Below are 56899 nucleotides of genomic sequence, written 5' to 3'. Positions count from 1 at the left end.
AGTCCGCGCAGGAGGTCCCGGCTCTCGTCCGGCCCGGGGCTGTCCTGCTGGAGCTCCTTCAGCGCCTGCTCGTACTGCGCGACGTCCTCACGCTTGTCGAGGTACAGGGCGCTGGTGAGCTGCTCCAGGTAGACGACGTCCTGAAGGTCGGACTCCGGGAAGCTCAGGATGGTGAAGGCGCCGGACTCGCCGGAGTGCCCGCCGAAGCTGAACGGCATCACCTGAAGCCGCACGTTGGGGCGCTCGGAGATCTCGATCAGATGCTGGAGCTGTCCGCGCATCACCCCGCGGTCGCCGTACGGCCGGCGCAGCGCCGCCTCGTCGAGGACGATGTGGAAGTCGGGGGCGCTCTCGGCGACGAGATACTTCTGCCGCTCCAGACGCAGCGCCACCCGCCGGTCGATGTCGGCCGCGCTCGCCCCCTTCATGCCCCGGCTGACCACCGCGTGGGCATACGCCTCGGTCTGGAGCAGGCCGTGCACGAACTGGACCTCGTACGCGCGGATCAGTGCGGCCGCGCCCTCCAGGCCGACGTAGGTGGGGAACCAGTTGGGCAGGACGTCCGAGTAACTGTGCCACCAGCCCGCCACGTTGGCCTCACGGGCGAGTCCGACGAGCGCCTGGCGCTCGGTGTCGTCCGTGATGCCGTACAGCGTCAGCAGGTCCTCCACGTCCCGGGTCTTGAAGCTCACCCGGCCGAGTTCCATCCGGCTGATCTTCGACTCCGAAGCCCTGATCGAGTAACCCGCCGCCTCGCGCGTGATGCCGCGTGCCTCGCGCAGCCGCCGTAGTTGCGAGCCGAGCAGCATCCGCCGCACCACCGATCCGGGCTCTCCCGCGCTCACGTTCGCCAGCCTCCCCAACCGTCCTAGGGGCCGCAGTCTGCCACTAAAACACTTCGAGCAGTACTCGTCCGATTACAGAAATGGAAAGAAGACAAAGGATACGTACAGCGCGATGCGAGGGAACAGTGAGGGGAAAGCAAGAGAAGTGGCCCTGATGGGCGAGAAGTTGGCGGAAAAAATGGCCAAGAAGCGGTACGGGCGGGTCCATTTCGGTCACGTGCACGTGCATCTGCCCTTGCATCCGCAGAGCGCATCGGAAACCATGGTCTCGCGCCACCGCTGCATCGCAACGACCGCGAATCCCGGGAGTGCCTCGCATGGGGACGAATGGATCGACCATGCTCGAGCCGTTACGGCAGGGCCTTCCGCCGCTTGATCCGGCGGCCGTGTCCAACGCCGCCTCGTGTGCCCTGCCCGCCCGCTTCGAAGCGGTGCGCGAAGCCCGGCAGTTCACCAAGCGGACCCTCGGCCAGTGGGACGTCGGCGACCGTTTCGACGATGTCTGTCTGGTCGTCTCGGAGCTGGTGACCAACGCCCTGAGACACGGGCTCTCCGACGACGTCCCACACATACCGGACCGGCAGCATCCGCCCGTGCGACTGCACCTGATGCGGTGGACCGAGCGGCTCGTGTGCGCGGTGCGCGACCCCAGCCGGGAGAGTCCGCTGCCCCGCGAGAGCGACGACTTCTCGGCCGAGTCGGGCCGCGGCCTGTTCCTCGTCGACTCCTTCGCCGACAGCTGGGGCTGGCACCCGCTCTCCGGCAGCCTGGGCGGCAAGGTCGTCTGGGCGCTCTTCCGGCTGCACACGCCTGCCGAATGACGAACCGCGGCGCGCTCTGACGCCGCGGTTCTACGCGCGTTGCCCTCCGTTTTCGTGCGACAAGTCCGAAATCCCGGTGCGCCCGGAGGGAATCCGAGGAAGTCGGGGATCGAGGAAAGACGGAGTACCGAGTGGAGACGGAGAAGGCGGCCGAGGAGAGGGCGAGGGCGTCGAGGGACGTCAGCTCGCGATCAGGTGGTCGAACTCGCCGTCCTTGATGCCCAGCAGCATCGCCTCGATCTCCGCGCGGGTGTAGACGAGCGCGGGACCGTCGGGGAAGCGCGAGTTGCGCACGGCCACGTCACCGCCCGGCAGCCGTGCGAACTCGACGCAGGAACCTTGCGAGTTGCTGTGCCGGCTCTTCTGCCAGGCAACCCCGTACAGCTGTGTGGCCGTCATGCCGTTGTACACGTCGTGCCCCCCGTCAACGTGGTGGTCCACAGGTCGCTCCCTGGTGGTGCACTGGCTCGTGTGGCCATTGGTGCCGTGGTCAACTGTCCCGGATCATAACCCCGTTCATGTGCAGACGCATGAGCAGATGCACGTGCACGCCGGGTGCCTGCCTGGTTACAGCTTTGACGCCCGCTTTACCCGGTGTTCCGCCCCGCACGTCCGGGTCGGCGGTCGACGTCGGGTCCACGTGAAAGTCGTCCGGATCGAACTACTCCTGCACTAGGAACAGACGCGTGACACGGCCGTCCTGTTCCGTCGACACGGGAACGGATCGGCCGTCGGCAGCCGGTGTGTGGCGGTGGGGCCGTCCCGAAAGGAGCGGTTCCGGCGGATGCCCGTCATCCGCTCGGCACGGCAGGACGCCCCAGCGGATGCGGCTCCTCCCGGTGTGCGCCCGGCACCGCGGGGCGGCGGGCGGCGAGCAGCCGGGCACACCTCCGGCGTCCCGCCCGGCGCCGAAACCCCCCGGCACCTGTCCGTCCGAGGACGACCCGACCGGTCCGCCGCCCCGGCCGGAACCGCAACACGCCGGGCGACGACGATCAACGACGAAAGGCGGCCGCCCCCGCGCACGACGACGAAGTCGGTCGCGAGGGCGGGACGGAGACGGCCCGACGCCGTATCGCCGCCTCGGCCCGCTGTCGGGGCGACGGCCACTTCGAACGGCCAGGGCGAGTAGACGTGACAGGTGAATCTGCTCGTACGGGTGAGGTCCGGGCCCTACGGAGACAGCGGGCCCGGGACTACGGATGGAGCCACTCCCGGGCGGGGCGTGAGTGGACGGGCAGGTCGCGTACAGGACAGCCGCGGGAAGGGGGGTGGGGCGGTCGCGCCCCACCGGGCGGACCCCGGGCAGCCCGGCCCTGCGGATGGAGCGGTCAGCGGGTGCAGTGGGCCGGGCAGGGCCGCCCCCTGGAGCGGGGAGGCCCGTGGGTGGAGTGGTCGGCGAGTGGAGTGGGTCAGCACGGGGGGCAGCGAGTGGGGTGGGGCAGCGAGTGGGGTGGGGCCGGGCGCAGGGCGGCACCGGCCCCTGGCTGGGGAGGCTCGTAGGTGGGTCGGGGGGTCGGTGGGTCGGGGGGTCGGTGGGTCAGCGGGGGGTGGTGCAGGGAAGCAGGGCCATTTCCCGGGCGTTCTTGATCGCTCGGGACAGTTGGCGTTGCTGTCGGGCGGAGACGCGGGTGACCCGGCGGCTGCGGATCTTGCCCCGGTCGGAGAGGAACTTCCGCAGGAGATCGGTGTCCTTGTAGTCGATGTACGTGATCTTGGCCTGGTCGAGCGGGTTGGGGCGGGACCTGGCGGGCCGGTGCTCGGTCTTGCGGGGCATGCGTCAGACCTCCAGGAGGGTGTCGAAGGCGCGCGGCAGCCGCTCCCAGGCGGCCCGGCCGGCGGCGTACTCGGCGTCGGTGAGCAGGCAGGACTCCAGGAGGTGCGCCAGGCCGTCCCGGTCCAGGCCGGGGGACGTGAAGACCAGGTGCTGGCAGCAGTCGCCGTGCTCGGGGTGCCAGTCCAGCGCGGCGGCGGCGCGGCGCACCGGCGGGACCATGTCCCAGGCGGCGTCGGGCAGGGAGGCGAGCCACGGTCCGGCCGACTCCACACACAGCGCTCCCCCGGCGGCGTCCCAGTGGAGCAGGACGTCGGGTCTGTCGGCGAGCCAGAACCGGCCCCGGCTGCGGGCGGCCGCGCAGGTCAGGTCCTCCAGCGCCGCGTACAGCCGTTCCGGGTGGAACGGGCGGCGCCGGTGCCAGACGAACGTGCTCACCCCGTGGGCGTCGGCCTCGGCGGGCAGCAGCGCGCAGGCCGGGTGCTGGGCGGCGGCGGCCGACTCGACGTCGAAGCCGGCCAGCACCGCCCGGACCAGCGGCGACCGCGCGTCCGCACGGCCGGCCGGCCCGATCCGGACCCGGCGGGCCGTCGGGTGCAGTTGCGCCAGCAGCTCGCGGTCCTCGTCGTCGGCCTCCTCGGAGTCGACGACGGCCAGCACGGGCGCGTACTCCAGCTGGCGCGCGAACGTGTCGGCGACCGTGCGCCGATCGGTGGCGGCCGCGGCGAGACCGCACTCGGCGAGGTCGTCGCCGTTGCCGAGGCAGGGCAGGAGCAGCGCCGGATCGACGGCGGTGACGACGCCGGTGACCGTGAGCCCGCCGGCCACGACCACCTCGGCCATGGCCTTGGGCTCGACGGAGTCCCACAGTTCGACGACCGCGAGACGCGTTTCGCCGTCGTCGGCGAGGCGGCGCAGTTCGGGGACGAGATCCTCGCGCAGGGCGCAGCAGGCGCAGTCGTTGACCAGGGGCGCCTCGCCGACGGAGAGGACGCCGGTGGCGTCGCCGACGGTCCGTACGACCGTGCCCGCTCCGGCCGTCGCGAGGTCGTGGTGGAGGACGACGCTGCCCGGGACGTCGGCGAGCAGCCGCGCGACCGTCGTCCGGCGGGCGTCGGCGTGCAGTCCGCCGACGATCACGACCGACAGACTCACGCCCCGCCCCGCTTCCCGAAGCGGCGCTCGAAGCGCTCGACCCGGCCGGCCGTGTCCAGGACGCGGGCGGTGCCGGTGTAGAAGGGGTGGCTGACGTAGGAGATCTCGACGTCCACGACGGGGTAGGTGTTGCCGTCCTCCCACTCGACGGTCCTGCCGCCCGCCGTGGCGGTCAGCGTCGAGCGGGTGAGGAAGGCGTGGTTCGCGGCGCGGTCACGGAAGACGACAGGACCGTAGGCCGGGTGGATTCCCTTGCGCATGGCGGTGGTTCAGCGCTCCTCTCGGAAGTCGACGTGACGGCCGACGACGGGGTCGTACTTGCGCAGGGTCATGCGGTCCGGGTCGCTGCGGCGGTTCTTGCGGGTCACGTAGGTGAAGCCCGTGCCCGCCGTGGACCGCAGCTTGATGACCGGGCGGAGTTCGTTGCGTGCCATGCTGCTACCTTACTGAAAATGAATTCCATTAGCACTACCGGCCCTGAGATCGACCGAGGAGAGGTACGTCACCCGTGTCCGCTCACTGCATGCTGACCGGCGCCCAGCCGGGCTTCGGCAACCGCATCTCCCACTCCCACCGGCGCACCTCGCGCCGCTTCGACCCGAACATCCAGACCAGGCGCTACTGGCTGCCGAGCGAGAGCCGCCACGTACGGCTGCGGCTGAGCACGAAGGGCATCAAGACCGTCGACACGATCGGCGTCGAGGCGGCCGTGGCACGCATCCGCGCGCGGGGGGTGCGGATCTGATGGCGAAGAAGAGCAAGATCGCGAAGAACGGCAAGCGGCAGGAGACCGTCGCGCGGTACGCGGCACGGCGGGCCGAGCTGAAGGAGATCATCCGGCGGCCGGCGTCGACCGACCCGGAACGAGAGGCGGCCCGGCGGGAGTTGCGCGCGCAGCCGCGGGACGCGAGCGCGACGCGCGTACGCAACCGGGACCAGGTGGACGGGCGACCGCGCGGATACCTCCGGACGTTCGGGCTGTCCCGGGTGAACCTGCGGGAGCAGGCCCACGCCGGACATCTGCCCGGGGTCCGGAAGTCGTCCTGGTAGGTCACAGGCCACCCCCAGTGTTCCGCGGGGCCTTGCTGGTAGCTTGCTGCGGTCCCTTACCGGTCCGTACGGGCGCACGGTCCGTACGGCCGCGCGGTCCGTACGGTCCGCGGTCCGTGCGGTCGACCCGGTCGGCCGGCTACAGCTTGGGAGCTTGCAGTGACTTCGGCGATCTTCTCGCGGCGCGCGTCCCGTCGGCCGGTGCGGGCCGCGGCCGTTGCCGCGGCCGCCACGCTGGCGGGCGTCCTCGTGCTGACCGGGTGCAGTGACGACGGGGGGTCCGACGACGGCTCCTCGGCAACGCCCACGACGGCGACCGGAGGCACGGGCGGCGCGACGGACTCCGGGTCCGCCCCGGCCTCCGTCTCCGCCTCCGGCGAACTGGAGGGCAGTTGGCTCGCCACGACGGACGGCAAGGCCGTCGCCCTGATCATCACCGGCAAGCAGGCCGCCCTCTTCGTGACCGGCGGGACCGTGTGCAGCGGGACCGCCGGCGAGGAGGCGGGCATGCAGATGATCCACCTCAAGTGCACCAGCGGGACGGACGACCGGACGACCGGCATGGTCGACTCCGCCGACGCGAAGTCCCTGAAGGTCACCTGGTCGGGTGCGGTCGGCAAGGAGACGTTCGCCAAGGCGGAGGGCGGCCAGTGGCCGTCCGGGCTGCCTTCGCCCGGCCTGGGGTAGTCGGTCCGGCAGCCCTCGCGGCTTCGCGAGGCCCTGAACGGCTCGGACGGCTGGGACGGCTCGGGTGGGGCGGCCCGGGTCGGCTGGAACGACTCGGACGCCGAGGGGCTGTACCGGCTCGGACGCCGGGGTGCCTGGAACGGCCCGGGTGGTGAAGCGGTCACGAGAGCGGGGGTCACGAGAGCGGGGGCGCGCGACAGGTGCACGCGCGCGTGCACGATGATCCTTCGAGCACCGTCACGAAACCCTAGGGATCACTCATGCGCGCCGTTCCCCTCACCGTCACCGCTCTCGCCGCGGCCCTGCTCCTCACCGCCTGCGGCGGCGGGGACGACAGCGGCTCCGGCACCGACGAGAGCAAGGCCGCCGAATCGACCGGCTCCGCCGGTGGCGCCTGCGCCGCCGCCGACCTCGGCCAGGACGTCGGCCCCGTCAACGCCGCTCCCGCAGCCGGTGACAGCGGCAACGTCACCGTCACGCTCACCAACAAGGGCGCGGAGTGCACCCTGGACGGCTTCCCCACCGTCGACCTCACCACCGACGGCGGCTCCACGAGCGTCCCGAAGGACGAGGCCGCCGAGGCGCAGGCGCTGACCGTCCCGGCACAGGGCACCGCAAGCTTCACGATCACCTACGTACGCGGCGAGGACGGCGGCGACCAGAGCCTCGCGGTCAAGACGGTGAAGTACGGCCTGCCGGGCGGCTCGGCCGACCAGAGCTTCCCCTGGTCGTACGGCGCTGTCGCCCTCAAGAGCGGGAAGGTGCCGGACGCCACGGTGAGCGCCTTCCAGCAGGCGGGCGACTGATCCACCGGGCAGCGGCCCCGCCCGGGGTCACGGCAGCCGGGGCCGGGACCGCATCCTGGCCCGGTCCGCCGCTTCGGCGCCCTCGGTCCAGCCCGCCTCGTCGGTGACTCCGCGCAGGCGGGTGGAGACCGTCTCCGGGAACATCCGGTCCGTCGCGGCGGTGACCGCGACCTCGCGGGAGGCGAGCACCGGCAGCAACTCCTCGGTCACCCGGGTCTCGGCGGCGGCGGTGACCTCGCCCAGGCGGGTGCCGATGCGGTGGGCGTAGGCGGCGAGGAAGGACTGCCGGAAGGTCTTGGTCCGCCTGCGGCCGCCGGCCCGCTGGGCCGCCTCCGCCTTCGCCATCGCGGACTGCGCCTGCACCAGCAGCGAGGTGTAGAGCAGCTCCACCGCCTCCAGATCGGCCTCGAAGCCGACGACCGTGGAGAAGGCGAAGGGTTCGTTCCACACCGCCCGGCAGTGGTTCGCGTCGGCGACCGCGTTCAGCAGCACCGCCTTCGCCTGCTCGTACGGCGGCTCGACGCCGATCCGGCAGGCGCCCGGCGCGTCCGGGGCCGGCGCCTGGGCGTCGAGCAGCGCCTCGTCCACGCTGTGCCGGGCCATCAGCTCCTGCGCCTTCCCGGTGAGCGCCTCCGCCTCCTGCGGAAAACCGCTCGCCTCGGCCTTGGCGAGCAGCGCGCGGATGCGGGTGAGCATGCGGGAGTGCGAACCCGGGCGGGACTGCCGGTGCGGTTCGGACTCCTGGAGGGGTTCGAGCCCGGGCAGGCGCAGCAGCAGACGGTAGAGCTCCAGGACCGTGGTGGCGTGCGAGAAGCGGTCGGTGGCGGGCGGGGCGGGCTGAGGCGGAGTGTCGGCGGACAGCTCCGCCAGCTGGGCCGCCCAGCGCCGCCCGCGCGCACGGTCGTCACGCGCCTGCGCGCGGATCAGCTCCCTCACCAGGCCGACGTGGACGTCGTCCAGCTCGCGCCGTACGAACCGTACGAGGTCGGCGGGCTGCCAGCCCCGCCGCCAGGCCGCCGCCACGAACTCCTCGCCCCGCCGGACCAGTTCGGCGTCCGCCGCGCGGTCGGCGGCGAGAAGCGAGGCGCCGGTGTCGAGGGTGGCGTCGGCGGTGTCGTAGAGCGCGGCCCGGAAGGCGCGTTCGACGGTGCCGGACGGGTCGCCCGGCGAGTCGGCGGACGGACCGCCGGACGGACCGCCTGACGGGTTGCCCGACGGACCGCCTGACGGGCCGCCGCTCGGGCTGCTGTGGTGGGTGCTGCTCACCGGTCGATCGTGTCACGGAGCGCGGAGCCGAGGCCCACGGGAGTGACAACCTTGGGTTGACACCTCTTCACTGTCAACCTACGGTTGACACATGACGTCTCCACGACCCGGCACCACCTCGTCCGTCCGTCTCGACGACCTCATCGACGCCATCAAGAAGGTCCACAACGAGCCGCTCGACCAGCTGCAGGACGCCGTCATCGCCGCCGACCACCTGGGCGACGTGGCGGACCATCTCATCGGCCACTTCGTCGACCAGGCCCGCCGCTCGGGTGCCTCGTGGACCGACATCGGCCGGAGCATGGGCGTCACCCGGCAGGCGGCCCAGAAGCGGTTCGTGCCGAAGGAGTCGGCCGACCTCGACGCGAGCCAGGGCTTCACCCGCTACACGCCCCGCGCGCGGAACGCGGTCATGGCCGCGCACAACGCGTCCAAGGCCGCCGGCAACGCCGAGGGGCTGCCCGCGCACCTCGTCCTCGGCCTCCTCGCCGAACCGGAGGCCCTCGCGGCGAAGGCCATCGTCGACCAGGGCGTCTCCCTGGACGCGGTGCGTGAGGCCGCGACCGCCGCGCTCCCGCCCGCCGTGGCGGAGGCGCCCGAGCTGGTCCCCTACGGCCCGGAGGCCAAGAAGGTCCTGGAGCTCACCTTCCGCGAGGCGCTCCGCCTCGGCCACAACTACATCGGCACCGAGCACATCCTGCTGGCGCTGCTGGAGTTCGAGAACGGCGAGGGCGTCCTCAGCGGCCTCGGCGTCGACAAGACCGGCACCGAACGGTATGTGGCGAGGGTTCTGGCCGCGATCTCGGTGCAGCACGGGCAGGACCAGGGGCAAGGGGGGTCAGGGGGCCAGGGGCAGGAGTAGCCGTCCGGGGCGGGAGCGGCGGAGAGCGGCGGGCAGGGGCGCGAGCAGCGCGGATTGGGCGGGCAGGGGCGGGAGCGGCGGGCAGGGGCGTTGTCAGACCCTGCTGCCACACTCGCAGCATGGCCGACCGGTGGGCACTCGCTCCGGCCGAGGACGGTGGCGTGGAACTCGCCCCCCTCGGTCCCGGCGGGCTGCCCGCCGGCCCGGTGCTGCGGGAGGCGGACCTGGCGCGGGCCGTGCGCGAGCGGCCCGACGTCACCCGGTGGGTCTGGCGCTCCACGGCCGAGGTGTATCCGCGTCTGCTCGCCACGGGGGTGCGAGTGGAGCGGTGCTACGACGTCGAGGACGCCGAGACCCTCCTCCTGGGCCACGAGGGGCGCTCCGGAGAGCCCCGCTCGGCGGCCGCCGCACTGGCCCGGCTGCGCGGCGGCCCCGTACCGCCGGACCCGCCGCAGCGCTCCGCCGTGCCCGGCGCGCAGTCCTCGCTGTTCGAGGCGCAGGACACCGCCGTGCGACTGCCGCTCGAAGACCTCCTCACCGTCTACGCCGAGCAGGAGCGGCGGCACGGACTGGCCGAACACCCGGCGCGGATGCGGCTGCTGACGGCGGCCGAGTCGGCCGGGATGCTGGTGGCCGCCGAGATGAACCGGGCCGGGCTGCCGTGGAGCGCGGAGGTGCACCGCGCGGTCCTGCACGACCTGCTCGGCGAGCGGTACGCGGGCGGGGGCGAGCCCCGGCGGCTGGCCGAGCTCGCCGACGAGGTGTCCGCCGCCTTCGGGCGCCGGGTCCGCCCCGACCTGCCCGCCGACGTGGTCAAGGCGTTCGCGCAGGCCGGCATCCGGATCAGGTCGACCCGGCGCTGGGAGATCGAGTCCCTCGACCACCCGGCCGTGAAGCCGCTGATCGAATACAAGAAGCTGTACCGCATCTGGGTGGCTCACGGGTGGTCCTGGCTCCAGGACTGGGTGCGGGACGGGCGGTTCCGGCCGGAGTTCCTCGCCCACGGCACGGTCACCGGGCGCTGGGTGACCAACGGCGGCGGCGCCCTCCAGATCCCCAAGGTCATCCGGCGGGCGGTGGTCGCCGACCCGGGCTGGCGGCTCGTCGTCGCCGACGCCGACCAGATGGAGCCGCGCGTGCTGGCGGCGATCTCCCGCGATCCCGGGCTGATGGAGGTCGCCGGCCGGGAGAGCGACCTCTACCAGTCCGTCTCCGACCGCGCCTTCTCCGGCGACCGCGCCCAGGCGAAACTCGCCGTCCTCGGCGCGGTCTACGGCCAGACCTCCGGGGACGGTCTGAAGAACCTCGCCGCGCTGCGCCGCCGCTTTCCGCGCGCGGTGGCCTACGTCGACGAGGCGGCGCGGGCCGGCGAGGAGGGACGGCTCGTGCGGACCTGGCTCGGCCGGACCTGCCCTCCGGCGAGCGGGGCGGGTGACGAGGGTACGGAGGAGGCCGGCATCCCCGTCGACTCCGCAGGCCTCGGCGGTCCCGGCAGTCCTGGCAGTCCTGGTGGTCCCGGCGGAGACGACGAGAGCGCTGCCGAGCGGCAGTGGGTGCCGGGGTACGCCTCGACCAACGCCCGCGCGCGTGGCCGGTTCGCCCGCAACTTCGTCGTCCAGGGCAGCGCCGCCGACTGGGCGCTGCTGCTGCTCGCCGCGCTACGGCAGGCCTGCGCGGGGATGGCGGCCGAGCTGGTCTTCTTCCAGCACGACGAGGTGATCGTGCACTGTCCGCAGGAGGAGGCCGAGGCGGTCGTCGCCGCGATCCGTGAAGCGTCCGAACTGGCCGGACGGCTGACGTTCGGGGAGACACCGGTGCGGTTTCCGTTCACCACGGCGGTGGTGGAGTGCTACGCCGACGCGAAGTGACCGTGCTCGGTCGGGTGGTCGTGGCTGGACGGTGGTCGCCCGGTCGATGACCAGGCCTGTGAAGCACGGTCGGTGTTGCGTGGGCGGAAGGTCGAGGCCGAGGTCACTCGGTGTCGAATCGGCGTAGCGTCGGTGTCGAGTCGGCGTAGCGTCGGTGTCGCATCGGAGGCGCATCGGACTCCGGGGGTTCGGACTTAGGCGGTTCGGATCAGGGCAGCTCGGGCTCCGCCCTTCAGGCCTTCGGCTCGTCGGCCCCGTCGACCCCGTCGACCCTGTCGGCCCCGTCACCCTTCGCGAGCTCGCGGGCGAAGTCTCGTACCAGGTCGTGAGGGGTGTAGTGGCCGTATGCGTGCTCCTCGAGGAGCGCCACGTCGACGAGCCTGTTCAGCGCAGCCTCGGCGCGGGGTTCGTCGGTGCCGGTGAGTCGGGCCAGGAGGGGGGCGTCGTACGTGGGCAGGTCCAGCGCGCCGATGCGGCACAGGGCGAGGGCCGCGTCCCGGTCGGCCTGGCGTGCGGAGGCGGCGAGCGCGTCGTGGGCCACCGCGAGGGACCGGCGGACGCTGAGATCGTCGTACTCCAGGTGGGGCAACCTGCTCTCGGTGTCGGCAAGTTGACCGGCCAGCCCGTCCGGGGTGAGGGCGCTGCGCGCGGCGAGTCGGGCGGCAACGACGCGCAGTGCGAGCGGGAGGCGGCCGGTGAGGTGGACAAGGGGATGCGCCGCGTCCAGTACGGCACGCCCCTCGCCCGGACCGGACGCCGCACGCAGCAGGGCCGCGCTGTCCTCGCCCGACAGCGGCCCGAGCGGGAAGCGGTGTGCGCCGTCGAGCGTGGTCAGCGGCGAGCGGCTGGTGACGATCACCGCGCAGCCGGGGCCGGCCGGCAGGAGCGGGCGGACCTGGGAGGCGGTCGCGACGTCGTCCAGTACGACGAGCGTGCGGGTCGGCGCGAGCAGGGTCCTCAGCAACGCCGATGCGGCGTCAGGGTGTTCCGGGATGTTCCGGGGGTCGGTACCGAGGTCTCGCAGCAGGGCGGTGAGCGCCTGGGGTGCCGTGAGGGGTGCCATGCCGGGGGTGGCGCCGTGCAGGTGGAGGTAGAGCTGCCCATTGGAGAAACGTTCCTTCAGGGTGTGTGCGACGTGCAGCGCGAGCGCGCTCTTGCCTACGCCGGCCATACCGCTCAGGACGACGACCCGACTGCCCTCGGCAAGGGTGCGGTGGAGGAGGCGCAGGGGTTCGACCCGACCGGTGAAGTAGGCCGGTGGAGGCGGAAGTTGCGCCGGTCGGGTGCGCGGGTGGGCCAGACCGGGTGCGGAATTGGGCGTGAACGTGAGCGCGGGCTGGGGCGGAGCCTCGGGCTCGGGCTCGGCGGCCGGGGCTGGAGGGGAGGTTGTCGGCGTGAGAGCCGAAGGAGCCTGAGCCTGCGTCGGATCCGACTGCGGATCCGCAGTCGGAGTCGGAGTCGGAGTCGGAGTCGGAGTCGGAGTCGGGCGATTGTCGGTCGTGGGGGCCAGTATCTCCACATGGGCGTCGCGTATGGCCGGGCCTGGTTCGATGCCGAGCTCCTCGGCGAGGCGGGCGCGCAGGTCGCGATGGACGGCGAGGGCCTCGGCCTGGCGGCCGGTGCGGTGCAGCGCGAGCATCAGCTGACGGTGGTAGGCCTCGCGCAGCGGATGGTCGGCCGCCAGGGCCGTCAGCTCCGGGACGAGCCGGTCGGACCGCGTTTCGCCGAGGGCGAGTTCGGCGTCGTAGCGCCACTCCAGCAGGAGCAGCCGGGCCTCCCGCAGGCGTCGTACGAAGGCATAGCCGCCCAGGTCGGCCGGGAGTCCGCTCAGCGGGGTGCCCCGCCACAGCGCGAGTGCCGCCGCGCACTCACGCGCGACGCGTTCCCAGTTCCGGGCGGCGTGCGCGCCGCGTGCCGCGGCGACGTGCCGTTCGAACACGTGGACGTCGAGCTCGCCGTGCTCGACCCGGAGCCGGTAGCCGGGCGGCACCGCGCGCAGCCGCTCGGGGTCGTCGAGCAGCCGACGCAGCCGGGTCACGTGATTGTGCAGCGAGGCCTGCGCGGACGCCGGCGGCGCGCCACCCCACAGCGCCTCCTTGAGCGACTCGACGGGCACGATCCGGCCCGCGTCGAGGAGCAGGGACGCCAGCAGGGCACGTACCTTCGGGCTGCGGACGGTGTCGTAGGGCGGGACGCCTGCCTCGCACTCGGCGTCCGGCGCGTCGGCCGTGTACAGGACCGGTGGGCCCAGCAGCCCGAACCGCAGCCCGTACCGCCGCATCACGCCGCCCATCGCCCTTCCACGCCCGGTCCGACCGAGTGTCTGTAGCTGAGTTGCCATGCCAAATCGCCTTGCCAACGCCCCGCCGAGCCGCCATGGCCCGGCGCCTCGCCAAGTCACACCACGAGTCGGGTGACGCGTCACCTCACCGATTCGCTCTGCCGGGTCGCTCGCGCTCGGGACGCGTAGTCGGCCGCCCCCTCCACCGGAACATCAAGTGACCAGCGACGACACGAAGAACCGTTGGCACATGTTAGCGATCCGTTGGCGCGATCTGATGTGATCACATCATCGGAATCGGCCCGACGGTGCGCGCGTGTCGACGCGCAACTCGGGGGAGCGTCGCCGCCGCGGCCGGATCCGGGGGCGCGCGGGGCCTCGGTCGGCGGAGGTGACCGACCGGGCCCCGCGCCCCATTCCGTCCCGCCCGTTACGACGGTTCCGTTCCGTGGTTCCATCCGGTCCGGACCGGATCAGCTCGGACCCGTCCGGACCGGATCAGCTCGAACCCGTCCGGACCGGATCAGCTCGAACCCGTCCGGACCGGATCAGCTCGAACCCGTCCGGACCGGATCAGCTCGAACCCGTCCGGACCCGTACCGGTGGTCCCGACGATTCCTCAGATGACCGGCGGCCTGCCCAGCCGGGTCAGCCGCCACACCGTCCGCCACTTCATGGGCCGCCGATGTCCGGCCGGTTTGCGCACGCCCTCCGCGAACCCGCCGAACCACGCCCTGAGACCGCCGAGCGAGCGGGTCCGCAGGAGGGTGACGGCCATCCAGACGCCCAGGTGGACCGGGATGAGGGGCAGCGGAAGGTTGCGGCGGACCAGCCAGACCCGGTTCCGGGCCGTGACCCGGTGGTATATCGCGTGCCGGGCGGGCGAGGTCTTGGGGTGCTGGAGGAGCAGCTCGGGCGCGTAGAGGATCTTCCAGCCGGCGTCGGTGGCACGCCAGGCGAGGTCGGTCTCCTCGTGCGCGAAGAAGAACTCGGCGGGCCAGTCGCCGGTCTCCACGAGCATGGCCATGCTCAGGGCGTGGCCACCGCCGAGGAAGCCGGTGACGTATCCGCCCTGCATCGGGTCCGAGGCGCCGACGCGCGGCACGTGCCGGCGCTGGGTCTCGCCGTGCTCGTCGGCGATACGGAAGCCGACGATGCCGAGGCGCGGGTCGGCGGCGTACAGGTCGCGGACGCGGCTCAGCACATCGGCGTCGACGAGCAGCCCGTCGTCGTCCAGATCGACCACGACATCCACGTCGCCGTACTCCCTCAGCCGGGCGAGGGCGACGTTGCGGCCGCCGGGGCAGCCGAGGTTCTCGTCGACGTCGATCGTCGTGACCTCGCCGGGCAGGAAGAGGCGCTGGGCGAAGTCGGGGAGTTCGCAGCCGTTGCCGACGATCACGATGCGGGCGGGCGCCAGGTCCTGCTTGGCCACCGACTCCAGCAGCGCGTCGACCTCGGCGGGCCGGTTGCCCATGGTCACCACGGCCACGGCGATCCTCGGCTCCGTCGCGTCCGCGATACCCCCGATGTCCCCCACGTCCACCACGTCCCTCACTCCGTCCGGCCCTCGACGCGACCGCGTCCCGTCCACGCGCGGGCCCGTCGTTCACCTAGATGTTGCCTCAGGTGCGGGCGTTGCTCCGACGCCGCCTCATTTTGCTTCCCGTTCATGCCGGTTCTGCCTAAGCCGGTTCCGCCGATCCGGCCCCGGTTCCGCCGATCCGGCCCCGGCTGCACCGGTTCTGTTGACGTCGTCCCCTGCCACCTCGGTTCTCGATGACGGCCTCGGTTCTCGGTGACCGGCCTCGGTTCTCGACGGCTCGCCTCTGTTTCCCGCTGGGCCGACTCCGGACTCGACGGCACGACTCCGGACTCCATGGCACGCCTCTCGACTCGATGGCACGCCTCTGGATACGTCGGCTCCGGACGGGCCGGTTCAGCCGCGTCGGTTTTCCCTGCGTCGGACGAACTTCAGGCCCGACCAGTCCTCCCCCAGCGCGGCGACCTTCACGTCCACGACACCCAGAGGCAGGAAGAGTTCGCGCAGGGCGTTCTCGGTGATGTCGCTTACGTGACCGGCGGCCTTGCGGGGCCAGGCGATCCAGAGCATGGCGTCGTCGGCGAGGTCGCGGATGAGGGCCGGGGTCTCGGCGGCGAGGTCGGCGTGGTCGCGGAAGAAGGCGACGGTGATGTCGGCGTCGCGGGGGCCGCCCGGGGCAACGTGGACCGCCTCGGGCAGGCCCGGGACGTCCCACCCGGCCGGGGCGTGTCGCAGTCGCACCCGGTGGCCGGGCTTGACGCCGAGCTTCCTGGCGAGAGGGGTGCCGGAGTAGCCGCCGGTCGCGGCCGAGTCGCTCACGGTCTCACCGTAGCCTCGGACCGGACCTGCCCCCGGTCGGAATCACCTCACCTGGAGGATCAGCCGTGCCCTTCCGCTGTGCCGTACTCGACGACTTCCAGAACGTCGCGACGACTCTCGCCGACTGGTCGGCGCCCGCGTCGGGCGAGGAGCTGGAGGCCGTTTCCTTCACCGAGCACTTCGACGACGAGGACGAACTCGCCGCGGCACTGGCCGACTTCGACTGCGTGGTCACCCTGCGGGAGCGCGTCCCCTTCCCGGCGTCGCTGCTGGACCGTCTGCCCCGGCTGCGCCTGCTGATCGCCTCCGGCATGCGCAACTCGGTGATCGACTACGCGGCGGCGAAGGCGAACGGCGTGACGGTGTGCGGAACGGAGAGTTCCTCGACTCCGCCGGTGGAGCTGACCTGGGCGTTGCTGCTGGGCCTCGCGCGCGGACTGGTGCAGGAGAGCACCGCTCTGCGGGAGGGCGGGCCGTGGCAGTCCACGGTCGGCGCGGACCTGCACGGACGGCGACTCGGACTGCTGGGGCTGGGGAAGATCGGCGCGCTGGTCGCCCGGGTCGGCCTCGCCTTCGGCATGGAGGTGAGCGCGTGGAGCCGGAACCTGACGGCGGAGCGGGCGGCGGAGGTGGGCGTGCGGCCGGCCGTCTCGAAGGAGGAGCTTCTCTCCGGGAGCGACTTCGTGTCGATCCACCTCGCCCTGAGCGACCGCACCCGGGGGCTGCTGGGCCCGGCCGAACTGGCTCTCCTCAAGCCGACGGCGTACCTGGTGAACACCTCGCGGGCGGCGATCGTCGATCAGGACGCGTTGCTGGCGGCGCTGCGCGAGGGCCGTATCGCGGGCGCCGGCGTGGACGTGTTCGACGTCGAACCCCTCCCCGCCGACCACCCGATGCGAACGGCTCCCCGTCTGCTGGCGACTCCGCACCTGGGATACGTCTCCCGGGCGAACTACGCGCGGTACTACGGGCAGGCGGTGGAGGGGATCCGGGCGTACCTGGCGGGGGCGCCGGTGCGAGTGCTGGGCTAGACCGACGCCGCTCCAGCCTGAACCGCTCGCCACCCGGCGGCCGTGTCCCGGACGGCGGTGAACGTCGCCCTCGGAGGCGTCGGCTTCCTCGCCATCTGCGGCGGACTGCTGCTGCTCACCACATTCATCACCGCACTCGCCGTACTCATCGCCCAACTCATCACCCTCGCCGCCGTCATCTTCGGCGACTGGATCGCCGTCCAGGTCATCGGCCCGCAGCAAAGGCAACGGCGGCACCGTCGTGCATATCCGCAAGGCGATCTTCAAGCGCAACCGTTTCAACGGCTAGAGCTCAGCGCCGAGGTCAGATCTCATGGCACGCCGCAGCAACGAATGAGCCTCTTTGTAAGCCCGACGGAGTTGCGCGTATTCGTCGCTGTCGTTCGTCACGCCGTCTGCGACCGCACCACACAGATCGCGAATCGCGTGGTGAGTGTTCTCCGTTGCAGCCACAACCCGTATGGGTGCTGTGATCTCAACTTCGTAGCGACGGCTGATGCACTGCACGTACGCATCCCAGACCGCCGCTGCGCGCTCCGTCGACTGCATGTCCCTCGCCCGTGCCAGAGAACCCACTGTGTGTCGCGTCATGGACAAGACCGCCAGATACGAGCCGTAGAGAACCCGCCTGTTCTCGGTGTTCTGGTCAACCCTCTGCCGTTTTGATCGCCAGAACTCAAGCGCTCCCGCTGAAAGCGTGGCGATACCGCCTCCCACAAGGGTGCTGACCAGCGCAGTCCATTCCACTCGCCCCGCCCCTCACGACACCAGCGTTCGTCCAAGCGAGCCAACGACACAGGGCGGCTTCTCGCCAAAGTCCGGGGCCGCCCTTGGCCAACCAGCCCACTACAGACCTGTTGAAGGTCATCCAGCATGAGGCAACCCACCCCTCTCGGGCGAGCCCTCGCCTCACTCTCCCGGATCGAACCCCTGCGGGCGCCCGACGCCTACTCCTGCATCGGCGGCGGCACCGAGGGCTACCGTCGCGCGTTCAAGAACCGCCACATCACCGGCGTCGACATCCAGGCACAGCCGGACTACCGGGGCGACGCGTTCCACCAAGGCGACGCGGTCGAGTACATCCGCGCCCACGGCCACGAGTTGGACTTCATCCACGCGTCCCCGCCGTGCCAGGGAGAGGGCACCCCGACCCAGGGGCACGAACGCCGCCCGCAACGCTGCGATCGGCCGCACCTACCTCCGACTCATCCTCCCCACCCCTGGAAGCGACGGGCCGCCCGTACCTGATCGAGAACGCCTCCGGCTCCGAGGTCCCAAGCTCCAGCCGGAGCATCTGGAGCGGATGTACCCAGCGCTGCTCGATGCCGGGCACGCCCCAGCCCCCTCCCGGAGGAGGCGAAGGCGTTCCTCGATGCGGCGCCTAAGCGGCCGACCTTCATGCGGTGGATCGTGGGCGTCGGCATGGGGTTCGGCAGGGCGAGACCCTCGGTCTGCGGTGGCCTTACGTCGACCTGGAGGCGGAGCTGTTCCGCCCGGAGTGGCAGCTTCAGCGCTTGACGTGGCGCCCCGGCTGCGACGATCCGCGAACCTGCGGCGCCCGTCTTCACCGCTTCGAGCCGTACCCGCCCGACTGCACCACGCCCAGGAACTACACGCGGGGGTGCCCGAAGCCCTGCCCCAAGACGTGCCCGCTCCCCCGGCGCCCGATCCGGGCCCCACTGAGACCAGAACTGAGACCCTCGGCAGCCGCGCGACCCGCGCTCAACGTCGTCGCCGTATTCGGCAAAAGCAAAAGCCCCAGGTCACGGCGAGTGAGTCCTGAGGCTTCCACAGAGCCGCCTTCGGGATTCGAACCCGAGACCTACGCATTACGAGTTGTCCGATCTTGGTCCGGGGGCGTCCATGGGCGTCCGCTAGCTCTGCTTTCTTCCTGGTCGCAGGCTTGCTGGACGTCCATGGACGGGGCCGAACGTTCGTGGAATGAGCGGCTATTGAGACCAGGATTGAGACCAGCCGAGGCGCACGCTCACCCGCGCAGTTCGGTCCAGGCCGCTCGCGCAGCGCGCCCGATGCGCCGCCACCACGGACGCGGTGGCACTCCGAGCGGGTTGGCCAAACTAGCCTTGACCAGGCGGGAGTCCCTCTCCGCGTCATCTCGGGACGTAATGAGCACCAGCAGTGAGCACGCCCTTAGCGCTAGGGCAGCGTTCTTGCGACTCACAGTGTCCATGAATCCGTGTGCAACGAGATTGCGCACTCCCATTCTGTCACCGATCAAAAATGTCCTCAGGAAACGCTCCCAGTCAGGGTCGAATCCGTTATCAATCAAGAGCGGCAGAAGCGCGCCGAGGCCTGGAAATTGCCCTACACCGTCACCGACTTGCGTTTTATACATGGGCTCATTCAATTCAAGGAGAAGCGCGCGAACCGATGCCTCAATCTTGGGAACGACAAGATGCGCGCAAGCATCAAATTCGCCGACCCAATACAGGATCAATCCCTTTGCGAGAGTTCGCCCCAATGCGGGATGAGTTCCTGACGTAGCGATCGCTTCATCAAGCTCCTCAAAGGATGGGATCCCGAAACGCCGCTTGATGATATCCAGGGCATCCGCGAGAAGAGCTCCATGGAAATTGATCTTGAAGGCTTCGACCCCGGTTAGCGCATGCTCGAATGCATCGTCCTCTTCGGACACAATACGTTTCGGGAGGTCCCTAGGACCAAACACGACCGTTGTCGCCATCCTCAGAATCACCGAATCATTCAGCTCACTACGTGCCGCGACCCTATTGTCATCCAGATTTCCACTAGGCGGCCCGCTTTCGAACCAAGACCCCAGGGCTTCATACCAGGTACTGGCACGCTTGTATGGACGCAGGAGGCTGTGAATGTACGCATGCGGGATGCCAACTTCAGCCCCTATTGTCGCCCACGCGACGGGGGGAGCAGACTGCAAACGAGATACTGCCACTTTTTCCAATTCGGGCAGGTTCAGTCGGTGAGCAAGCGACGCCGCTTCGCTCAAGTGGCTTCTGATGACCAGTCCATCAACAGCGTTATCCGCATCGATCAGATACGCCTCAACCTCAAGTTCACTGGCATGACGAACACGCACGTCATCGCCAGCAGCAGCGGCCCTGCGCCGGACGAGCGAGGCTAGTTGACTAATGATTGGCGTGCCATGGTATGCCAGAAGCGCACTGTCCAACAGATCGTCCACCCTGGGATCTACAGGCAGCGCATTCTTCTTGCGTTGCGGTGCACTCAACGCGTCCAGCAGGTGGACAAAGGTGTAACCGTCTTCACAGTCGTTCAACAGACTCTCCGCCATACCGAGCATGGCTGCCGTAACCTGCTGCACCAACGAAGAGAGGCCTACCGAACGTGCAAGCTCCCACGCGCGCAACAATCCAGTACCTTGCTCGGTGACAGAAAGACTACCGCCGATCAAATCCAAGTACGCCCGGACCGCCTCTTCCGCAGCATCGCGACTATTCGCCAGTCGAAGAGTAAAGACTATGTCGGCACAACGAGCCTTCACCGCAGAATGCGTAACAGACGACGAGAGGGAAAGCCACAACGCTCGTACGTCGTCATCAGCATCGCGCAATGCCATCGGGAAAAGCGAGGGTCCATCCAGCGGCACCAGCAAGGCGCCTGGCTGAGCAGACATAAATGGACGCACCGAAAGATGATACGTAAAGGTTGTGGTCAATGTTCGCAGTGCGGCGAGTTCGAATGGGACTTCCGAATCCTGCGAGAGCTGCCGGATGCGCAGACTCGCACTCAGTAGGTCTTCTGCCCCTTCACATGCCAAATCTGCGAGCCGGGCCAGGGCAGGTACCACAGAGGGATCGTGCTGATACGTGTCGCCGTCCGGAGTAACGCTAGCGGTAGCTTGCAGTTCATCAGGAACACTTGATTCGCTCGCTACGGAATCGGCTTCACTCACGACATCCTCCTCGTGCAACCTTCAAGCTGCTTCGAGCACGGCAAGGCTACTAGCAGCAAACAAGGAATCGATCAATCGGCCCAGATTCTACGCTCAGATCAAGATCCGCCCCTGGTCTTTTTGTATCTGCCCAAACGATCAGCAATGGCACGGTTACGCGTCGCACGTGATCAAGCCCATGATGAACCCTTCGTTGGCTGCACCGTCTTCGTTGCCCTGAGCAAGACATGGGAAGCTTGAGCTAGGCGACGAGCTGAGATTGGGAGGAACAGCGCGTGTCACAGCCAGCAAGCCCCCGGGGAACCTTCCTGAAGGTCGCAGACGCAGTGAAAGCCCTGATCGAGGCCGACCCGGACATGACGGAACTTCCGTCGCTGGCTGAGGTCATGAGCAACCACAAGGTCTCGCGTGGGGTCGCCCTCCGCGCGTTCGGCGTGCTCCGGCAGGAAGGCATGGCCGAACCGGTGCCAGGCGAGCGGTGGCGTGTCGTGCGCCCGGGTGCGCTAGTCGACCGGCGCCCGCTCGATCAGCGGATCGCAGACGTAATCACGGCCGACGGACTCGAAGTAGGGGAAGCGTTCCCGAGTGCCTCCGTGCTCGCTGAACGGTTCGGGGTTTCCCGCCCTACGGTGACCAAGGCTCTGGAGAAGTTGGAGACCGCCGGCGTGCTGGCGGGAGGCGGACAAGGCAAGGTGCGGACTGTCCGCGCCCTGTCGATACGAGAGGAGCGTTCCTAGTTGCCGAAGTTGACGGAGTGGGCCTATCCCCTGGCTGAGTCCCTGTTGGCTGAGCCGCTTCCACGGCGCTGGAAACACTGTCTCGGAGTAGCCGAGAGGGCGCGCATGATCGCGCTCGTCCTTGACCAGGACGCGGAGCTGTTGGAGGCCGCCGCCGTCCTGCACGACATCGGATACGCGCCGGACCTGGCCAAGACCGGCTTTCATCCGCTGGACGGCGCCCGCTATCTCCGGGATGTGGCCGGCGCCGATGAGCGGGTCGTGAACCTGGTCGCTCATCACTCCTGTGCCTGGATGGAGGCGGAAGCGCGCGGCATGCGCGAGGAGTTGGAGGGCGAGTTTCCCCGAGAGTCCGCGGACCTCAATGACGCGCTCTGCTTCTGCGACATGAACACCACACCAGACGGCACGCCCACGAACCCGATCGACCGCATCAACGAAATCACGGGGCGGTACGGGCCCGACAGTCTGATCGGGACGTTCATCCGCCGCGCCGAACCCGAGATCCTCGCTTGCACGTCCCGCGTCCTCGAACGGGTCGCCGCCGCCAAGCGTCAGCCGATGTAGGGGGCCGTGCGCTTCCGGTCCATCGCGTGCTCGATCCGGAGCCGCATCGTGGGGTGAACGTCCAGCGCCGGCAGGTCTGCCGGATCCGCCCAACGAACCTGCGTCGTCTCGTTGCTCGTGCGGAGTTCACCGCCAACCGGCCGCGCGCGGAAGCAAATGCTGAACTGCTGGCGCACTTCTCCGTCGTCGTACTTCATTACGTGTCCGGGGTCCGTGTAGATCCCGGACACGTCGACGACTTCGGCCTTGATCCCGGTCTCTTCCCAGACCTCACGCACGACGGTGTCACTGATGGACTCCCCCACGTCGTGCCCCCCGCCTGGCAGTGCCCAACGCCCGTTGTCGGAACGCTGGATCATCAGTACCTGTCCCGCGTCGTTCTGCACGAACGCGACGACGGACGGCACGACGGAGTTGGCCGGCGGCGCGTCGGGATCGTGCAGGTAGTCGATACGTCCCATGGCTCAAACTCCCGTGATACTCGTGACGTCCTGCTCTGTGATCGGCCGGGCCTTCTCCCAGGTGTGGTCGATGCTATGCGCGTACGTGTCGAAGAGGCCGCCGCCGGACAGGCGGCGCAGGTGCAGGACGGGCGCCATGTAGGCACCGATGCCGTAGACGTGGGGGTTGACCAACATCTCGTCATCGGCACGGTAGATGGAGTTGTAGAGCGTCGAGTCGTGCAGCCGGAAGCCGATGTTCGGGTGGCTCCGCATCAGTGGCCGGTAGAGCACCAGGGCGTTGCGGATCTTCCCGTCCATGATCTGGTGCCCTTCGTCTATGCCGCGCTGCCGGACGGCCGCAGACCCGGGGTCTCCAAGCAAGATGCGCACCTGGGCCCCCGCTTCCACCTTGGCCCTTAGTAGGTCGTGGAACAGCGGGTCTTCCGAGAGGAACAGCCCGGAGTAGACGAGCACATCCAGGTTCCGCTCAGCTCGTCCGTAAAGCTCTCGCCAGATTCCCGCTGGCACCGTGTGTCGGTGCGGGTAGACGGTCGCTATCTCGGCTTTGGTCAGGTCCGCCGCGCTGTCGACGTTGCGTTCGTCGTCCCACAGCGTCGTCACGTCGACCCTGAGCGCCGCTGCGGTCGCGTACTGGTGACGCCGGTACGGGACCTTGCCCTGTGTGATCCACCGTTCCACCGTCTTCGGGTTGACGTCGATCTCTTCGGCGAGGCTCTGCACGGTCATGCCACGGGCGAGTAGGGCGGATCGTAAACGGTCGTTCGACATCTGCACCCCCGTTGGGACGTCTAGGGACTTCTTGACCGTAGCCAGAAGTCCCCAAGGTGTCTACGTGCGGGGTGACCAACTCCCCTGACCTGGGGCGATTCTGATTGTGCGCCAAGAAGTCGCGGCGCAAAGCCAAGAGGTTCCGTCAGCAAGCTTGACGGACCCCCATGCAGTACCTGTAAAACAGGTACTGCAACGACGCCCGGAGGGCTCCGAGAGGGGCTCGAAGGAAGCGAATGCGTTCCTTGAGAACTGAACAGCGTGCCGACCCAGCCACCCGAACACAGGTGGTCGATGGGTGCGGGTCACCACCCCGACCGCCCATGTCGGGCCGGGTGACCTGCCCAGACGCACCCCTCAGGGTGCTGACTGGCATCGCTTGATCTGACTGCGCAGAACCTTCGCGGGCCGTACGTGCCTGCGCTGAGCACCAGTGCTCACGGTCCCCGACACCAGCGCCGCATACAGCGCTCCGTGCCGGGCGGCCGTGGCCGCTCGTGCCGTACGAGAGGCCCCCAACGGCGAGCACCCCCGGAGCTGGAACTCCGGGGGTGCGGTTCGGGCCGTTCCACCGACTAAGGAGCCACGACCCATGAAGCACATCGGTGCTGATCAGACAGTTGTTACCGTCGACTACTTCGACCGCGAGCCCACGGCTGCGGAGTTGGACGCGATCGAGCTGGAGTCCCCCGCCATCCTGGCGGAGGTGGTCCTGTTGGACGCGCAGATCAAGGCCATGGACCGCCCCGAAAACGAGGTGGACGCACGGCGTATCCGCCGGGCCTGGAACCGTGTGCTGGTGGCCCGGCGGGACCTGGCCAACAGCACGGCCGGCGTGATGGCGCCCGGCGGTGCGGCATGAGCGGGCGGGTGCTGCGGGCGCAGATCACGATGCGCTGTTGCGGGACGACGGCTCCGGAGCGGACCGCCGGACCGTGCTGGCAACTGTTCGTCGTCATGACCGGCAGCGTCGATGACTGGCCCGTCTTCGCGTGGCCTACGTCGCCGCAGGTCCCGACGCTCGACGAGCGGACGGTCGCGCTCGCCTCACTCGGCTACACGCTCGCCGAGGACGCCGAGTGGGAATGGTGCGAGGACACAACCCCGGAATACCACCCGCACCCCGTCGGCGTGGCCCTGACGGCCGCCGCCCGCATCCGTCCGCTGGACGGGGGTGTCCGGTGAGGCTGAACCGCAAGGGACGCGCCGCCCTGGTGCTGGCGCTGGTCGGTGTGGTCGGCATGGCGTTCCGCGTCTCGTGGAACGCACTGCGGGACATCGCCGGCGCGATCGGCGCGGACGACACCGCCGCCGTCCTCTACCCGTTCGTGGTCGACGGACTGATGGCGCTGGCGCTGGTTGCCACGCTCGTTCTGGTCGACGACGACCGCAAGTTCGCACTGCGGGTGCTGGGCACCTACACGATCGCCTCACTGGTCCTGAACTACGTCCACGGACTCGTGCCCGAGCTGCACGGCCGGTCGGTCGAGTTGGGCCGAGTCGCGGAGTGGGACGCGGCGAACTGGGCGCTCGTGCTGCTCGCCACGTCGCTTCCGGTCGGCTCGATCTACTTCGGATCCGACCTGGTCGCGAAGGTGCTGCACCACCGCCCCGCCCCGATTCCCACCGCAACCACGAATGCGGAGGAATCGACCGAGACCGATATGAAACGGTCTACGGCTGACCTGCCCGAATCGACCCCGGCCCCCACGGTCACGCTCACCCGGCTGAGGGTGCCGGATCCGGTCGCGATCGACCTGGGCAAGTCGACTCTCCCGCTCAAGCCCGTTCGGGCGGTCGCCGCGCCGATTCCGATGCCGGTCGTCCAGGCGGTTCCGGCGGGATCGATCCGGCCGCGCGGGGTGACGGGCAAGGTCCCGCCGGCCGCCCGATCGCCTCGCCCGAAGCGCACTCCGGATCAGTTGCTCGCCGAAGCGCGGTCGGTCACGGCCGGTTGGACGGACGCGCAGATCACGGCGGAGGGGATCCGCCGTGCGGTGCACACCTCACCCGTGAACGCCCGTCTGCTGCGTGACACGTTGCTCGCCGAACGCGGGCAGCAGACGGCCCCGGCGACGCCCTGATGGCCACGCTGCCGGTCTACCGGTGGCGCCTCGCCCCGGACGGCTATGCCACCCGCCGACAGCTCCGCGCCCGGAACCTGCGGCCCGGTGGTCAGGGCGTGGCCGCTCAGCTCGAACGGCCGCGCCGCCGCCGTGAGCCGCTGGTCGCCTACCTCTACCGCGTCGACCAGGCCAAGCCAGTACGCCCCATGACACCCGCCCGGTGGGCAGCTCTGGCCAAGGCCAACGCCGCCCGCCGCGTGTGCCCGCACTGCCGGCGTGACGCCGGATACGTCATCCCCACCTCGCTGGGCACGTGCGTGCCCTGCGCCTACCCCGACCCGGACGGGTCCGAAGGGACCACCTGACATGGGCAACTCCGAGATCCGCCGTCTTGACCGTGAGATCGAGAAGGCGACGAAGAAGCTGGAAGCGGTCCGCCGGGGGGAGTGGTGGCCGCTGAACGGCAGCGAGCGCCGGGCCATGGCCCGCGCCCTGGCCGGTGGCGCCTACCAGATCACCCGGGGCCGCAGCGCGGGCCGTGCCGAGCAGCGCATGGACACCACCGGCACGGCCGCCGAGATGCGGCTGAACGCGGAACTGATGGCCCTGCACGGCGAGCGGCAGCGCCTGATCACGGAGGCGGCCCGCGCCAAGGCCGCCAAGAAGTCGTCCGGCTGGTTCTGACCAGCCCGACACCCTCGCACGCCGGGGTGGCCGCTCTTTCCACGGACCCGGCCACCCCGGCACCTGCACTCCCTTTACTCCCGCCCCGTTGGGGCAGTCAGGAGCAGTTCCAGCATGTCTGAGAACGTCGTTCACCTCCACAAGCCCACCGACCCCCCGGCCGACGGCACGGCACCCACGGTGCTCACCGTCGTGCCCGACGCCCCGCCGGCGCCGCCCATGCCCCTGTGGGTGCGCTCCGGGCGCGCGGTGAAGACGGCCGTCACGCACGAGCGGACCAGGGCGACGGTCCGGGCGGTCGCCCGGCACTCGTCCTACACCGTCAACGGCGGGCGGATCGTGGCCCGCCGCACCTGGGACGGCAAGACCGGCGCCCGCTACGAACGCATGATCCGCGCCGCCGAAGCCGCGGGGAACCTGGAAGCCGCGGAAGAGTGGGAGGAGCGCCTGACGCGCTTCCGTGCGGCCCGCCACCACCGTCGCATGGACCTGCTGCACTCGCCCGTGGACGCCGCCAAGGGCGTCGCGGTCGGCGCCGGGATGAGCGTCGGTGTGCTGGTCGCCCTCGGTGTGGTCATGGCGATCAACACGGGCGAGGTCCGGGACGTGGTCACGCCGCTGTCCGCGACCATCGACTTCATCGCCCTGCTGATCCGGATCGTTCAGGTTGTATGGGGTCCGGCGCTCACCATCGGCCCGTTCCTCGCCCTGCTCGCCCTGTGGGCGGTCGGCCGCAAGCAGCAGGCCGCACCTCAGTGGGCTCTTCCCGCGAACATCCGCTCCGGTGAGGGTGAGCCGATCACGCCGTCGATCGTGGTCAAGGCTCTGCGCGACCTCGGTGTCCCGGCGCTGCGCAACGCGATCAAGGAGATGGGCGACGCCGGCGCGAGCATGCTCGGGCCGATCCGGATCGCCGGATGCGGGGTCGAGGTCGACGTCACGCTTCCGTCCGGGGTGGCCACGAACGAGGTGCAGGGCAAGCGGCGCAAGCTCGCTGAGAACCTGACCCGGCATGAGCACGAGGTGTTCATCACGATCCCGCAGGCCGCGCGGACGGTGCGGCTGTGGGTCGCCGACTCGGGCGCCCTGGATGAGCCGATCGGCCCGTCTCCGCTGGTCACCGACGAGACGATCACCGCCGACTACGCCAAGGGCCGCGCCCCGTGGGGTCAGGACCTGCGCGGGGATGCCGCCGCGCTGAGCCTGTATCAGCGGCACCTGCTCATCACGGGCTTGTCCAACCAGGGCAAGACCGCCGCGCTGCGGTCGCTGGCTCTGTGGGCGTCGCTGGACAGGCGGGTGGAGTTCCGCATCGCTGACCTCAAGGGCGCCGGTGACTGGGCCATGTTCGACGGGCTCGCCACCGTGCTCATCCAGGGGCCGACCGATGAGCACGTGATCGAGGCGACCGAGATGGTCGAGGGCCTGGTCGAGGAGATGAACCGCCGCATCGCGGAGCGCCAGGCCGACCCCACCGTGGTGTTCGACCCGCTGATCGGCATCGTCGACGAGGCGCAGGTGGCGTTCATGTGCCCGGCCGTGGACGACGAGAAGCGCCCGTACGGCGGGTCCAAGGCCACGTCCCGGTACTTCATGGGCGTGCGCAAGGTCCACAACCAGGGCCGTGTGGTCGACGTGCTCATGTACGAGGGAACGCAGGACCCCACCGACCAGAACCTTCCCAAGCTCGTACGGGAAGGCGCGCACACCCGGGCCTCGCTCGCGCTGGGCACCGAGGCGCAGGCCGTCATGGCCCTCGGTGAGAAGGCCGTCAACGGCGGCGCCGCCCCGCATCTGCTGCGCCAGGGCCTGGACAAGGGAACCCTCGTGGTCGCCTCCGACGGCATCGAGATCCCCAAGGGCCAGTCGTCCATCACCGTGCGCACCCACTTCATCGGCGACGAGGACGCCAAGGCCATCACCGACCGCGCCAAGACGCTGCGCGCCGGCGTCACCACCCTGCACCGCATCGAGCGGGGCGAGAAGCGCGACCCGCTCGCCGACATCCTCACCGTGTGCGGGGACGACAAGCGCGTCCTCACCCAGGACGTCATCAAGCGGCTCGCAGTCCTGGCCCCGGACGCCTACGACGGCTGGTCGTTCGGCGACCTCACCCGCGTCCTGGACGCCCACGGGGTCGAGGCCTACAAGTCGCACGGCCGCATGATGATCCGCCGCGACGACGTCGCCCGCGCCCTCACCGAACGCGACGCCGACGGTTCCGCTTCCGCCTCCCAGTAGCGGGGAGGCGCACCCTCCCGTCCCGGGGAGGCGGGGAGAACTCCCCAACCGCCTCCCCAACCCGCCTCCCCCACGTTGATCAGCGAAAACACCGATCCGGGGAGGCGGGGAGGCACGCAGGTCAGCACCCCCGAAACCCCCTCCACACCGCCCCCGGCAGGGGGTGTGTCTGCCTCCCCGCCCCAGCACCGGAAGGGATTCCACATGTACCCCGAGAACGCCCACAACACGCCCGCACTGCGGTCCGTGGAAGTCCATCACCCCACCCCCGTCACCCCGGCCGTGCCGTACGCGGCGCCCCTCGTGCCGGTGCAGCCCGGCGCCGTCCCGGCCGTGGCGACCGTCGTTCTGCCGGACGGCCGCGTCGTCACCGGCTACGCCGTCAGTCCCATGCAGCCCGAACCGGTCGCCACCCCGCCGGCCGTGTCCCGGACGGCGGTGAACGTCGCCCTCGGAGGCATCGGGTTCCTCGCCGTGTGCGGCGGCCTGCTGCTGCTGACCACGTTCATCACCGCACTCACCGCGCTCATCACCCAACTCATCACCCTCGCCGCCGTGATCTTCGGCGGATGGATCGCCGTGCAGATCTTCAGCGCGAACGGCCAGAAGGGCGGGACCACGGTCAACATCCGCAAGGCCGTGATCAAGCGCAACCGCTTCTACCAGTAGCTACGCCAAGGGCGGCCCCCGTTCTCGCCAAAGTCCGGGGCCGCCCTTGCCAACCAGCACCCTTCACAGGACTGGAGACATTCAGCATGACCCATCTGCCCGACATGCGGCGAGCCCCCGGCTCGCCACCGACGATCGTGGCGCTGTGCGCCGGCTACGGCGGACTGGAAGCCGCGATCCGCGCCACCATCGGCGGCCGGGTCGCCGCGTTCGCGGAGAACGACCGTCACGCCGCGACCGTGTTCGCCGCCCGCCACCCGAACGTGCCGAACATCGGGGACATCACCACCGCCGACTGGAACCGGATCCGGGACCTGTACCGGCCGGACGTGGTCGGCGCCGGCTTCCCCTGCCGCAACACCTCCAACGCCGGACGAAGGGATGGGATCAATGGCCAGTGGTCTCGGGTCTGGAAAAACGTCGCTGAGGCTGTGGGCGTCCTTCGACCACGTCTCGTCTTCCTGGAAAACGTGGCGGCGCTCCGCTCGCGGGGGCTGGACGTCGTCGCCGCGGACCTGGCCGCGCTCGGGTATGACGCGCGCTGGACATGTCTACGAGCTGGTGACGCCGAAATCGGCGCCCCGCACGAACGCGACCGCTGGTTCGCAGTTGCCCATCCCGCTGATGCCGACCCCCACCAGCTCCGACGGCACTGGCGGCCCCGGCACCTCACCGAAACGCAAGGGCGGACTCAACCTGCGCACAGCGGTGACCAGGCTGCCGGCGCACCCGGCGGACTGAGCCTGCTGCCCACCCCGGCCGCACGCGACTGGAAGTCGGGCGCCTCCAACCTCCTCGGACGCAACGCCCGCCCCCTCAACGAGGTCGCCGTCAACCTGCTCGCCGGCACCGGGCCGCAACCGGTAGGCCCGATCAGGCTCGACGCCCGATGGGTGGCGAGCGACGGCACCGACTACGGCCCCGCCGTCCGCCGCTGGGAACACATCACCGGCAGACCCGCCCCGTGCCCGACCGAACCGGGCACACGCGGAAACCGACGCCTGTCCCCCCTCTTCACCGAATGGATGATGGGCCTGCCCGCAGGGTGGGTCACCGCCGTCCCCGGCATCCCCCGCAAGGAACAGCTCCGGATCCTCGGCAACGGCGCCGTGCCCCGACAGGCCCACCACGCCTATCGCCTGCTCCTCGGTTTCCCCCTCGCCGCCGGCCTGGACGGGAGGGCCGCCGCATGAACGAGCACCTGATGCACGCAGCCCTGGACGCAGCCGCACGCGGTTGGCACGTCTTCCCCCTGCGCCCCGGCACCAAGCGGCCCGCCCTGCACGGCGAACAGTCATGCGCCGGCACCGGCCCCTGCGCCGGCGGACACCAAAAGTGGGAACAGCGCGCCACCACCGACCCCTACCGCATCCGCGCGGCCTGGTCGCAGGCACCGTTCAACGTCGGCATCGCCACCGGCCCCTCCGGCCTGGTCGTCGTCGACCTCGACGTGCCCAAGGACAAGGGCAGTTCGGACGCGCCTGACGGCGCGGCAATCTTCGGGGCGCTCTGCGAGCGCGCCGGCCATGCCGTCCCCGCCACCTATCGCACCCGGACCGCGAGCGGCGGAATCCACCTGTACTTCACCGCCCCGACCGGCATCAGGCTGACCAACACGGCTGGCACCGTAGGTGAGTTGGTCGACACCCGGGCATGGGGCGGATACGTCGTTGCTGCCGGATCCCTCACCCCGGCCGGACCGTACGAAGCGCTGTGCGGCCCTGTAGCGGCCCCACTGCCCGGATGGCTCCAAAGCATCCTGCAACCGGCCCTCAGGGCGCCTCAGGCCCCCTCGGTGGCCGCTACGACGCAATCCAGTCGATATGCGGATGTAGCGCTCACCGCCGAGACGCGGAACGTCGCCACGGCCCAACCCGGAGCGCGGGAAGCAGCGTTGTTCCGCGCGGCGCGAGCACTCGGGCGGTTCGTCGCGTGGAGCGACCTCCCCCGCCACGTGGTCGAGCAGGCTCTTCAGGAGGCAGGGGAGGCGGCCGGACTGTCCGCGTCCGAGTGCCGCTCGACCCTGCGCAGCGCCCTCAACTGGTCCATCACCCACAACCAGCAGCGCAGGGGGAACGCGGCATGAGCGCCCCCACCCGCCCCCCTCTGAAGAGCATCACCACCACCCCGGCCGGACCGAACGCCGCTCCACAACCTGTGGACACGACGGCCGCAGGCGTGCCCAAGGTCGCCGCCCGCAAGGGCGTCCGCACTGCTGTCAGTCCTGACCCGCAGCAGGGTGACGGCCGCTACGCGTTCGCGTGGCTGCACATCTGCGCCCCGCGCGGTACCACTCCCACCGCGACCTCACGGTGCCTGTGCGGGTGGGACCGCAGCGCCGTCGGCCGTGACCGCGTGCTCGCCCTGATCGAGGACCACACCGACCACCGAGACGCCTGCCCGCTCCGCAACCCGCAGGAAGGAAGGGCCGCCGCATGACTCGACCCATCGACGGGGCCGCACTCCTGGACGACGTCGAAGCATTCCACCGACGCTTCAACGTCTTCCCCACCGAGGCCGCCTACGTCGCCGTCGCCCTGTGGGACGCACACGCCCACCTCCTCGACTGCTTCGACTCCACCCCCCGCCTCGCCTTCCTGTCCCCCGAACCGGGGTCGGGGAAGTCCCGCGCGCTGGAGATCGTGGAAACGCTCGTGCCGCGCCCCATGGTCGCTGTGAACGCTTCCGCCGCCGCCCTGTTCCGGTCCGTGTCCGGCCCGGACGGACGGCCCACGATCCTGTTCGACGAGATCGACACCATCTTCGGCCCCAAGGCGGGGGACAACGAGGAACTACGCGGGTTCATCAACGCAGGCCACCGCCGCAAGGGCGTCACCTACCGATGCGTGGGCGACAGTCAGACCGTCACCCCGTTCCCCTCGTTCGCCGGCGTCGCCGTCGCCGGACTGGGCTCCCTGCCGGACACGATCTTGACCCGCTCCGTCATCATCCGCATGCGCCGCCGCGCCCGGAACGAGCACGTAGAACCCTTCCGCGCCGGACTGCACGAACCGGAAGGCAACGCCCTGCGCGACCGCCTCGCACAGTGGGCGGAAGCCGCGCGCGGGTTCGTCATGGGCGCGTGGCCCGAGATGCCCGAAGGGGTCACCGACCGCCCGGCAGACGTGTGGGAACCGCTTCTCGCCGTCGCGGACGTCGTCGGGGGCGACTGGCCCGAACGGGCACGCCAGGCGTGCGTGACGCTGGTCAAGGCGTCGCAGGCCAACGACAAGGGCAGCATCGGCATCCGGCTCCTGACCGACCTTCGGGATCACGTCCTGATCGGCGTCGACCGCCTGCCCACCGTCGCCATCCTCGACAGGCTCAACGCCCTCGACGACGCCCCATGGGCAGACCTCGGCGGCCGGCCGCTCGACAACCGGCGCTTGTCCAAGATGCTCGGTGAGTACATGACGGCGGACAACGAGCCGATCGCCTCGCGCAACATCCGGACCAGCGGCGGGGTCCTCAAAGGGTTCTACGCCGACGACCTCACCGACGCGTGGGCCCGCTACTGCCCGCCCCCACCCCGCCCCTGAGAAGCGCTACATCCGCTACAGCCGCTACACCCCAGGTCAAGAGCCCTGAACCTGTAGCGGCACCCCCCCGATGTAGCGGCTACAGCCCGCGCCCGCACGGAAGCTGTAGCCGCTACATCGCCGCCATCCGCTACAGAAAACACCCCCTCTGACCTGCGATGTAGCGGATGTAGCGGATGTAGCGGACTTCCCGGAGCCCCCCAAGCCGTCCTCGCCACGGAGGTACACCCCAATGAGTACCGCCATCGCGCCGCCCACCGATCAGTTGCTCTACACCCCGGAGGAGGCCGCCCAGGTTCTCCGCTTCGGTCGTTCGACCGTCTACGAGCTGATGGCCGAAGGGTCCCTGAAGTACGTCAAGCGGGGCCGGTCCCGTCGCATCCGCAGGAGTGACCTGGAGGCGTACGTGAACAGCCTCGAACCGCTCGCCGCCTGACCCGAGCACACACCCAACGCGGCCCCGGACTTCAGTCCGGGGCCGCTCTGCTGCACAGAGGAGCACATGAGCCCCCGCCCCAAGAAGCTGAACATGGAATCGTCCGTCTACGAGGGCAGTGACGGTTGGTGGCACGGCCGCGTCACCATGGGCGTCAAGGATGACGGCAGCTACGACCGGCGGCACCGCCGTGCCCGGACGGAAACCGAAGTGAAGCGCAAGGTCCGTGAGTTGGAGGATCTGCGGGACAAGGCACGCGCCCCCAAGGCAGGCCGGAAGCCGACCGTAGAGCAGTGGATGACCACCTACCTGACCGACATCGCATCCCTGAAGCTAAAGCCGCGCTCGCTGGATGACTACTGGTCAAAGACCAGGAACGACATCGTCCCCGGCATCGGAAAGCATCGGCTCGACAAGCTTCAACCGGAACACCTGGAACGGATGTACCGCGTCATGCTCGACGCGGGGCACGCGCCCTCTCACGTGGTGAAAGTGCACCGCATCCTGTCCCGCGCCCTGAAAATCGCTCACCGCCGACGGCTCATTGTGGAGAACGTGGCCACCCTGGTCGACCCTCCCACGGTCGACGAGACGGAGGCGAACCCGTTCACGACGGAAGAGGCAAAGGCGTTCTTGGAAGCCGCCGCGAAACGCCCGACGTTCATGCGGTGGTGCGTCGGTGTCGGCATGGGTTTCCGGCAGGGCGAGACCCTCGGTCTCAGGTGGCCGTACGTTGACTTCACCAACGAACTGTTCCGCCCCGAGTGGCAACTTCAGCGGCTGACGTGGCGGCACGGCTGCGAGGACCCGCAGGCGTGCGGTGCCAAGTTCCACCGGTTCGAGCCGTGCCCCGAGGACTGCCGGACCCATAGGGGCTACAAGCGCGGTTGTCCGAAGCCGTGCCCAAAGGGCTGCACAAGTCATGCCCGCGCCTGCCCGGACCGCAAGGGCGGTGGTCTGGTCTTCACTCGGCCCAAGACCAAGAAGAGCCGGAACGCCGTGCCCATCCCGCCGCCGTTCATCCCCTACCTGCGCGAGCACAAGGCACAGCAGCAAGAGGCGCGCGACGCAGCCGGCGACGCGTGGGAGGAGACCAAGCTGGTCTTCACCCGCCCGGACGGCCGTCCCCTCGACCCCCGCCAGGACTGGGAAGAGTTCAAGGAACTGTTGGCGGAAGCCGGGATCGACGACCGCCGCCTCTACGACGGGAGCCGCCACACCGCCGGCACGATCCTCAATGAACTCGGGGTGGACATGCCCACGATCATGGAGATCCTGCGCCATACCCAGATCAGCCAGACCCGCCGGTATGTGAAGGGGCGGTCGCACCTGTCGAAGGACGCCATGCGTCGTATGGGCGACACCTTCATGCCGCGCCCGGAACCGGCCCCGGAGCCTCAGCCGGAACCCCGTCCTGAACCGTCCATTGAGACCAGAATTGAGACCAGGGACAGCCGCGCGGCCCGCGCTCAACGTCGTCGCCGTATCCGGTAAAAGCAAAAGCCCCAGGTCACGGCGAGTGAGTCCTGAGGCTTCGGCAGAGCCGCCTTCGGGATTCGAACCCGAGACCTACGCATTACGAGTGCGTTGCTCTGGCCATCTGAGCTAAGGCGGCGCGCTGTCCGCACCATGGTGCGATCAGCAACGTCGGTAAGTCTACACAGTTTCCAGGGGTGCTCCGAACAGGCCCCGGGAGCGGCCTCCCGGGGCCTCGCGGGCCGGCGCGGGCGGTCTACTTGCAGCGCTTGCCGTCCGTCGGAGGCTTTCCATGGAGCAGGTAGGTGTCGATCGCGGAGTCGATGCAGGCGCTGCCGCGGCCGTAGGCGGTGTGGCCGTCGCCCTCGTAGGTGAGGAGGCGGGCCGAGCTGAGCTGGTGGGCGAGGGACCGGGCCCAGCGGTACGGGGTCGCCGGGTCGCGGGTGGTGCCGACGACGACGATCGGGGCGGCGCCCTTCGCCTCGATGAGGTGCGGCTCGCCCGTGGGCCTGACCGGCCAGTAGGCGCAGTTCAAGGAGGCCCAGGCGAGGCCCTCACCGAAGACCGGGGACGCCTTCTCGAAGGACGGGAGTGCCTTCTCGACCTGGTCGGGAGTGGAGAAGGCCGCGGGGAGGTCGAGGCAGTTCACCGCCGCGTTGGCGGCCATCAGATTGGCGTAGCGGCCGTCGGCGTCCCGCTCGTAGTAGCTGTCGGAGAGGGCGAGCAGGCCCGCGCCGTCCTTGCCCTTGATCGCCGAGGTCAGCGCCTCGCGCAGCTGCTCCCAGGTGCTCTCGTCGTACATCGCCGCGATCACGCCGGTGGTGGCGAGGGCCTCGCCGAGCTTGCGGCCGTCCGGGTCGCCGGTGGGGATCGGGTGCGCGTCGAGCGTGCGGAAGAAGGCCTTGAGGTTCTCGCCGACCTTGGCGGGAGCCGTGCCCTTGCCGCCGAGCGGGCAGTCGGACCGTGTGACGCAGTCCTTCGCGAACGACTGGAACGCCGTCTCGAACCCGGCCGTCTGGTCCAGGTTCAGCCGGCGGGCGGGCAGCGACGGGTCCATCGCGCCGTCCAGGACGAGCCGGCCCACCCGGTTCGGGAAGAGGCCCGCGTACGTCGCGCCGAGGAACGTCCCGTACGACGCCCCCACGTACGTCAGCTTCCCGTCGCCCAGGACCGCGCGCAAGATGTCCATGTCACGGGCCGCCTCCACAGTGGAGACGTGCCGCAGCAGCCGTGGCGAGTGCGCGCCGCAGCTCTCCGCGAAATCCTTGTACGCGTCGACGAGTTCGCCGGTCTCCCGCTGGTCGTCGGGGGTGGTGTCCGTCTGCGTGTACGCGTCCATCGCGCGCCCGTCGAGGCACTCCACGGGCTCGCTGCGGGCCACGCCCCTGGGGTCGACGGCGACCATGTCGTAGCGGGCGCGGACCCCTGCGGGGTAGCCGATACCGGCGTACTGCTGGAGGTAGCCGACCGCCGAGCCGCCCGGTCCGCCCGGGTTCACCAGCAGCGAGCCGAGCCGCTTGCCCGGACCCGTCGCCTTCTTGCGGGCGACCGCGAGCCGGACGTCGCCCGCGCCCGGGTCGGCGTAGTCGAGCGGCGCCTTCAGAGTGGCGCACTCGAAGCCGGGCACACCGCACTCGCGCCAGCTCAGCTTCTGCCCGTAGTACGGCGCGAGCGCCGACGGCGTGGCCCGAGGCAGCGCGCCGAGCGCCGCCACCGCCGTGGAACCGGCGGAGCTCGTCGACTCCGCGGCGGAACAGCCGGAGACGAGCAGCGCGGCGAGCGAGAGGAGGGTGACGCCGGTACGGGACCTGCGGAGAGAGCGCCTCGTGTACATCCAGTGAGCGTAACTCTGCACAATGTCACGAACGCGGTACGTGCGCGAACGGACACGGACGAGTGACACCGTCAACCCAAGATCGACGTCGGATGCCGGCCCGATCGGTACCGGCCCGACGGTCGGTACCGGCCCGATGGTAGGTACCGGCCCGATGGTAGGTACCGGCCCGGGTAACCGGCGCCGGCCCGGCGGTCGGCCCCGGCCCGGTATCCAGCCTCGACAGCCCGAGGGCCGGCCCCGGCCCGGTATCCGGCGGCTCCGGCCCGGCGGTCGGTGCCGGTCCGCGCGTCGTCGTCGGTGTCAGCCCGCTCTCAGGGCCATCGTCATCGCCTCCACCGCCAGCAGCGGAGCCACATTGCGGTCGAGGGCCTGTCTGCATCCGGCGATGGCCTCGATACGACGGAGGGTGGACTCCGGGCTGCTGTTACGGGCGAGCCGCTCGAGGGCGTCCTCGGCGTCCATGTTGGCGATCGCGACGCGGGAGCCGAGCTGAAGGGCGAGGACGTCGCGGTAGAAGGCGGTCAGATCGGTGAGCGCGAGGTCGAGGCTGTCGCGCTGGGTACGCGTCCTGCGGCGCTTCTGCTTGTCCTCCAGGTCCTTCATCACCCCCGCCGTGCCGCGCGGCATCCGGCCGCCCTGGACCGCGCCCATCGCCGCCTTCAGCTCCTCGGTCTCCTTGCCGTCCATCTCCTCCGCGAGCTGCTTGGCGTCCTCGGTCGCCGCGTCGACCAGTTCCTGGGCGGCACGGAGGCAGCCGCCCACGTCGTCGACGCGCAAGGGCAGCTTCAGCACGGCCGCGCGGCGCTCGCGGGCGGCGGGGTCGGTGGCCAGCCGGCGGGCCCGGTCGACGTGCCCCTGCGTGGCCCGGGCGGCGGCCGCGGCGACGGCCGGCTCGATGCCTTCGCGCCGGATGAGCATGTCGGCGACGGCGTCGACGGAGGGCGTGCGCAGGTTCAGGTGCCGGCAGCGGGAGCGGATGGTGGGCAGCACATCCTCCAGGGAGGGTGCGCAGAGCAGCCAGACCGTCCGCGGAGCGGGCTCCTCGACGGCCTTGAGGACGGCGTTGGCGGACTTCTCGTTCAGCCGCTCGGCGTCCTCGACGAGGATGATCTGCCAGCGGCCGGTGGCGGGCGAGGTGTACGACTTGCGGACCGTGTCGCGCATGTCCTCGGCGAGGATCTGCGATCCGACCGCGGCGACGGTGTTGACGTCGGCGTGGGTGCCGATCAGCGCCGTATGACAGCCGTCGCAGAACCCGCAGCCGGGGACGCCGCCGAGCGCCCGGTCCGGGCTCACGCACTGGAGGGCGGCGGCGAAGGCCCGCGCCACCTGACCGCGCCCGGCGCCGGGCGGGCCGGTGATCAGCCAGGCGTGCGTCATCTTCGACGTCTCGGGCGGCGGGACGGCGGCGCCGATCGCGGTGACGAGCGCGTCGGCGTCCCGAGCGGCAGCGGCGAGCTGCTCGCTCACCTTCTCCTGCCCGACGAGGTCGTCCCACACGGTCATGCGTCACGCCGCCCTTTCGTCACGTTTCGCGTTGCGGCTTCCATTGTGCGGGGAGCCACTGACAATCGGGCCGTCGGCGGGGCGCCGGCCGGCCGTTGCGCACCCGGCCCGACGGCGGGACGCCCCGCATCGGAGCGCCCGGCGGCGCCAGTACGCTCAGCGGCGTCGGCCCCGCCCACGGCCCTCGTCGTCGTTGCCGTCCTCGTCTCGGCGCGGACCCAGCAGTTCGTCCGCCAGCGTCGGCAGATCGTCCAGCGGGGTCTCCTCGGCCCAGTCCGGCCGGGGTCGCTGGCGGGGCGTGCCCTCCTCGTCGACCTGCGGCAGCTCGCGCGTACGGTCGTCGGCCCCGTCCGGCCGCGCCCGGCCCGGCTCGCCCCGCTCGTCGCGGAAGTACCCCGGCGGCACCCGGTCCGAGGGGTTCTGGTCCCGCACGGGAGGCAGCACGGCCGTCTCGTCGGCAGGGCTCTCGTCGCGGACCGGAGGCAGTACGGCCGTCTCGTCCTCGAAGCTGTCACCGCGCACCGGAGGCAGTACCGCCGTCTCGTCGGCGGCCCCCGGCGGAATCGAGGGCTGCGGCAGCTCGGCCGTCACCTCGGCGTCGGCCCCGCCCGCGGAGCCCTGCTGCTTCCGGGATCCGGACGCGTTCCGGGATCCGGACGCGTTCCCCGGCCTCCCGGAGGGCTGCTCGGGCTCCTTGTCGCTGCGGATCGGCGGCAGCACCGCCGTCTCGTCCACCGGCCCGCCCGACGCGTTCGTCGGGGTCACCACCGGCGTCGGCACGGTCACGGCCTCCGGCGGGACCACCGGAGCCGCCGGAGCCGCGGCCGCCGTGGGGCGCTCCGCCTTCGGTCCGACCTGTGCCGCGGCGGCGGCCTGCTCCGCCGCGCGCCGCGCCTGCTCGGCCCGCAGCAGCGCCTCCTCGGCCTTCCGCTGCTTCTCCAGGCGCCTGGCCTCGGCCTCGGCGCGCAGCCGCGCCTCCTCCTCGGCCTGCCGGCGGCGCCGCTCCTCCTCCGCCTGGCGGCGGGCCTCCTCCTCGGCGCGGGCCTTCTCCTCCGCGAGGAGCCGGACCCGCTCCTCCTCGGCACGCCTGCGTGCTTCCTCGGCGCGCAGCCGCGCCTCCTCGGCCTGCCGTTCGGCCTCGCGCCGCTGCGCCTCCTCCAGCTCGCGCCGCTTGCGCTCCTCCTCCTCGGCGCGCAGCTTGGCGAGCTGCTCCTGGCGCTCGCGCTCCAGGCGCTCCTCCTCGGCCTTGCGGGCGGCCTCTTCCTCGGCCTTGCGGCGGGCCTCCTCCTCGGCCTTCCTGCGCGCCTCCTCCTGGGCCTTGATCTCGGCCTCGGACAGGGGCAGCAGCTGGTCTAGCCGGTGCCGGACGGCGGTCGTGACCGCCTCGGGCTCCTGGGCCGCGTCGACCACCAGGTAGCGGCCCGGGTCGGCGGCGGCCAGCGTGAGGAAGCCGGAGCGCACGCGCGTGTGGAACTCGGCCGGCTCCGACTCCAGCCGGTCCGGTGCCTCCGTGAACCGCTCGCGGGCGGCCTCCGGCGACACGTCCAGCAGGACCGTCAGATGCGGGACCAGGCCGTTCGTCGCCCAGCGCGAGATCCGCGCGATCTCGGTCGGGGACAGGTCGCGGCCCGCGCCCTGGTAGGCCACGGACGAGTCGATGTACCGGTCGGTGATGACCACCGCGCCGCGCTCCAGGGCGGGCCGGACGACCGTGTCGACGTGCTCCGCGCGGTCCGCCGCGTACAGCAGCGCCTCCGCGCGGTGCGACAGCCCGGCGCTGGAGACGTCCAGCAGGATCGAACGCAGCCGCTTGCCCACGGGCGTGGCCCCCGGCTCACGCGTGAGGACGACCTCGTGGCCCTTGGCCCTGATCCACTCGGCGAGTGCCTCGGCCTGCGTGGACTTGCCGGCGCCGTCACCGCCCTCCAGGGCGATGAAGAAGCCGGTCCCGACCGAGGTCTGCACCGGATCGTCGCCACCGAGCAGCGCGTCCCGCAGGTCCTGCCGCAGGGGTACGCCGGAGCGGTCGTCGACCTTGGCCAGCACCAGCGCGGCCACCGGCAGCAGCAGCGCGCCGACCAGCATCAGCGTGAACGCCGCCCCGCCGTGCGCGAACACGAACTTGCCGCTTTCCAGCCGGTGCGGGCCGATGAGAGCCGCCACCAGCGGGGCGATCACCGCGCCCAGCGCCACCACGACCCGTACGACGGCGTGCAGGTGCTCCGTCGTCCGTGCCCGGCGGTGTTCCTCGGTCTCCTGGTCGAGCAGGGTGTGCCCGGTGTTGGCGGTGACACCCGCGCCCACACCGGCCAGGACCAGGATCAGCAGCACGCTGGTGACGTCCGGCACCAGCCCGGCGGCCAGCAGCGCCACGCCGGTGAAGGCGATGGCCAGCGCGAGCAGCCGGCGCCGCGACAGCGACGCCAGCACCTTCGGCGCCGTACGGACGCCGACGACGACCCCGCCGGTCAGCGCGAGCACGAACAGGCCGTACATGACCGGGCCGCCGCCCAGGTCCTTGGCATGCAGCACGGCCACGGCGACGGCGGCGGCGATCGCCCCGGCGACGGCGGCGCAGGCGAGGACCAGCAGCGGGAGGACGCCGGTGCGGCCCGCGTCGACTCCCGTGGCGGTCCTGGGACGGCGCAGCCCCTCGAGCGGGGACCGCGCGCGCGGGGTGCGCAGTCCGGGCAGCTCGAGGAAGGTCACGATGGACAGTGATCCGGCGAAGAGCCCTCCGGCCACATACGAGGCCAGGGCGGCCTGGTGCTGTCCGAACCAGTCGATCCCGGCACCCAGAAGATTGTTGAACAACGCCGCGACGACCAGCGTGGCCGCGCCCAGCGGGATCGTCACGAAGCCCGTGCGCAGCGACAGGCGGCGCAGGGCGTCCATGTGGTCGGGCAACGGCCGTACGGTCGCGCCCTCCAGCGGCGGGGCGGGCAGCAGGGCCGGGGACGCGCTCTCGCGGGCGACCGTCCAGAACCGCTCGGCCACCCCGGTCACGAACACCGTGACAAGCAGCAGAGCCAGCGCGTCGTCCGGCGTCCAGTCGATCCACAGCGGCGCGACGATCAGCAGCGCGGCGCGCACACCGTCCGCGCCGACCATGGTCCAGCGTCGGTCGAGCGGGCCGTCCGGTGAGGTCAGTGAGGTCAGTGGGCCCAGGAGGACGGCGCCGAAGAGGAGGGTGGCCAGAATGCGCACCGCGAAGACGGTGGCCACCGCGAAGGCCACGCCGCGGTAGCCGCCCCCGAAGGAGCCCTCCACGATCGCCGCCTGGAGGACGAGGAGGACGAACACCAGCAGTGCGAGGGTGTCTCCCACCCCGCTCACCAGCTGCGCGCTCCAGAGCCGCTTGAGCTGAGGCTCGCGCAACAGGGCGCGCACAGCGCGCTCGCGGGAGTCCGCCACCAAGGCGTCGTCCGGTGCCGGGTGGTGGGCCGTTGGCTGCTCGGCTCGCGTCATGCTTTCAGCCTATCGGCCGCGACTGACACCCTGTCGCCCCCGTCCACGCGCGCGACCGCCCCGACACCAAAGTGATGCCGGGGCGATGGTTTGACGAACCGCCGTTGAGGAACGGTGACGGGCTCGGTGGCCGATCAGGCGTCCGGCCGGCCGTACCGGCAGGCACCCGATCCGTCGGGTGCCCGGCCGGGTGCCGGCCGTGCGACCAGTCGTTCGACCAGTCGTGCGATCAGCCGCGCGATCAGCCGCGCGATCAGTCCTCCGACGAAGCCGGGGAAGCCGTCGCCTTCTTCGTGACCGCCTTCTTCGCCGTCGTCTTCTTGGCCGTCGTCGTCTTCGCGGCGGTCTTCTTGGCGGCCGTCTTCTTCGCCGGGGCCGCCTTCTTCGCCGTCGCCTTCTTCGCGGGCGCCTTCTTGGCCGTCTTCTTGGCCGGCGCCTTGGCGCGCTTCTCGGCGAGCAGCTCGAAGCCGCGCTCCGGGGTGATCTCCTCGACGCTGTCGCCGGAGCGCAGGGTCGCGTTGGTCTCCCCGTCGGTGACGTACGGCCCGAAGCGGCCGTCCTTGACGACGACCGGCTGTCCGCTGACCGGGTCCGCGCCCAGCTCCTTCAGCGGCGGCTTGGCGGCGGCCCGGCCACGCTGCTTGGGCTGGGAGTAGATCTCCAGCGCCTCTTCGAGGGTGATCGTGAAGAGCTGGTCCTCGGTCTGGAGCGACCGCGAGTCCGTGCCCTTCTTCAGGTACGGGCCGTAGCGGCCGTTCTGCGCGGTGATCTCCACGCCCTCCGCGTCGGCGCCGACGACACGCGGCAGCGACATCAGCTTGAGGGCGTCCGCCAGCGTCACCGTGTCCAGCGACATCGACTTGAACAGCGAGGCCGTCCGCGGCTTCACGGCGTTCTTGCCGGTCTTCGGGGTGCCCTCGGGGAGCACCTCGGTGACGTAGGGGCCGTAGCGGCCGTCCCGGGCGATGATCTGGTGGCCGCTCTCCGGGTCGGCACCGAGCTCGAAGTCGCCGCTCGGCTTGGCGAGCAGCTCCTCCGCGAGTTCGACGGACAGCTCGTCCGGGGCCAGGTCCTCGGGCACGTCCGCCCGCTGGTGACCCTCGGCGTCCTTCTCTCCGCGCTCGATGTAGGGGCCGTAGCGCCCGACCCGCAGCACGATGTCGTTGCCCACCGGGAACGACGACACCTCGCGCGCGTCGATCGCGCCCAGGTCGGTCACCAGCTCCTTGAGACCGCCGAGGTGGTCCCCGTCGCCGTTGCCGGCTTCGGCCGCGCCGCCGTGGCCCGCGCCTTCGCCGAAGTAGAACCGCTTCAGCCACGGCACGGCCTGCGCCTCACCGCGGGCGATGCGGTCGAGGTCGTCCTCCATGCGGGCGGTGAAGTCGTAGTCGACCAGTCGGCCGAAGTGCTTCTCCAGGAGGTTGACCACGGCGAAGGACAGGAAGGACGGCACGAGTGCCGTGCCCTTCTTGAAGACGTAGCCGCGGTCGAGGATCGTGCCGATGATCGACGCGTACGTCGACGGGCGGCCGATCTCGCGCTCTTCGAGCTCCTTGACCAGGCTGGCCTCGGTGTAGCGGGCCGGGGGCTTGGTGGCGTGCCCGTCGACCGTGATCTCCTCGGCGGTCAGCGGGTCGCCCTCGCCGACCTGGGGCAGCCGGCGCTCGCGGTCGTCCAGCTCGGCGTTCGGGTCGTCGGCACCTTCGACGTACGCCTTCAGGAAGCCGTGGAAGGTGATCGTCTTGCCGGAGGCGCTGAACTCGACGTCCCGGCCGTCGGCAGCGGTGCCACCGATCTTCACCGTGACGCTGTTGCCGGTCGCGTCCTTCATCTGGGAGGCGACCGTCCGCTTCCAGATCAGCTCGTAGAGCTTGAACTGGTCGCCGGTCAGACCCGTCTCGGCGGGCGTGCGGAAACGATCACCCGAAGGGCGGATCGCCTCGTGCGCCTCCTGCGCGTTCTTGACCTTGCCGGCGTACGTGCGCGGCTGGGGCGGCAGGTAGTCGGCGCCGTACAGCTGCGTGACCTGGGCGCGGGCGGCGGAGATCGCCGTCTCGCTCAGGGTGGTGGAGTCCGTACGCATGTACGTGATGTAGCCGTTCTCGTACAGCTTCTGCGCGACCTGCATGGTGGCCTTCGCACCGAAACCGAGCTTGCGGCTGGCCTCCTGCTGGAGCGTCGTCGTACGGAACGGGGCGTACGGCGAGCGGCGGTAGGGCTTCGACTCGACGGACCGGACGGCGAACCGCGTGTTCTCCAGGGCTACGGCCAGGGCGCGGGCGTTCACCTCGTCGAGGTGGAGGATGTTCGCGCTCTTGAGTTGTCCCAGGGAGTCGAAGTCGCGACCCTGCGCGACCCGCTTGCCGTCGACGGTCTGAAGGCGTGCGACCAGCGACGACGGGTCCGACACGTCTCCGGCGCGGCCGGTGGAGAAGGTGCCCGTCAGGTCCCAGTACTCGGCAGAACGGAACGCGATGCGCTCGCGTTCCCGCTCCACGACGAGACGGGTGGCGACGGACTGGACACGGCCGGCCGACAGGCGCGGCATGACCTTCTTCCACAGGACCGGCGAGACCTCGTAGCCGTAGAGACGGTCGAGGATGCGGCGGGTCTCCTGGGCGTCGACGAGCTTCTGGTTGAGCTGGCGCGGGTTGGCGACGGCGGCCCGGATCGCGTCCTTGGTGATCTCGTGGAAGACCATCCGCTTGACGGGGATCTTGGGCTTGAGGACCTCCTGGAGGTGCCAGGCGATCGCCTCGCCCTCGCGGTCCTCATCGGTGGCGAGGAAGAGCTCGTCGGATTCCTTGAGGAGATCCTTGAGCTTCTTGACCTGCGCCCGCTTGTCGGCGTTGACCACATAGATCGGCTGGAAGTCGTGTTCGACGTCCACACCGAGGCGGCGGACCTCGCCCGTGTACTGGTCCGGCACCTCCGCGGCACCGTTGGGAAGGTCACGGATGTGCCCGACGCTGGCCTCGACGATGTATCCGGGGCCGAGGTAACCCTTGATCGTCTTCGCCTTGGCAGGCGACTCGACGATCACGAGTCGGCGGCCGCCCTTCGCGGTCTCGCTGGTCGGGGACAACTTCGCTCATCTCTCCGGTCGACGCTGGGGCCTCACCCAGGCCTTGCTCCCGGGGTCGGGTCATGGTGACGCTGCGGAGTGTGACGGTACATCCCGCCCCCGTGTCAAACGGGAAAAGCCCGCAACGGCCACTCGAACGGTAACCCGACTACCGCCATTCCTGCCGCCCGGAGTACCGACCGGCCCTTTTCCGTACGACCGGAACGCGTCTTCCCCTTTACCGGCGCGGTCACGTTCACGCGGTTCGAACGGGGGTCCGGCGGGATCCGCGAAGGCCGCCTCGGCGTCGGCCCCGTAGGCACTTCCGCAGGTCGGCACGGAGGCGGCGTCAGAGCCGGGTGAAGCACCACACCCCGACGGCCAACGCGCCGACGGAGGCCAGGGTCGCCAGGGTCGCCGATGCGACGGGGCTCACATCTTCGGCCACGGGTTCACGGTGCCGTACCCGGATCGTGGTCCACGTCAGCAGTGCGGCCCCGAACAGGGCGAAAACCGTTCCTGTGAAGATCGTCGGCCCGCTCTCCATGATCGTCCCCGCCCCTTTCGCTCGGCCCGCGCCTGCCCCGGCCACGGGAGGCTGTCACGCGCGGGCGGCGCCCCGGCGAACCCGAGGTGAACGCCGGGTCCACGGATGGGGTCGCAGGCCCCGGCGAGCCGTCGGCCGGGGCGGTCGGGCGCGGCCTACGGTCTCTCGGAGCGGGCCCCGGGCGGTCCGCAACGCGGTGGAGCCCACCAAACCGGGTGCGGACCTATCCGGCCGACTTCGCCGATCTCACCGATCTCACCGCTGCGTGCGCTGTCGATCGGCTCACATTGCATACGATCTTGGCGAATCGGCGCCGGGCGCGAAGAAAACATGGAGAGCGGGAAACAAGGGGCCGGGGCTGACGTTCCGGATCGCATCCGGGCGGCCCGCTCCGACGGCCCGGGCGTTTTCCGGCCCGGGCGATTTCCGATCCAGCCGAATCCAGCCGGATCCGGCCGGATCCGCTCGGCTCACTCCGCCGGTTCGAGGAAGCCCTGCTCCACCAGGAGACGGATCTGGGCCGGAGTACGGTCCCGCAGCAACACCGGATCCTCGCCGACCAGTTGGGCGATGGCGTCGAGAATGCGGCCGGCGCTCAGCGAGCCGTCGCACACGCCGGCGAAGCCCGCACCGACCGTGTCCACCTTCGTGGCCCGGCGCATGCCGCGGTGCTGGCGCAGCACGACGTGCTCCGGGTCCTCGGCGCCGGGCAGCCCGACCTGCTCCTGGACGACCTCCGTGACCAGCCGGAAGCGCCCGGCGAGCAGGGCCGCGTCATCATGGGCACGCAGATAGTCCAGCCGTCCGAAGTGCGCCAGGACCGCGTCGCCCAGCGGCTGTTCCACCGGGTGCGGCCACTCCTCCACCGTGATCACGGGCTCCGCGGCCGTCGTCCTGCGCAGCGTGATCCAGCCGAAGCCGACCGCCTTCACCTTGCGTGCCTCGAACTCGTCCAGCCAGGTGTCGTAGTGCGCCTGGTACTCGGCCTGGTCGCCGCGGTGGTCACCGGCGTCCCTCAGCCACAGCTCCGCGTACTGGGTGACGTCCTGCACCTCGCGCTGCACGATCCACGCGTCGCACCCGCGCGGCACCCACGACCTGAGCCGGTCCTGCCAGTTCTCCCCTTCCACGTGCTGCCAGTTGGCGAGGAACTGCGCGAACCCGCCCTCGCTCAGCCGCTCCCCCGCCCCTTGAACGAGCGAGCGGCACAGATCGTCCCCGCCCATCCCGCCGTCGCGGTAGGTCAGCCGGGCGCCCGGCGAGATCACGAACGGCGGATTCGACACGATCAGGTCGTACGTCTCGTCGTCCCGGAGCGGTTCGAACAGCGAGCCCTCGCGCAGATCCGCCGCCGGGGCCCCGGACAGCGCGAGCGTGAGCGCGGTGATGTGCAGGGCGCGCGGGTTGAGGTCGGTCGCCGTCACGCGCGTGGCGTGCTGGGCGGCGTGCAGCGCCTGGATTCCGGAGCCGGTGCCGAGGTCGAGGGCGGCGGAGACGGGCGTGCGCACGGTGATACCGGCGAGGGTCGTCGACGCGCCGCCGACACCGAGGACGACAGCGGTGTCCGCCTGGCCGCCGTCGTTCCCGCTGCCGCCCGCGCCACCGACCGCGCACCCGAGGTCGGAAATGATGAACCAGTCCTCGCCGTCCGGCCCGCCGTACGGCCGTACGTCCACCGTCGCGGCGACCTCGTCCTCACCCGTGGGAACCAGCCAGCCGCTCTCCACGCACGCGTGTACGGGCAGGAACTCCTCCACGCGCGCGTGCGGCACGGGCTGCTGGAGCAGGAAGAGGCGGACGAGTGTCTCCAGCGGCGTGTCCCCGCGGGTCGCGCGGAGCGCGGGGACGGTCTCGCTGCGGGCCAGGGCGGCGTAGGCGGGCGCGCCGAGCAGGTCGAGGAGACCGTCCGCGGTGAAGGAGGCCGCGAGCAGCGCCTCGCGCAGCCGGGCGGCCACGTCGGGGCGGTCGGCGGAGGGCAGGGGGGAGAGGGTGGCGTTACTCACGCCCCCCATTGTCTCCCGTCACCACTCGGGGCGCGTTCCCCAGGATCGTCCCGAGGCCGCGCGTCCTCAGCTGGTCGTCGCGCGGGCCGAGGCGGAGGAGGCCACCTTCTTGCAGCTGGCCTGGTTGGCCATGGCGTTCTTGACGTCGCCCTGCTCGAGGTTCTTCAGCGCGGTGTTGCCGCTCTTGCTGAGTTCGCCGAGGTCGGTGGCGATGTCCTGGAGACCGTCGGCGAACTTCGCCTGGTCCTTCGTGTCCAGCGCGTCGACCTGCTTCTTCAGGCCCGCGTAGGAGGTGGAGAGAGTGGTGAGCGCCGAGACCGCGTCCTTCTGCTTCTTCTCGCCGTCGTCGACGCCGGGCGGAGTGCCCGCCTTCTGGACGGCCTGGGCGAGCGCTCCGTAGGCGTCGGACATGTCCTGGAAGGCCTGCGAGTCGGTCTTCTGGACGTTCGCCGGAGCGTTGTTGTCCGTGGCGGCCTGCTTGATCGCGGCGTTGGCCGCGTCAACCTTCGCGTCCTGGGCAGGCAGCGCGTCGCAGACCTGCTTGGCCCAGGCGTCGAGCTCCTTGTTGCCGTCGTCGTCGCTGCTGCATCCGGTCAGCGCCAGTACCAGTACCGCACCGCCGGACAGCACGGCCGCGAGCTTCTTGTTCACCGGGTTGGTCCCTTCCATGGCTCTCGGCCCCGGAACATACACGGCAACCGGGCAAGAACCCCAGAACGAATGTCTGCTATGTGGATTATTAAAGCCATTTGCACCAGGAGAGAGAAGGCTCACGGCTCGGGCACATACTCAACACAACGGGCGGGCGACGCGACAACGCGCGTCACCCGCCCGCCCCTTGAGCTGGGCCCCGGTGGGCTCGTCTACGAAATCACCGCCGGATCGGCGGACTTGGACGGAGATTCGGCGTTGTCTTCGTCACCCACGGCGATCCCGCGCCGCTTGGAGATATACACCGCGACCACGATGACCGCGAGCGCCAGGACCGCGATCAGGATCCGTACGCCGATGCTCTTGTCCTCGCCGTAGCTGAACTTGATCACGGCGGGCGCGATGAGCAGCGCCACGAGGTTCATGACCTTCAGCAGCGGGTTGATCGCCGGGCCGGCGGTGTCCTTGAACGGGTCGCCGACCGTGTCCCCGATCACCGTGGCCGCATGCGCCTCGCTGCCCTTGCCTCCGTGGTGACCGTCCTCGACGAGCTTCTTGGCGTTGTCCCAGGCGCCGCCAGAGTTGGCGAGGAAGACGGCCATGAGCGTGCCGGAGCCGATCGCGCCCGCCAGGAACGCGCCGAGCGCGCCGACTCCGAGGGTGAACCCGATGAAGATGGGTGCCAGCACGGCGAGCAGTCCGGGGGTGGCCAGCTCGCGCAGGGCGTCCCGGGTGCAGATGTCGACGACCTTGCCGTACTCCGGCTCCTCGCTGTAGTCCATGATCCCGGGGTGCTCGCGGAACTGCCGCCGCACCTCGAACACCACGGAACCCGCCGACCGCGACACCGCGTTGATCGCCAGCCCCGAGAAGAGGAAGACGACCGCCGCGCCCGCGATGAGGCCGACGAGGTTGTTGGGCTGCGAGATGTCCATCATCAGGCTCATCGGGGCGCCCGCGCCGGAGAGTTTCTCCCCGACGTCCTGCGCACCCGTCGTGATGGCGTCCCGGTACGACCCGAAGAGCGCCGACGCCGCCAGGACGGCGGTGGCGATGGCGATGCCCTTGGTGATGGCCTTGGTCGTGTTGCCGACGGCGTCGAGGTTGGTGAGCACCTGCGCGCCCGCGCCCTCCACGTCGCCGGACATCTCGGCGATGCCCTGCGCGTTGTCGGAGACCGGCCCGAAGGTGTCCATGGCGACGATCACACCGACCGTGGTGAGCAGACCGGTGCCGGCCAGCGCCACCGCGAACAGCGCCAGCATGATCGACGTGCCGCCGAGCAGGAACGCCCCGTACACCCCCAAGCCGATCAACAGGGCGGTGTAGACGGCCGATTCGAGGCCGACGGAGATACCGGCGAGGACGACGGTGGCGGGCCCCGTCAGCGACGACTTGCCGATGTCGCGCACGGGTCGGCGGGTGGTCTCGGTGAAGTAGCCCGTCAACTGCTGGATGACCGCGGCCAGGACGATGCCGATCGCCACCGCGACGAGGGCGAGGACGCGCGGGTCGCCGTCCTTGCCGTGGATCGCCGCGTCGGTGACGCCGTCGAGGTCTGCGTACTTGCCGGGGAGATAGAGGAAGACGGCCACCGCGACCAGCACGAGCGAGATCGCCGCGGAGATGAAGAAGCCCCGGTTGATCGCGGTCATGCCACTGCGGTCGGTGCGCCGCGGGGCGACCGCGAAGATCCCGACCATCGCCGTGAGCACGCCGATGGCGGGAACGAGCAGCGGGAAGGCGAGCCCGGCGTCGCCGAAGGCCGCCTTGCCGAGGATCAGCGCGGCGACCAGGGTCACGGCGTACGACTCGAACAGGTCGGCCGCCATGCCCGCGCAGTCGCCGACGTTGTCGCCCACGTTGTCGGCGATGGTCGCGGCATTGCGCGGGTCGTCCTCCGGAATGCCCTGCTCGACCTTGCCGACCAGGTCGGCGCCGACGTCGGCGGCCTTCGTGAAGATGCCGCCGCCCACCCTCATGAACATGGCGATGAGGGCCGCGCCGAGACCGAATCCCTCCAGCACCTTCGGCGCGTCGGCCGCGTACACCAGCACCACGCAGGCGGCGCCGAGCAGCCCGAGCCCCACCGTGAACATGCCCACGACGCCGCCCGTGCGGAATGCGATCTTCATTGCCTTGTGCGAGACGGCGGTGAGATCCTTTTCCGGTTCGCCTTCCGCCGGAGTCGCCTCCCGGGCCGCCGCGGCGACGCGGACATTACTGCGCACGGCGAGCCACATGCCGATATAGCCGGTGGCCGCGGAGAACCCCGCGCCGATCAAGAAGAACAGCGATCGTCCGGCGCGCTGATTCCAGTCGTCCGCGGGCAGCAGCAAGAGCAGGAAGAACACCACTACGGCGAAAACACCGAGCGTGCGCAGCTGCCGGGACAGATACGCGTTGGCGCCTTCCTGGACCGCCGCGGCGATCTTCTTCATGCTGTCGGTGCCCTCGCCCGCCGCGAGCACCTGGCGCACCAGAACGCCCGCGACCGCGAGTGCGGCCAGGGCGACGACCGCGATGACCACCACGAGCAGGCGATTGCCGTCGGTCAGCACTGCGGCTGCGAAGGTTGTGGAGTGGTCCAACCGATGAGGGGTAGAAAGCCCCGCCATTCGTCCTCCTTGACGCTTGGGCTGAGCTCAAGATGTGGACGGATTGTAGGTACCGGAACCTGATCAAAACAGTGTGCGGCAAGCGGAATTCGCCTTCGCACGCAAAACCCGCACGATCTCGCTCGGTAATGGCTTCAAGGCATTCAGGTTCGTGAATTGATTCACGATATCCGTGGGCGCGGTTCACTGCATCAAGATTCACCGCATCAAGATTGACTACAGCGTGATTCACCGCAGCATGATTCACGTCTCCGAGATTCCAAGATTCATTTCACGGAACCACTGTAAGCGCGGTCGTCGAGGTCCGCACATGCCGAAGGGCCCTACGAGGTAGGGCCCTTCGGGTGACTGAATCGCGAGGTTCGGGTCAGGACAGCGTCGCGGTCGCCGGCGTGGTCGGCCAGGTCATGCGGATCAGCCCGCCGTGCTCGCCCGCGGAGACCTCGACGTCGTCGACGAGGCCGCTGATGACCGCCAGGCCCATCTCGTCCTCCTCGGCCTCCACGTCGACGCCAGCGCCCGAGCCGGGTGCCCGGTCACCGGGCACCGAGCGCGGCGCTTCGTCGCCGACCTCGATGGAGAACTGCTTCTCCTCCTCGATCAGCGACACCTTCACCGGCGCGGTGATGCCACCGGTCTGATGCAGTCCGACGGCACGGGTACAGGCCTCGCCCACGGCGAGCCTGACCTCGTCGAGGACGGCCTCGTCCACTCCGGCCCTGCGCGCCACCGCTGCCGCCACCAGTCGGGCGGTCCTGACGTGCTCGGGCAGCGCGCTGAAGCGGAGTTCAACGGTGGCCATGCGTCCCCCTCGGAACTACGGGCGTGCTGTCGGGGGGCCGGGCCACCAAGCCCGGACCCCCTCTTTGTTCAACCAGCCGTGCCGGGCCTTGTGGGCCCGGGACGACGTGGTCAGTCGGTGGCAGCGACCGCTTCGTCGACCGAGGTGTGGATCGGGAACACCTTGGTCAGACCGGTAATGCGGAAGATCTTCAAAATACGCTCCTGGTTGCAGACCAGACGGAGCGAGCCCTCATGGGCACGCACCCGCTTCAGTCCGCCGACCAGCACGCCGAGCCCGGTGGAGTCGAGGAAGTCCACGCCCTCCATGTCGACGACGAGGTGGAAATTCCCGTCGTTCACCAGCTCGACCAGCTGCTCGCGCAACTTGGGCGCGGTATATACGTCGATTTCGCCACCGACCTCGACGACCGTACGATCGCCGACGGTACGGGTCGACAGAGACAGGTCCACGGATCCTCCAGCACCTTGCTATCGAGCGGTCGCCCCTCGGAACACCTGGGCAGGAGTCCCCGGGACGGTACGCCAGCCGCCATGGCATTCAATCACTTACCGGCAGGCGTGCACGACGCCTTGGCCCCATTGTCCGTCACGCCAGTGACACACTCGGTGCCGATGGCCAAGAATCACCGATCCGATCGACCCTCGCCCGAGGCCGTGTCCCGCCTGTCCCCGGCCGCGGTCCTGGACCGGCTCGCCCCGGGACCGAACCGGGCGTCGCGCATCACTCATACGGAGCACTTGCCCCCGCGTGAGGGCCGCCATGCCGTCTGGCCGGACCGGATTCGCGCCGAGGTCATCGCGGCCGTGCAGGCCTGCGGCATCGAACACCCCTGGGCCCACCAGGCCCGGGTCGCCGAGCACGCCCTGGACGGCGAGTCCGTGGTCGTCGCCACGGGCACCGCGTCGGGCAAGTCCCTGGCCTACCTCGTACCGGTCCTCTCGGCCCTCCTGGACGGCTCCGAGGCCCCGAACGGCCGCGGGGCCACCACCCTCTACCTGGCCCCCACCAAGGCCCTGGCAGCCGACCAGTGCCGCTCCGTGAAGGAACTTTCACAACCGCTGGGCAACGCCGTCCGGCCGGCCGTGTACGACGGCGACACCCCGTTCGAGGAACGCGAGTGGATCCGCCAGTACGCCAACTACGTCCTCACCAACCCGGACATGCTGCACCGCGGGATCCTCCCGTCCCACCCCCGCTGGTCCTCCTTCCTGAAGTCCCTGAAGTACGTCGTGATCGACGAGTGCCACACCTACCGCGGCGTGTTCGGCTCCCACGTCGCGCACGTGCTGCGCCGACTACGCCGTCTGTGTGCCCGCTACGGTGCCTCCCCGGTCTTCCTGCTGGCCTCCGCGACAGCCGCCGAACCCGCGGTGGCCGCCGGACGCCTCACCGGCCTCCCGGTCGTCGAGGTCGCCGACGACGCCTCGCCCCGCGGTGAACTGGTGTTCGCCCTCTGGGAGCCCCCGCTCACCGAGATGGTGGGTGAGAAAGGCGCACCCGTACGGCGTACCGCCACCGCCGAGACCGCCGACCTGCTGACCGACCTCGCCGTCCAGGGCGTGCGCACCGTCGCCTTCGTCCGCTCCCGGCGCGGCGCCGAGCTGATCGCGGTGATCGCCCAGGAACGCCTCGCCGAGGTCGACCGCTCACTGGCCCGGCGTGTCGCGGCCTACCGCGGCGGTTACCTCCCCGAGGAACGACGCGCCCTGGAGCAGGCCCTGCACTCGGGCGAGCTCCTGGGCCTCGCCGCGACCACCGCCCTGGAGCTCGGCATCGACGTCTCCGGGCTCGACGCCGTCCTGATCGCCGGCTACCCGGGCACGCGCGCCTCCCTGTGGCAGCAGGCCGGCCGGGCGGGCCGGGCCGGTCAGGGCGCGCTGGCGGTGCTCGTCGCCCGGGACGACCCGCTGGACACCTTCCTGGTCCATCACCCGGAGGCGCTGTTCGACCGCCCGGTGGAGTCGACCGTCCTCGACCCCGACAATCCCTACGTCCTTGCCCCGCACCTGTGCGCGGCGGCCGCGGAACTCCCGCTGACCGACGAGGATCTGCCTCTCTTCGGCCCCGAGGCCGAGGGCCTGCTGCCGCAGCTGGAGGCCGCGAAGCTGCTGCGCCGCCGGACCAGGGCCTGGCACTGGACCCGCCGGGAGCGCGCCGCCGACCTCACGGACATCCGCGGCGAGGGCGGCCGGCCCGTCCAGGTCGTCGAGGCCGGCACCGGCCGACTGCTCGGCACGGTCGACGCGGGCTCCTCCCACACCGCCGTCCACGAGGGCGCCGTCCATCTCCACCAGGGCCGCACCTACCTCGTGCGTTCCCTGGACCTGGAGGACTCCGTCGCCCTGGTCGAGGAGGCCAGCCCCCCGTATTCGACGGTCGCCCGTGACACGACGTCGATCTCCGTCCTGGAGACGGACGTCGAGATCCCCTGGGGACAGGGCCGGTTGTGCTACGGCTCCGTCGAAGTCACCAACCAGGTCGTCTCCTTCCTGCGTCGACGTGTCATCACCGGTGAAGTCATGGGCGAGTCGAAGCTCGACCTCCCTCCTCGGACGCTGCGCACCCGTGCCGTGTGGTGGACGGTGACCGAGGACCAACTGGACGCGGCCCGGATCAACCCCGAGATCCTCGGCGGGGCCCTGCACGCCGCCGAACACGCCTCGATCGGCATGCTGCCCCTCTTCGCGACCTGCGACCGCTGGGACATCGGCGGCGTCTCGGTACCCCTCCACCCCGACACCCTGTTGCCGACGGTCTTCGTCTACGACGGCCACCCCGGCGGCGCGGGCTTCGCGGAGCGGGCCTTCCACACGGCCCGCTCCTGGCTGACGGCCACCCGCCAGGCCATCGCCTCCTGTGAGTGCGACGCCGGCTGCCCGTCCTGCATCCAGTCCCCCAAGTGCGGCAACGGCAACGACCCACTCCACAAGAGGGGAGCCGTTCGGCTGCTCACGGAACTGCTGCGGGAGGCTCCCGAGGAGAAGACTCAGGAGGGTGAGCCTTCGACTGCGCCGGAGACGGAGACCGGGCCGGAGAAGAGGCCCGAGACGGAGCCGAGGACGGGGCTGGCGACAGAGGTGGGGCCGGTGGCGGCAACGGGTGAGGCTGCGGGGGCCACCGCGGGGGCGGAACCGCATCCGCAGGCCCCGCCCGCGCCCTGACCTCGGCCGCGAACAGCCCCCTTCCCGACGCCGCCGTCACATCCGAGATCCCTCCGACGACCACGCACCGCACCAGTCGCGCCCCCTGCGCCCGGGCCACCCGGTCCGCCCGGTCACAGGCCTGCGCGACGCCGTCCGCCCCATGGTCGGCCGCCGCGAGCGCCGCGAGGTCGGCGCCGCCCGCGGCACGGTGCCGGGCCGCCACGGCCTGTCCGAGGGCGAGCACGATCCCGAACACCACGCACAGCACGGCGATCGCCCCCACGCTCCAGACGGTGGCGGAACCCCGGTCCGCGTCCCCGTGACGCCCTCCGAGGACCCGCCAGCCGAGGAAGCGGGCCCGGGCTCGGGCGCACATGGCCCCATGGTCGAGGGCTCGGGCCCACCTGGCCCCGTCTCCGCGCCCCGCGCCCCTCACGGCACGTCTCCCCGCGAATGCCGGGCGTCTGCTGCCGCACCCCGGGGGTCACCCGGCACGCGGGCATCGCCCGAGGCCTCCTGAGCCTCCTCAGCCGCGCCCACGGCCCCCTCAGCCGCCCCCACAGTGGTCTCAGCCGTTCCCACGCTCTCCTCTCCCGTCCCCGCGGCCGACTCCGCCGTCCCGACGGTCTCCTCCGTCGCCGCCACTGCCTCTTCCCGCACCTCGAAGGGCAGGCCGCGCAACGCCGGTGGCTTGGCCACGACCACGACCCGGACCTGGTCGCCCTCCCGGCTGACCGTCACCTGTGCCCCGCGCGGCGCCGTCGCGCGGGTCACGTCCAGGACCGCTTCGGCCGGGTCCTGCCTCGCCGCGGCACGGGCGCCGGTCCTCGCCGCGTCGACGCACTGGATCTGGGCCGCCATGACCAGCAGCCCCCACACCAGCGCCGTCGCGAACACCACCAGCACCGGCAGCACCACGGCCGACTCCGCCGTCACGAACCCCCCGTCCCCGGCACACACCCGCCGCGAAACGTGCCGGGGCTCCCGTCCGCGCTCACGCCCCCGCACTGAGTGCCCGCTTCACGATGGCCTGCAACTGAGCCGCGACCACCTCGCTCGTCACCACCTGGTAGAGGAGGACCGCGAATCCCACGGCCGCCACGATCCCCATCGCGTACTCGGACGTCACCATCCCCGCGTCACCGCGCGCCGCACGCACCCTGCACACCAGGGCGCTCAGCCGCGCCCACACCGCCTTGTACATCTCAACCCCCGTGAGGTTTTGTCGTTCTGATCTCTGTCTCTGATTCGGCTGCTTCGCCTTCGACCGTTCGCCGCTGTCCCGCTCGATCAGTCGCCTCTCGGTCGCTCGACCAGTAGCCGCTCGGCCGCTCGGCCGCTTGCCCCTCGGGCCGCTAACCCTTCGGCCACCCGATGGTCGACGGCCGGCTTCCCGCGCCACCCGCGCCATCGCGCTTCGGCGTTCACGCTGTTGACGCCGTCATCGACCGCCCCTTCCCAGCACCCCGCCCGCGAGTCCGATGACGATGGGCAGTACACCGACCGCGATGAAGGCGGGCAGGAAGCACAGCCCCACCGGCACGGTGACCATGACGGCCGCCCGGCGGGCCTTCGCTGTCGCGGCGCGCGCCCAGTCGGCTCGGGTGTCGGCGGCGAGCCGGGCGACCGGTCCGGCCGCGGGCAGTCCCGAGACGTCGGCCCGCTCGAGCAGGCGGGCCAGGGCAGCGGCACCCGGTATCGAGGCCAACCTCCGCCAGGCGACGGCCGGTTCGCCACCCAACCGCACCTCGGCGGCACCCCGCGCCAGCCCTTCCCCCACGGGCCCGCCCAGAGCCTCACCCACGGCGTGCGCCGCGATCACCGGGCCGGCACCCGCCGCGATGCACGCGGCCAGCAGGTCCGCCGCGAGCGGGAGTTGGCGTGCCGCAAGCCGGGCGTCGACCTCGCTCACCACGCCCGCCGCCTGTTGTCGACGGCGCCACCGCCCCAGCACCACCGCGCCGATCAGCCCTAGTACCAGACCGGCGACGCCGCCGACCACCACCCATCCGGCCCCGACCACCAACGTGTCGGGAAGCCATCGCCGCACGGCCTGCCGCAGCCCGGCCCCTCGGACGGTCGCCGTCGTGGCCGAGGCGAGCAGTTCGGCCAGGCGCCGCCGTGCACCGCGTCGGCGTCGCGCGGTCTCGCACCACCGCGTCAGCCACCAGAGAACCACCACGATCCCCGCGGTTACCCCCAGCCTGTGGACAACTTCCCCGCTCACGCCTCCTCCGTCCACGTCACCCACCTCCTCTCGTCACCCCTCACGTCGCTTCCGCGTGGCGGACGATCCGCAGTGCCCACCACATCCCCACGCCCTCCAGCACTCCACCGACGAGCAGGCACCCCAGCCCCGCTCCGGTGTGCAGCAGGACGTGCAGCGGGTCCGCTCCGAGCGCGGCGCCCAGCAGAAGGCCCAGGACCGGCAGGCCGGCGAGCATCACCACCGTGGTGCGCGGACCGGCCAACTGGGCCCTCAGATCCGCACGTTGATCTCGCTCCGCGCGCAACGCCGCCTCCAGCCGGTCGAGTCCGGCGGCGAGACCGGCGCCCTGGTCCACGGCCACCCGCCAGCACGCGGCGAGTCCCAGAAGGCCGTCGGCACCCGGTTGCCGGGCAGCGATTGCGAGAGCCTTGGGGACGTCACCGCCGAACCGTGCCGCCGCCAACACGGAGGCCTGTGCCGCGCCCAGTCCTCCGGAGTCCTGCGCGGCCCGCCGCAGCGCCTCTCCCGGCTGTCGGCCGGCGAGCAGCTCTCCGGCCAGCGCCGCGCACAGCGCGATCACCGCGTCGCCTCGGCGCTCCCCCGCCCGCCGGGTCTCGGCGGCCCGCCGCGCCCGGCGCAGCAGGGGTACCCCGGCCGCCCCCGCGACGACCGGCAGCACC

At 70.7% G+C, this 56899-nt stretch carries 50 protein-coding genes, 1 tRNA gene and 5 pseudogenes (2 of these 56 only partly in view); 27 read left to right on the top strand and 29 right to left on the bottom strand.

Features of this window, described 5'->3' with window-relative positions:
- On the bottom strand, positions 1 to 809 hold the 5' portion of the coding sequence (locus ASD48_RS10690; protein WP_057601389.1) for a helix-turn-helix transcriptional regulator. It extends 16 nt beyond the left edge of the window; 809 of the gene's 825 nt are visible here — the first part of the coding sequence; its start codon is at positions 807 to 809; its stop codon lies off the left edge, out of view.
- Between the two features lie 374 nt (positions 810 to 1183).
- On the opposite strand from ASD48_RS10690, the gene ASD48_RS10685 reads away from it, so the two are divergent.
- A complete protein-coding gene (locus ASD48_RS10685) occupies positions 1184 to 1666 on the top strand; it encodes an ATP-binding protein (RefSeq protein WP_057601267.1) in 483 nt (160 codons plus the stop codon).
- 180 nt (positions 1667 to 1846) lie between these two features.
- On the opposite strand, the gene ASD48_RS10680 is transcribed toward ASD48_RS10685, so the two are convergent.
- The 5 genes from ASD48_RS10680 to rpmG all read right to left on the bottom strand — a co-directional run bounded on the left by ASD48_RS10680 (position 1847) and on the right by rpmG (position 5029).
- Positions 1847 to 2065, bottom strand: a complete 219-nt coding sequence (locus ASD48_RS10680; RefSeq protein WP_052183895.1) for a DUF397 domain-containing protein — start codon at positions 2063 to 2065, stop codon at positions 1847 to 1849.
- 1141 nt (positions 2066 to 3206) lie between these two features.
- Entirely contained in the window at positions 3207 to 3443 is a 237-nt protein-coding gene (gene rpsR, locus ASD48_RS10675; RefSeq protein ID WP_057601266.1) for a 30S ribosomal protein S18, read from the bottom strand.
- 3 nt (positions 3444 to 3446) lie between these two features.
- A complete protein-coding gene (locus ASD48_RS10670; RefSeq protein WP_057601265.1) occupies positions 3447 to 4595 on the bottom strand; it encodes a GTP-binding protein in 1149 nt (382 codons plus the stop codon).
- Positions 4592 to 4855 (bottom strand): type B 50S ribosomal protein L31, encoded by a 264-nt coding sequence (locus ASD48_RS10665; protein ID WP_057601264.1) that lies wholly within the window; start codon positions 4853 to 4855, stop codon positions 4592 to 4594. Before ASD48_RS10665 ends, ASD48_RS10670 begins: the two co-directional genes overlap by 4 nt.
- 9 nt (positions 4856 to 4864) lie before the next feature.
- Positions 4865 to 5029 carry a 50S ribosomal protein L33 gene (gene rpmG, locus ASD48_RS10660; protein WP_057601263.1) on the bottom strand — a complete coding sequence of 55 codons (165 nt, stop codon included), beginning with the start codon at positions 5027 to 5029 and terminating at the stop codon, positions 4865 to 4867.
- 74 nt (positions 5030 to 5103) lie between these two features.
- Between rpmG and rpmB the strand changes: the two genes are divergently transcribed.
- The 4 genes from rpmB to ASD48_RS10640 all read left to right on the top strand — a co-directional run bounded on the left by rpmB (position 5104) and on the right by ASD48_RS10640 (position 7138).
- Positions 5104 to 5340 carry a 50S ribosomal protein L28 gene (gene rpmB, locus ASD48_RS10655; protein WP_057601262.1) on the top strand — a complete coding sequence of 79 codons (237 nt, stop codon included), beginning with the start codon at positions 5104 to 5106 and terminating at the stop codon, positions 5338 to 5340.
- Positions 5340 to 5645, top strand: a complete 306-nt coding sequence (gene rpsN / locus ASD48_RS10650; protein WP_057601261.1) for a 30S ribosomal protein S14 — start codon at positions 5340 to 5342, stop codon at positions 5643 to 5645. The genes rpmB and rpsN overlap by 1 nt, the downstream gene beginning before the upstream one ends.
- Before the next feature lie 159 nt (positions 5646 to 5804).
- Complete coding sequence (locus tag ASD48_RS10645) at positions 5805 to 6332, top strand: lipase chaperone (RefSeq protein WP_057601260.1); 528 nt, start codon at positions 5805 to 5807, stop codon at positions 6330 to 6332.
- 260 nt (positions 6333 to 6592) lie between these two features.
- Positions 6593 to 7138: a DUF4232 domain-containing protein gene (locus ASD48_RS10640; RefSeq protein ID WP_057601259.1), complete on the top strand. Its 546-nt coding sequence runs from the start codon at positions 6593 to 6595 to the stop codon at positions 7136 to 7138.
- 27 nt (positions 7139 to 7165) lie between these two features.
- On the opposite strand, the gene ASD48_RS10635 is transcribed toward ASD48_RS10640, so the two are convergent.
- Entirely contained in the window at positions 7166 to 8404 is a 1239-nt protein-coding gene (locus ASD48_RS10635) for a DUF2786 domain-containing protein (protein WP_057601258.1), read from the bottom strand.
- A gap of 91 nt (positions 8405 to 8495) precedes the next feature.
- On the opposite strand from ASD48_RS10635, the gene ASD48_RS10630 reads away from it, so the two are divergent.
- Together ASD48_RS10630 and ASD48_RS10625 are read left to right on the top strand one after the other, a co-directional pair.
- Positions 8496 to 9266: a Clp protease N-terminal domain-containing protein gene (locus tag ASD48_RS10630; RefSeq protein WP_057601257.1), complete on the top strand. Its 771-nt coding sequence runs from the start codon at positions 8496 to 8498 to the stop codon at positions 9264 to 9266.
- A 119-nt stretch (positions 9267 to 9385) separates the two neighbouring features.
- The gene (locus tag ASD48_RS10625) at positions 9386 to 11134 is read left to right on the top strand and encodes a bifunctional 3'-5' exonuclease/DNA polymerase (protein WP_057601256.1); all 1749 of its coding nucleotides are present in this window, start codon (positions 9386 to 9388) and stop codon (positions 11132 to 11134) included.
- A 232-nt stretch (positions 11135 to 11366) separates the two neighbouring features.
- Here ASD48_RS10625 and ASD48_RS41695 read toward each other — a convergent pair whose 3' ends face one another.
- From ASD48_RS41695 to ASD48_RS10610, 3 genes are all read right to left on the bottom strand, one after another.
- Entirely contained in the window at positions 11367 to 13427 is a 2061-nt protein-coding gene (locus ASD48_RS41695; RefSeq protein ID WP_057601255.1) for an AfsR/SARP family transcriptional regulator, read from the bottom strand.
- A gap of 607 nt (positions 13428 to 14034) precedes the next feature.
- On the bottom strand, positions 14035 to 14964 hold the full coding sequence (locus tag ASD48_RS10615; RefSeq protein ID WP_079073706.1) for a glycosyltransferase: 930 nt from the start codon (positions 14962 to 14964) through the stop codon (positions 14035 to 14037).
- 390 nt (positions 14965 to 15354) lie between these two features.
- The gene (locus ASD48_RS10610; RefSeq protein WP_057601254.1) at positions 15355 to 15777 is read right to left on the bottom strand and encodes a DUF3052 family protein; all 423 of its coding nucleotides are present in this window, start codon (positions 15775 to 15777) and stop codon (positions 15355 to 15357) included.
- 65 nt (positions 15778 to 15842) lie between these two features.
- On the opposite strand from ASD48_RS10610, the gene ASD48_RS10605 reads away from it, so the two are divergent.
- The 4 genes and pseudogenes from ASD48_RS10605 to ASD48_RS45110 form a co-directional block, all read left to right on the top strand.
- Positions 15843 to 16808 (top strand): D-2-hydroxyacid dehydrogenase family protein, encoded by a 966-nt coding sequence (locus ASD48_RS10605; protein ID WP_057601253.1) that lies wholly within the window; start codon positions 15843 to 15845, stop codon positions 16806 to 16808.
- A 33-nt stretch (positions 16809 to 16841) separates the two neighbouring features.
- Positions 16842 to 17097: pseudogene (locus ASD48_RS41690) on the top strand (hypothetical protein); the annotation flags it as partial.
- Positions 17098 to 17681: 584 nt separating this feature from the next.
- Positions 17682 to 18082 (top strand): annotated as a pseudogene (locus ASD48_RS10595) (DNA methylase); the annotation flags it as partial.
- Positions 18083 to 18084: 2 nt separating this feature from the next.
- Positions 18085 to 18457 (top strand): annotated as a pseudogene (locus ASD48_RS45110) (integrase); the annotation flags it as partial.
- Between the two features lie 338 nt (positions 18458 to 18795).
- Here ASD48_RS45110 and ASD48_RS44705 read toward each other — a convergent pair.
- The gene (locus ASD48_RS44705) at positions 18796 to 20721 is read right to left on the bottom strand and encodes a hypothetical protein (protein WP_199875744.1); all 1926 of its coding nucleotides are present in this window, start codon (positions 20719 to 20721) and stop codon (positions 18796 to 18798) included.
- A 275-nt stretch (positions 20722 to 20996) separates the two neighbouring features.
- On the opposite strand from ASD48_RS44705, the gene ASD48_RS10585 reads away from it, so the two are divergent.
- Entirely contained in the window at positions 20997 to 21458 is a 462-nt protein-coding gene (locus ASD48_RS10585) for a GntR family transcriptional regulator (protein ID WP_057601250.1), read from the top strand.
- On the top strand, positions 21459 to 22025 hold the full coding sequence (locus ASD48_RS10580) for an HD domain-containing protein (RefSeq protein WP_057601249.1): 567 nt from the start codon (positions 21459 to 21461) through the stop codon (positions 22023 to 22025).
- Here the strand turns inward: ASD48_RS10580 and ASD48_RS10575 are convergent.
- Both ASD48_RS10575 and ASD48_RS10570 read right to left on the bottom strand, forming a co-directional pair.
- Positions 22013 to 22486, bottom strand: a complete 474-nt coding sequence (locus ASD48_RS10575; protein WP_057601248.1) for an NUDIX domain-containing protein — start codon at positions 22484 to 22486, stop codon at positions 22013 to 22015. The two genes, ASD48_RS10580 and ASD48_RS10575, sit on opposite strands and share 13 nt — an antisense overlap.
- A gap of 3 nt (positions 22487 to 22489) precedes the next feature.
- Positions 22490 to 23215: an XRE family transcriptional regulator gene (locus tag ASD48_RS10570; protein ID WP_242432570.1), complete on the bottom strand. Its 726-nt coding sequence runs from the start codon at positions 23213 to 23215 to the stop codon at positions 22490 to 22492.
- 634 nt (positions 23216 to 23849) lie between these two features.
- Between ASD48_RS10570 and ASD48_RS10565 the strand changes: the two genes are divergently transcribed.
- From ASD48_RS10565 to ASD48_RS10505, 13 genes are all read left to right on the top strand, one after another.
- A complete protein-coding gene (locus tag ASD48_RS10565) occupies positions 23850 to 24119 on the top strand; it encodes a DUF6284 family protein (protein WP_057601247.1) in 270 nt (89 codons plus the stop codon).
- Positions 24116 to 24442, top strand: coding sequence for a DUF6303 family protein (locus tag ASD48_RS10560; protein ID WP_057601246.1), 327 nt, complete (start codon positions 24116 to 24118; stop codon positions 24440 to 24442). Before ASD48_RS10565 ends, ASD48_RS10560 begins: the two co-directional genes overlap by 4 nt.
- A gap of 2 nt (positions 24443 to 24444) precedes the next feature.
- Entirely contained in the window at positions 24445 to 25341 is an 897-nt protein-coding gene (locus ASD48_RS10555; protein ID WP_057601386.1) for a DUF2637 domain-containing protein, read from the top strand.
- Positions 25341 to 25688, top strand: coding sequence for an RRQRL motif-containing zinc-binding protein (locus ASD48_RS10550; protein ID WP_057601245.1), 348 nt, complete (start codon positions 25341 to 25343; stop codon positions 25686 to 25688). Before ASD48_RS10555 ends, ASD48_RS10550 begins: the two co-directional genes overlap by 1 nt.
- 1 nt (position 25689) lies before the next feature.
- Complete coding sequence (locus ASD48_RS10545) at positions 25690 to 26007, top strand: hypothetical protein (protein WP_057601244.1); 318 nt, start codon at positions 25690 to 25692, stop codon at positions 26005 to 26007.
- Positions 26008 to 26121: 114 nt separating this feature from the next.
- Complete coding sequence (locus ASD48_RS10540; RefSeq protein WP_057601243.1) at positions 26122 to 28248, top strand: cell division protein FtsK; 2127 nt, start codon at positions 26122 to 26124, stop codon at positions 28246 to 28248.
- Between the two features lie 204 nt (positions 28249 to 28452).
- The gene (locus ASD48_RS10535) at positions 28453 to 28917 is read left to right on the top strand and encodes a hypothetical protein (RefSeq protein ID WP_057601242.1); all 465 of its coding nucleotides are present in this window, start codon (positions 28453 to 28455) and stop codon (positions 28915 to 28917) included.
- A gap of 86 nt (positions 28918 to 29003) precedes the next feature.
- The gene (locus tag ASD48_RS10530; protein WP_057601241.1) at positions 29004 to 30110 is read left to right on the top strand and encodes a DNA cytosine methyltransferase; all 1107 of its coding nucleotides are present in this window, start codon (positions 29004 to 29006) and stop codon (positions 30108 to 30110) included.
- A complete protein-coding gene (locus ASD48_RS10525) occupies positions 30107 to 31003 on the top strand; it encodes a bifunctional DNA primase/polymerase (RefSeq protein WP_057601240.1) in 897 nt (298 codons plus the stop codon). The genes ASD48_RS10530 and ASD48_RS10525 overlap by 4 nt, the downstream gene beginning before the upstream one ends.
- Positions 31000 to 31356, top strand: a complete 357-nt coding sequence (locus tag ASD48_RS10520; RefSeq protein WP_057601239.1) for a hypothetical protein — start codon at positions 31000 to 31002, stop codon at positions 31354 to 31356. The genes ASD48_RS10525 and ASD48_RS10520 overlap by 4 nt, the downstream gene beginning before the upstream one ends.
- Positions 31353 to 32456, top strand: a complete 1104-nt coding sequence (locus ASD48_RS10515; RefSeq protein WP_057601238.1) for a DUF3631 domain-containing protein — start codon at positions 31353 to 31355, stop codon at positions 32454 to 32456. The genes ASD48_RS10520 and ASD48_RS10515 overlap by 4 nt, the downstream gene beginning before the upstream one ends.
- Positions 32457 to 32688: 232 nt before the next feature.
- Positions 32689 to 32892 carry a helix-turn-helix domain-containing protein gene (locus tag ASD48_RS10510; RefSeq protein WP_057601237.1) on the top strand — a complete coding sequence of 68 codons (204 nt, stop codon included), beginning with the start codon at positions 32689 to 32691 and terminating at the stop codon, positions 32890 to 32892.
- 66 nt (positions 32893 to 32958) lie between these two features.
- Complete coding sequence (locus tag ASD48_RS10505; protein ID WP_057601236.1) at positions 32959 to 34386, top strand: tyrosine-type recombinase/integrase; 1428 nt, start codon at positions 32959 to 32961, stop codon at positions 34384 to 34386.
- Between the two features lie 47 nt (positions 34387 to 34433).
- On the opposite strand, the gene ASD48_RS10500 is transcribed toward ASD48_RS10505, so the two are convergent.
- The 11 genes from ASD48_RS10500 to bldG form a co-directional block, all read right to left on the bottom strand.
- Positions 34434 to 34507: transfer RNA gene (locus tag ASD48_RS10500), tRNA-Thr, on the bottom strand.
- A 117-nt stretch (positions 34508 to 34624) separates the two neighbouring features.
- Entirely contained in the window at positions 34625 to 36202 is a 1578-nt protein-coding gene (locus tag ASD48_RS10495) for an alpha/beta hydrolase (protein ID WP_057601235.1), read from the bottom strand.
- Between the two features lie 303 nt (positions 36203 to 36505).
- Positions 36506 to 37711, bottom strand: a complete 1206-nt coding sequence (locus tag ASD48_RS10490; RefSeq protein WP_057601234.1) for a DNA polymerase III subunit delta' — start codon at positions 37709 to 37711, stop codon at positions 36506 to 36508.
- Between the two features lie 156 nt (positions 37712 to 37867).
- Positions 37868 to 41179 carry a dTMP kinase gene (tmk, locus tag ASD48_RS10485; RefSeq protein ID WP_057601233.1) on the bottom strand — a complete coding sequence of 1104 codons (3312 nt, stop codon included), beginning with the start codon at positions 41177 to 41179 and terminating at the stop codon, positions 37868 to 37870.
- A 253-nt stretch (positions 41180 to 41432) separates the two neighbouring features.
- The gene (gene topA, locus ASD48_RS10480) at positions 41433 to 44264 is read right to left on the bottom strand and encodes a type I DNA topoisomerase (RefSeq protein ID WP_057601232.1); all 2832 of its coding nucleotides are present in this window, start codon (positions 44262 to 44264) and stop codon (positions 41433 to 41435) included.
- Positions 44265 to 44592: 328 nt separating this feature from the next.
- Positions 44593 to 44790, bottom strand: coding sequence for a hypothetical protein (locus tag ASD48_RS10475; protein ID WP_057601231.1), 198 nt, complete (start codon positions 44788 to 44790; stop codon positions 44593 to 44595).
- A gap of 470 nt (positions 44791 to 45260) precedes the next feature.
- Entirely contained in the window at positions 45261 to 46793 is a 1533-nt protein-coding gene (locus ASD48_RS10470) for a class I SAM-dependent methyltransferase (RefSeq protein ID WP_057601230.1), read from the bottom strand.
- A 66-nt stretch (positions 46794 to 46859) separates the two neighbouring features.
- A complete protein-coding gene (locus tag ASD48_RS10465; protein ID WP_057601229.1) occupies positions 46860 to 47462 on the bottom strand; it encodes a hypothetical protein in 603 nt (200 codons plus the stop codon).
- Between the two features lie 194 nt (positions 47463 to 47656).
- Complete coding sequence (locus ASD48_RS10460; RefSeq protein ID WP_057601228.1) at positions 47657 to 50062, bottom strand: sodium-translocating pyrophosphatase; 2406 nt, start codon at positions 50060 to 50062, stop codon at positions 47657 to 47659.
- 367 nt (positions 50063 to 50429) lie between these two features.
- Positions 50430 to 50864, bottom strand: a complete 435-nt coding sequence (locus ASD48_RS10455; protein ID WP_020129306.1) for an ATP-binding protein — start codon at positions 50862 to 50864, stop codon at positions 50430 to 50432.
- A 110-nt stretch (positions 50865 to 50974) separates the two neighbouring features.
- A complete protein-coding gene (bldG, locus tag ASD48_RS10450; protein WP_009189842.1) occupies positions 50975 to 51316 on the bottom strand; it encodes an anti-sigma factor antagonist BldG in 342 nt (113 codons plus the stop codon).
- Positions 51317 to 51397: 81 nt separating this feature from the next.
- Between bldG and ASD48_RS10445 the strand changes: the two genes are divergently transcribed.
- Positions 51398 to 54028, top strand: coding sequence for a DEAD/DEAH box helicase (locus ASD48_RS10445; protein ID WP_242432569.1), 2631 nt, complete (start codon positions 51398 to 51400; stop codon positions 54026 to 54028).
- Here ASD48_RS10445 and ASD48_RS41680 read toward each other — a convergent pair.
- From ASD48_RS41680 to ASD48_RS10425, 5 genes and pseudogenes are all read right to left on the bottom strand, one after another.
- A pseudogene (locus ASD48_RS41680) lies at positions 54006 to 54386 on the bottom strand (Rv3654c family TadE-like protein); the annotation flags it as partial. The gene ASD48_RS10445 and the pseudogene ASD48_RS41680 sit on opposite strands and share 23 nt — an antisense overlap.
- A gap of 242 nt (positions 54387 to 54628) precedes the next feature.
- Positions 54629 to 54970 (bottom strand): annotated as a pseudogene (locus ASD48_RS45105) (TadE family type IV pilus minor pilin); the annotation flags it as partial.
- Positions 54971 to 55004: 34 nt separating this feature from the next.
- Positions 55005 to 55214 carry a DUF4244 domain-containing protein gene (locus tag ASD48_RS10435; protein ID WP_057601226.1) on the bottom strand — a complete coding sequence of 70 codons (210 nt, stop codon included), beginning with the start codon at positions 55212 to 55214 and terminating at the stop codon, positions 55005 to 55007.
- A 237-nt stretch (positions 55215 to 55451) separates the two neighbouring features.
- Positions 55452 to 56237 carry a type II secretion system F family protein gene (locus tag ASD48_RS10430; protein ID WP_057601385.1) on the bottom strand — a complete coding sequence of 262 codons (786 nt, stop codon included), beginning with the start codon at positions 56235 to 56237 and terminating at the stop codon, positions 55452 to 55454.
- A 40-nt stretch (positions 56238 to 56277) separates the two neighbouring features.
- Positions 56278 to 56899, bottom strand: partial view of a type II secretion system F family protein gene (locus ASD48_RS10425; RefSeq protein ID WP_242432571.1) — the 3' portion only. It continues 230 nt past the right edge of the window; 622 of the gene's 852 nt are visible here — the last part of the coding sequence; its start codon lies beyond the right edge, outside the window; the stop codon is at positions 56278 to 56280.

It is taken from the genome of Streptomyces sp. Root1310 (assembly GCF_001426425.1).
GTDB lineage: Bacteria > Actinomycetota > Actinomycetes > Streptomycetales > Streptomycetaceae > Streptomyces.
Note: the sequence above shows the minus strand (reverse complement) of the source record. Positions and strands in the feature narration are given on the sequence as shown.

Excerpts from the sequence above, each read along its gene's own strand:
- ASD48_RS10685 (WP_057601267.1), top strand. The coding sequence starts at position 1,184 with ATGCTCGAGCCGTTACGGCAGGGCCTTCCGCCGCTTGATCCGGCGGCC.
- ASD48_RS10680 (WP_052183895.1), bottom strand. The coding sequence starts at position 2,065 with ATGACGGCCACACAGCTGTACGGGGTTGCCTGGCAGAAGAGCCGGCAC.
- rpsR (WP_057601266.1), bottom strand. The coding sequence starts at position 3,443 with ATGCCCCGCAAGACCGAGCACCGGCCCGCCAGGTCCCGCCCCAACCCG.
- ASD48_RS10665 (WP_057601264.1), bottom strand. The coding sequence starts at position 4,855 with ATGCGCAAGGGAATCCACCCGGCCTACGGTCCTGTCGTCTTCCGTGAC.
- rpmG (WP_057601263.1), bottom strand. The coding sequence starts at position 5,029 with ATGGCACGCAACGAACTCCGCCCGGTCATCAAGCTGCGGTCCACGGCG.
- rpsN (WP_057601261.1), top strand. The coding sequence starts at position 5,340 with ATGGCGAAGAAGAGCAAGATCGCGAAGAACGGCAAGCGGCAGGAGACC.
- ASD48_RS10640 (WP_057601259.1), top strand. The coding sequence starts at position 6,593 with ATGCGCGCCGTTCCCCTCACCGTCACCGCTCTCGCCGCGGCCCTGCTC.
- ASD48_RS10630 (WP_057601257.1), top strand. The coding sequence starts at position 8,496 with ATGACGTCTCCACGACCCGGCACCACCTCGTCCGTCCGTCTCGACGAC.
- ASD48_RS10625 (WP_057601256.1), top strand. The coding sequence starts at position 9,386 with ATGGCCGACCGGTGGGCACTCGCTCCGGCCGAGGACGGTGGCGTGGAA.
- ASD48_RS41695 (WP_057601255.1), bottom strand. The coding sequence starts at position 13,427 with ATGGGCGGCGTGATGCGGCGGTACGGGCTGCGGTTCGGGCTGCTGGGC.
- ASD48_RS10575 (WP_057601248.1), bottom strand. The coding sequence starts at position 22,486 with ATGGGACGTATCGACTACCTGCACGATCCCGACGCGCCGCCGGCCAAC.
- ASD48_RS10570 (WP_242432570.1), bottom strand. The coding sequence starts at position 23,215 with ATGACCGTGCAGAGCCTCGCCGAAGAGATCGACGTCAACCCGAAGACG.
- ASD48_RS10565 (WP_057601247.1), top strand. The coding sequence starts at position 23,850 with ATGAAGCACATCGGTGCTGATCAGACAGTTGTTACCGTCGACTACTTC.
- ASD48_RS10560 (WP_057601246.1), top strand. The coding sequence starts at position 24,116 with ATGAGCGGGCGGGTGCTGCGGGCGCAGATCACGATGCGCTGTTGCGGG.
- ASD48_RS10550 (WP_057601245.1), top strand. The coding sequence starts at position 25,341 with ATGGCCACGCTGCCGGTCTACCGGTGGCGCCTCGCCCCGGACGGCTAT.
- ASD48_RS10545 (WP_057601244.1), top strand. The coding sequence starts at position 25,690 with ATGGGCAACTCCGAGATCCGCCGTCTTGACCGTGAGATCGAGAAGGCG.
- ASD48_RS10540 (WP_057601243.1), top strand. The coding sequence starts at position 26,122 with ATGTCTGAGAACGTCGTTCACCTCCACAAGCCCACCGACCCCCCGGCC.
- ASD48_RS10535 (WP_057601242.1), top strand. The coding sequence starts at position 28,453 with ATGTACCCCGAGAACGCCCACAACACGCCCGCACTGCGGTCCGTGGAA.
- ASD48_RS10530 (WP_057601241.1), top strand. The coding sequence starts at position 29,004 with ATGACCCATCTGCCCGACATGCGGCGAGCCCCCGGCTCGCCACCGACG.
- ASD48_RS10525 (WP_057601240.1), top strand. The coding sequence starts at position 30,107 with ATGAACGAGCACCTGATGCACGCAGCCCTGGACGCAGCCGCACGCGGT.
- ASD48_RS10520 (WP_057601239.1), top strand. The coding sequence starts at position 31,000 with ATGAGCGCCCCCACCCGCCCCCCTCTGAAGAGCATCACCACCACCCCG.
- ASD48_RS10515 (WP_057601238.1), top strand. The coding sequence starts at position 31,353 with ATGACTCGACCCATCGACGGGGCCGCACTCCTGGACGACGTCGAAGCA.
- ASD48_RS10510 (WP_057601237.1), top strand. The coding sequence starts at position 32,689 with ATGAGTACCGCCATCGCGCCGCCCACCGATCAGTTGCTCTACACCCCG.
- ASD48_RS10505 (WP_057601236.1), top strand. The coding sequence starts at position 32,959 with ATGAGCCCCCGCCCCAAGAAGCTGAACATGGAATCGTCCGTCTACGAG.
- ASD48_RS10495 (WP_057601235.1), bottom strand. The coding sequence starts at position 36,202 with ATGTACACGAGGCGCTCTCTCCGCAGGTCCCGTACCGGCGTCACCCTC.
- ASD48_RS10490 (WP_057601234.1), bottom strand. The coding sequence starts at position 37,711 with ATGACCGTGTGGGACGACCTCGTCGGGCAGGAGAAGGTGAGCGAGCAG.
- tmk (WP_057601233.1), bottom strand. The coding sequence starts at position 41,179 with ATGACGCGAGCCGAGCAGCCAACGGCCCACCACCCGGCACCGGACGAC.
- ASD48_RS10475 (WP_057601231.1), bottom strand. The coding sequence starts at position 44,790 with ATGGAGAGCGGGCCGACGATCTTCACAGGAACGGTTTTCGCCCTGTTC.
- ASD48_RS10465 (WP_057601229.1), bottom strand. The coding sequence starts at position 47,462 with ATGGAAGGGACCAACCCGGTGAACAAGAAGCTCGCGGCCGTGCTGTCC.
- ASD48_RS10460 (WP_057601228.1), bottom strand. The coding sequence starts at position 50,062 with ATGGCGGGGCTTTCTACCCCTCATCGGTTGGACCACTCCACAACCTTC.
- ASD48_RS10455 (WP_020129306.1), bottom strand. The coding sequence starts at position 50,864 with ATGGCCACCGTTGAACTCCGCTTCAGCGCGCTGCCCGAGCACGTCAGG.
- ASD48_RS10445 (WP_242432569.1), top strand. The coding sequence starts at position 51,398 with ATGGCATTCAATCACTTACCGGCAGGCGTGCACGACGCCTTGGCCCCA.
- ASD48_RS10435 (WP_057601226.1), bottom strand. The coding sequence starts at position 55,214 with ATGTACAAGGCGGTGTGGGCGCGGCTGAGCGCCCTGGTGTGCAGGGTG.